Genomic DNA, 57,671 nt, shown 5'->3' with positions numbered 1-57,671 from the left:
AAATCATTTTTATCGGTTAATGGTGTTTTTATAAAGCCAGGACATACGATGGATACTGAAATATTCTCTTTAGCAAGATCAATACGCAGGCTCTGGAGAAAATTGCGGATGGCTGCTTTACTGGCGCCATAGGCTTCGGCTCGCGGCAACCCAACAAAGGCAACTGAACTGCTCATTCCAACAATCTGGGCATTCCTGCTGGCCCGTAATAAAGGCAGCGATGCTTCAATAGCATAAACCATGCTTAAAAAATTAGTTTTAAGTAGCTCTTCAAATACATCGCTTTTGAAATCAGCCACATCAACATATTCACAGGTCCCGGCATTTAGAAAAACGATATCAAGGTAGCCAAATTTTTCTTTTATAAGATCAGCTGCCTTCAAATTACTGTTTTTATCTCTTATATCAAAGGCGACAGACAGAGCGCCTGTTTGACGGGTTATTTCATCCAATACGCCCTGGTTACGTCCGGATATTATGAGCTCATAGCCGCGACTTGCCATTGCCATGGCGACTGCTTTGCCAATCCCTGAGGAGGCTCCTGTAATCCATACGCGCTTTTTCATTTCTCGGTCCTCAGGTTGGAGGGATTAGGCCGTAATCCATGAATAACATGAGTGTAAGAGAGCAGGCACAGCAGATAGAAAGTGATATCGATTTGCCACCAATAAAACCCTTGCCTTGCCGAGCCGGGGTAAAAATGATGGTTGTTATGCCAGCCCTCACCGAGGGTAATTAATGCTAACCAAAAATTATTACGACTCTCATCCGCCGTATTAAAAGCGCGTTTTCCCCATTGATGGGCAAGCGAGTTAATACTGCAGGTAGCATGAAATACCAAAACCGTTGAGATAAAAAATCCCCATACCAGGAATTGCCAACCGTTTGTATGAAGTTCAGGAAAGTATTGTTGTAGAAAATGACCTGCCAGGAATAAACTCACTGCCAATAAAAGCGGTACAACGAGATCAAATCGATTTAACCAGCGTAATTCCGGATATTTTACCAAGTCAGCAACCAGTTTGTAGTCGGTTACAAAGTTTTCTGAAGCGAAAAACCATCCCATATGACTCCATATAAAACCATGATGCAGTGGCGAATGTCGATCTTGAACAGCGTCTGAATAACGGTGATGATGACGGTGATGACTTGCCCACCAGAGGGGACCTCTCTGTGCAGCGGAAGCAGCGAGCAATGCAAATATAAATTGCCAAAAGCGATTCGTCTTAAACGAGCGATGCGAAAAATAACGATGATAGAAACCAGTAATAGCAAACATACGGATAAAATAGAGTAAGATCGCGGCAATGATTGCACTAAGACTTGCTCCTACCCAAAATACCGCTAAACAGCCAAGATGCAAAACAACAAAGGGTATCGTCCTTGACCAGTCGATTGTATTCGATTTCAGGTTTTTTTCTGCAAACTCAACGTCAAACCATTTTAACAGTGGAATGAACGCTTTTATCTTTTTCATTGATCCATCCTTTATTCAATAGACTGCATCTCTTTCAATCTGATTTTTACTTCCTCTAATGCCAGGCGGAAATCACTATTCAACGGTATCAACTTTGATTGATTGATGGGTCTTTTAATCTCTGTCGGGCCAGTGAAGCCAAAAACGGGAATGGATAATTGATCGATCTGCTTATCCATCCATGAGGATTGTTCGTAAACAAGTTTTTCACCAATAAGCACCAATCCTCGTGCTTTTATTAGGGCTGCGGCTTTAATAAGCTCATCCGTGTCATCATTAAAATAAAGACAAATAACCACGTATCCCATTGCCAGTGCCGTCAGGCTGAATAAAAACATAATGACTTCATCCCTATCCACACGGGAGGATACTAATAGCAGCCGGGGCCCATCAACAAACTGGCCTTCGTGATGTAATCTTGCCCCCAACTTGTTCCGAAGAAAGATTTGGAAGAAATTGTACTCTGCGACCAGGCATCTTTTCTCTTTAGCATCTTGTTCAAGTGAAAAAAACACAGGGAGAAGCAGGTATTTGGTGACAATATCAATCGGGTAAAGAGATAAAATCTGATTGTATAAATTATCAAGTTTGAACTGCTCAAAATTAGAGATAATTTGCCGCATTTGCAGTTGGTATTGGCGCCATGGATTTTCAGTCTGCGGTGGATGCGAAAAGATATTCTCTGTCAGAAGGGTTTCTTTGATTTGCCCAACAGAAACGCCTTGCTCAATGAGAGCAAGAATCTTTTTTATCTGCTGGACGTGTTCATACGTGTATAAACGATGCCCTTTGGCTGTACGCTTTGGCTTTAATAATCCATAGCGTCTTTCCCAGGCTCGTATTGTCACCGAGTTAACTCCAGTTAAGGCAGATATCGTTCTTATCGGCAAAAGAACCTCTTCATTTTCGCTTTGCTTGTTCATTAACTAGTCCTTGAAAAAACTGGCCGTAATAGACCCCACACGAATACCCAATTTTTTCATTGTGGCACGGTTTATCACGACATGTTTGTCAATGCGATATAACCAGTCATCCATGCTCAGTGCCACGGTAGAGCTGTTGTAGGGAATTAGTAATTTGTAACTCATTTTGATCACATTGCCATACTGCTCCCCCATCGCCACGCCCTTGACGTCGCTTGCAGTGGCAGTGAAATGGTGTTCATCAATCAGATTGATTTTCCACTGGCGATATTGCTTATCGCCATCATCAAAAACGAAGTACTCATCCAGAGTCCCTTCGTTTGCAGTCCACTTTCCTTCCATGGTCACCACAAAACGCCGTCTTACTTCGCCTGAACGTTTTTGAATCATGCCGTATCCCTTTACCGTTCCATTGAAGAACTCTTGTATAGTGAGGACAGGCTCATTCGTTTCATACTTGGCAGGATCATTCATGTCACACCCTTGTTCGAGGAGAACTATCAACCCAATTAAAAACCCTAAGAGAAGAGGCCGTTTATTCATTTGATTACCATTATTACCAGTTTTGCATAACTTTTGTATAGATTTATAGTTAATAATTAGCATATGCTATAATTTATGTAAAATTTTTGTATAAATAAATTTGATGCTAACGACCCTTTCGATTCTTTATTAACTCATGAAGGGTCATAGGGCTGAAGCGAGGTTGTAATCGTAGGATTGTGAGAGTATTGAGCTAGGGATTCAATCGTTCAACATAGATAGAGAGGATTCAAAAATGGTAGAACTCCTATCACGGATACAATTCGGTTTTAGTATAGGATTTCATATTTTATTTCCTACACTAAATCTTGGCCTGGCTGTATTTTTAGTCATTATGGAAGCCATGTGGCTAAAAACCAGGAAAGACAGCTATTTGAAAATATGTCAGCTATGGACGAAAATTTTTGCGCTTACATTCGGTATGGGTGTCGTTTCAGGCATTGTACTTGCCTACCAGATAGGGACTAATTTTGGCCCATTCATCTATCAATTTGGTAATGTGCTCGGCGCCTTGTTCGCTTATGAAACACTAACTGCCTTTTTCCTTGAGGCCGGTTTTTTGGGAGTCATGCTTTTCGGGTGGAAACGTGTTCCACCTGCACTGCATTTTATGGCAACACTGTTGGTTACAATCGGTACGACCATTTCAGCCTTTTGGATCATGTCTGCGAATTCCTGGATGCAGACGCCTAGTGGTTATGAACTCATTGATGGCAAGTATGTGGTAGAAAGCTGGTTATCCGTTGTTTTTAATCCCTCATTCATCCCTCGGTTTATCCATATGGTTTTAGCATCCTATGTAACAACCAGTTTCGTGATTATGGCCGTCGCCAGTTATTATCTGCTTCGTAATAAAGCGCTGGATACGGCAAAAAAATGTTTGTCTTTTGGTTTATGGGCCGCTCTGGTATTAGTGCCCTTGCAAATCTTTATGGGCGACGTGGTTGGCATTTCGGTTCATGAACATCAACCTATCAAGACCGCTGCGATGGAAGGCGTTTGGGATACACAAAAAGGGGCTCCCTTATTACTATTTGCCTGGCCTTCCCAGAAAGAACAAAAGAACGAATACGAGGTGGGCATCCCCAAACTTGCCAGTCTAATCAATACCCATGACTGGGATGGGGAAATGGTTGGTTTACGCTCGGTTCCACCGTCGGAGCAACCCCGGGTTGCCCCTGTCTTTTTCTCTTTCAGGATTATGGTAGGTATCGGGCTGCTCATGCTGATGACTGCATTCATTGGGCTTTTCCTTCGCTTCAGAAAAAAATTGTATTCCGTGAAGTGGTTCCATCGCTGGTGTGTTCTTATTGCCCCGCTTGGTTTTGTAGCCACCATTGCAGGATGGCTTACTGCTGAGCTCGGGCGCCAGCCTTGGGTCGTTTACCACTTACTAAAAACCCGAGATGCTGTTTCGGCAATAGGCATGGAGGAAGTGATTATTTCTTTTGTTTTACTCGTGATTGCCTACGGCGTGATTTTTGGTTTTTACCTGTACTACCTTTTGAAGTTAATTCGTCGCGGGCCTACTCCATTAGAGAGTGACCAGGTAGAACACCATGCCTTCCACTACATGACTGATTTGCCTAGGGAGAAAGAATGATGTTACCGTTCATTTTTGCTGTTTTGCTGGCATTTATAGTATTGATGTATGTCATCCTCGATGGCTTTGATCTCGGTATAGGCATTTTATTTCCCTTTACGACCAGTGAAGCAGAACGCGATAAAATGATGAATTCCATCGCACCGGTATGGGATGGTAACGAAACGTGGTTGGTATTCGGTGGTGCGATGCTCTATGGCGCTTTCCCTCAAGTCTACGGCCTGTTACTTCCTATCCTGTATATGCCTTTAATGTTGATGTTAATTGCTTTAATTTTTCGCGGGGTGAGCTTTGAGTTTCGATTTAAAGCAGACAAATCAAAACCCCTGTGGAATTGGTCATTCGCAATTAGTTCTGTTGCTGCAGCCTTTTTTCAGGGCGTGGTGTTGGGTTGTTTTGTGCAGGGATTTCCCATTAATGAAGCAGCGATGACGATTAATGACGCAGATTGGCTAACACCCTTTAGTTTGTTGACCGGTGTTGCCCTGGTGAGCGGGTATGGCCTGCTTGGGGCAACCTGGATGATCATTAAAAGCAGTGGTCGCCTGCAACGAAAAATGATCCATTATGCAAAAGGACTATTAGTCATCGTTAGCTTTTTTCTCTTATTCGTAAGTATCTGGACTCCGCTGCATAGTCCTGAGATTTTTACACGCTGGTACAGTTTTCCGAATGTTATCCTCCTGGCTCCATTGCCGCTTGTTACTGCCTTGGCAATTTATTTAGCCTGGAAAAGTCTTTCCCTGGGCTATGAACGCAGACCCTTTATTTACAGCCTGGTTATTTTTTTCTGTGCTTATGTCGGTATCGCAATCAGTGTTTACCCCTATTTAATACCTCATCAGGTGACTTTTTGGGAGGCTGCAGCACCAACGTCTACACTTGTTTTTATTCTGGTGGGCGTTGCCATTATGCTGCCCGTACTGCTTATATACACGTTGTATGCTTATCACCTTTTTGGCGGCAAAACCCATCAAAACTATCACTGAGCGTTGTGAAAATCTGTGCACTTTAACCTACAAGTTGCCGGGGCATTCATTGCTATTTTAAAGATTTTAGCTCTCTCGATCATTCAGAATAACACCTTGTATTTTTCGGGCTAAAAAAAGATATACTATCTGAATTAATCGCCGAGCTTAGAAGGCGATCAAAGGTTTGAAAAAAAATGAATCCCTATTGTTATTGAAGTTTTAAAAGAGTTTCCGAATCGTTTATCTTACTGACCCTCGTCAAGCGGGAAAACGACACTGACAAAATCCATTTATGAATAAAGTAACTAATATAAATTTAGAGCCAATCGTAGACTCTTTATACCATCTTTGTAAACCAAGCCTCGTTAATCTATTTCGATCCTCGGTGTTAAAGGCAGGCTTATTAAAGGAAATTGAGGAAATTACTGATCCAAATGCAATCTATCCTTTCATACCCCTTATGTTTGCTAAAAATAGAATGGTTAGCAAACTTGCCAATGAAAAGGTTCATGCATTATTGAATCAGGTACCCCTTCATCTCTTAAGTAAAATCGATGAAAAAATTCGCAATTCAAATTTCTCTAAACATTACAATCAGCTTTCTGAATATTGGTATAATTTAAAACCCTCCATTGTGGATTCGTATAGGGGTCATTCGACAGAGTTTGTGGTTATTTTAAAAAGTTTATGTTGTCATCCCAATGGATATATTCGCTATAAAGCCATTAAAACACTCGCGGAAAATAGTATTGCAGAGGCAATTCCCTTTCTCATTATCCGTGCAAACGATTGGGTAGAGGAGATAAGAATATTATGCTTTAGCACTCTTAATCGCCTTATAACTAAGGAACTAATTGATCACTTTATTGAGTTGCTTCCTTTACTAAAACAATTAGAAATCAAAACAAGAAAGGAGCACCTGTTCGACCGACTCGAATTAATCAGGAAGATCGAGTCATTACTTGCAAGCCAATGTAGTGATGCACTTTTTAAGAAAATTAACAGTCAAGAAATTATCATTGCGCGCTATGCATTTGCTATTCTTGCAAAGGCTGATTCTAAAATAGAACAGCTATTAACTACCACGCTCAACAACAGAGATATTGTCATCAAGGTCAATGCCTTTAATCTTGCACAGGATCAATATGACTCGGATCAGTTTTTGATTTATCTAAATAAGATCAAGGATGACAAACTAATGCCCATTCGAAAAAGGGTTCTCTATGCCTTTATTGAGCGTTATCCCAATCAGGCTAAAGGGATCTTGGAACAGGCTTTGCTTGACCGTAGCCGTTCTATTCGACATCTAAGTCGTTATTATCTTAAACAACTCGGTATCAGTGAATTTTCCAATTACTATAGAGATGCCATTAACAGGCAGGATAAACCAATTAAATTGGCTATCCTTGGATTGAGTGAGTCTGGCAACAAAGATGATTTTAGATCTATTCAACCATTGATTAGCAAAAATATTTCGCAATTAAATGCCGCAATTATTAGAGCAGCCTTCAAAATGCAACCGGAAGGTTGGAAAAGCATGATTACCCACCTGCTATCTAATCCTGATCCAGCCTCCTTAAAATCGTTTGCAAACGGCCTATTGGAATATCAGGAAAGTTATACCTTTGAAGAGATTTTAGAGCTTGTTTATAAAAGAAACAGCCTTATGCACATTCGCTACTTCCTAAGACTGCTTTCTAATGGATACTATGACAGATGGATGGTTTTAAACGTTATTCTTGGTGAATTAATGTTGATTACTGACCCTAACATCAAGGTACTATTTGAACAATATTTGCATACCTGGATACATCATAATTGTCCGAATAAGATTTTTATCCGTCCATGTCAGGAGACATCAAATACCTGCCTGGATAAAGCAAGTAATTTATTAAAACACAATCCAACGAATTCCCTTTATAAGGAGCTCTTGGAAAATATTAAATGCTTTATCAACTAGTTTTAGAATAATACTGGCTATGGGGTCAGCCATTCGATTTAATTAAATGGAACGGCGGGCCTATCTGGGTCAATTTATCGTTGTCTTTATGCTTAATTGGCTGTAAAATATTAAAACATTAAGTTTTTTATTTATTTTAAATGTTTGTTTTTAACTCTTTTCCAAGCGCAAGCTTATTCCCTTTCCGGCATTTTCGGATGGCTTATTCACTGTTACCGGTTATCCGAAACCTCCTGGAGAATTCTGCCAATCCAGACGTGTTCAATGTGATTAGTATTGCTTGTGGTACAGCCATTGAATTAGCGGCCTTTGAGCTGTTGGCCCGGTCCAGGGGAGTCAAGGTTAATTACTTGGGTTGCGATATCAATAAAGCAGATTTACGTTTTAATAGTCGTATTTTACAAAAACAAGCCCCCCATGTGAAGCAAACTTATATCCATGCCAACATTGCCAGTTCTCCGCCCCTGTCAGGTATATCAAATGCGCATTGTATCATTTGGCGTCATCCCGAATTTTTAAGTGATCATGATGAAACACCTAAGGGGTTAATTTTAGACATGTGTCAAATTTTATGGAATATTCTAGTCCATAAAAATGCCAAGGCGCCCCTCTTAATCACCAGCTACGACCCGCACGAAATGATGATTATTTTAGAACTCATTCAACAATTTTGTGGAGAAGAGCTGAAATATGATTTAACCATTGACAAGCAACCTGGGCGAGCATCCTGGCAAAACCCAACTATTGAGCCAGAAGACGACGATCCCCTATTCAATTTAAACCACCACGATCAATGTCAATTGCTAATTACCTGCTGCCCGGTTAAAAAATTGGAAGCAACAGAAGATATGTTTTTGAAAGCCTTGGCGAAAGCTTTCCTTACTCTTCTGCCAAGAGTACACCCCGGCGAGGAAAAAAAACTGACTGATCTTTTAGAACATTTAGAGCAACCTAATTCTGATACGCTGAGAGAAGCGACCTCCTTTTTGAATGATCAGATAAGAACAAAGGACAGCCCCTTTGTTGCCAGAGAGCTGTTACTTTCTTCGCTTACTGACTATTATGAGCAACCCAAAAGTTCCCACCACTTTGGGTCAGGGCTTAAATTTTGATTTTCTAATTTATACTAATTCAACATTCAACCCCTGACCATTTACACGCTTTTTGTTGATGACACTGCTTTTAAAAATGGCCTCAGAATAGGGATTAATTCATCGGAAAACAAAAGTTACGGCTTGCAGGACCAATTCTACAACGGGTTGACCATGTTGACGTATGTTTGCCTTTTTTGGTTTGCCCCCGGGAATGGGTAGGTGGCCGTTTACGCCGACAGGGGATCTATCGACGCGGTCACCTCGGAAGCAGTTGCTAATAATTATCTGCCGTTGCCAGTTCTTCAAGTTGCCACTTGAGATTGATAAAGTCCTCTGTCAGCACTTATTGCATTTAAACACGTCGGACGCAGATTTATAGTCTTTGAGTCTGTGTACCCCCAATGAATTTTTTAGCTGTTTAGCAGACACTACCGAAAAATTTTATTTCTTATATCTACATCGTAAAGCCTTTTGCCATAAGGGCTACTCCTCCCCCCTTTCTTATCAACCCCGATGAATACAACGCCCATAACTTCCTTTTAAGGTAGTTTTTTTTCTAATTTGAAAAAGAAATAATACCCCCCTTTCGCTTACAAAGGATTAAACATGTCTACTAAAGAGGAAGGGATAACGGCCAAATCGCCACTACTGATCATCGAAGATAATTTTATCTGCCAGAAAATCTATGTTGCAGCACTGCGTGATTATTATCCTATCGAATTGGCCAGTACTGCTGAGGAAGCAACAGAGCGATTGGCAGAACAAACCTACCAGTGCATTATTTCTGACTTGGGGCTACCGGATAGACCCGGGATTGAATTGCTACCTATTATTCGCAATAGCACACTGAATCAACACACTCCCATCGTGGTTATCTCAGCCCATATGAGTGAGGAGTTAAAACAAATTTGTTTACAGCTGGGCGCCAATGAGGTTTGTGTTAAGCCAATCACCGCAGTGATACTGCGGGAAATCATTGCAACACTCACACGCGATCAAATCTTTTGATTAAGTATTTTCAATATCCATCGGGGTGGGAAGGATAGGTCCCAAGAACCCATGCTTAGACCTGCTGTTAGTATTCATCCTCTTAACGCGCTTTGACGGGGTGTTAAAATAGCCAGTACAATCGCGATGATAAATAAAGCAGGAACATCACCGTACAAATGCTCAAAATGCTGTGGATAATACAATGCCTGGATGGCCATGATACCGCCATGCACAATACTCGACCAAACAGTAAACCATATTAAACTTAAATGCTGAACGGGATTCTTCGCTGCCAGGATTAAAAAAACACCCAATGTTGCATAAACCCCTAGTATCATTTGTAAATAGAGGTTATGCCCAACCAGGTGCCATGCCCAGCCTGAAGGCCACAAAAGAGTTAATGGGTACAGCCCGAAGATAAAAATCAGTCCAATAATAACCAAGGCAATTCGAAGCACTCTGTAACCGTTTTTGGCGTCCATGATAATCTCGGTTGGAAAGACCTTCTATTTATTATTTTAGCACGAGGATTATACAGGGTTATATAAAAGGGTAGTTGGCGAACAGCCGCCACTCCGTTCCGCCTCATGTAAGATGCTAAACTAAAAACAGGTCACATAATTCGGTTGTGAAATGATTCTTTTTAACGGGATGAAAACGCGATTTATTGTTATTTTTACAATTACCTTTGTAGTCATTACTGCCCTCCTTTTTGTTTATTCAATCCAATTGCGCAGGCAGACAATTGATTCTTATAAATTATTTTTTAAGCAGTGGGAGTCACAGCAATCTACTAACTATGTATTAACGTACAGTAGCAGCAATGAGGGTAACTGTTTATACACAATCAAGATAGCGAATGGAATGCTTAAAATGGTTAAAACCGCTCACTCCGATTCGAATAAGGATTTTTGTGAATATCTTAAACCATCATGGCTCAATAAAGAGCAACCGATGACCAGCTTGTTTAACGATTTGATTCAATTAAATTATCCTCGATGTGGAGCAAACGGTTGTATCTGCGACAATATTAATCATTTAACCATTAAATTTGATAAAAAATTAGGCTACATTCAGTCATGGAAAGAAATAAACTCCGGTCGCTTTACCCCTTATCGTACTGCAAGATTTTCCCTGGGCGTTTCTTGCCATACGATGTATTCTGAACCGGTTAATTTTTCGGTCTATCTAAGGCCCTTAAAATGAGAATAAACTGGATATTATCGATTCTTTTTTGCAGAAAAATAATCCGCTCCAGCGAGAGCGGGCTCTTTTTTTTATTACAGCTTATCTTATTCCTGGAGTTCTGCGTCTTTCTAAGTCATTATCTGCCGTTTGACATACTCTATGAGAGGCTATTTTTATTTATAGTTTTGCTTATTTTATTTAATCTAATTTTGCTTGCCTGCTTCAAAACACATTCTTTTTTTTCTTATAACAATTCTTTCCTTATTAGTCTTTGGATATATACCTTCATTATTGTTATAGAACAGCTTCTGTTAATGCTCGTTTCTCCCTACCTGATATCAGAGAAAGTAGTTTACCTGTGGGCAGTCTATTTTTTAATTTACTCACTCTTTGCTTATCTATGGGGATTTATGATGTTCATTAATGTATTCATTTCCTTTATTTCGAAGAAATGAAACATACCGGGTCAGCGCCTGACCTCTTATCTTCAGGCTCTTATCAATGGAAATCACCTATGCTAGACGCCAAGCTGTAACAATGCCCAAACTTCAAAGAAAGAGCCAACCCGATAGGTGGCCCGGAATAAATATGCGTGGCTTTATATTCTAAATGAAAGAGGAAATGGAACAACAGGAATTAAACGGCAGGCGCACACATAGTAGTCGTCACTTCTTTGGCCGCGCCAGGTGCATTGAAATGCCGTGCCTGTTTAATGGCATGGTCAATGTGCCGCGTTACTAACTTGCCTATATGTGCTTTATAAGCATCAAACTCTTCGGGAGTCTTAGGTAAGGGTTCACGCTTAATTGCAGCTTGGACCTGTTGGTAATAAGGGTTATCATCTTTAGTCAGCTGATTGAAGTGTAAAAAGATATCGCTAGGCAGCTTACTACACTTTTGTTCTCTTTGTTGCTCTACACCCTGCTCATCTTTCTCCGTGAAAATAGCCATAGGCACACTGCGGGACTTAGCATGAAAAAAGCCATAGAGCCGATTGGTTTGGGGCGTATTGAGAAGTCTGGCTAATTGTTCCTCCTGAAAGTGAGTAATCTCATCAAGTAGACGTTTGGAGATAACTTTGCTTCTTAATTCTTCAGGTAGCAAGTGAGTTATTCGCGCTACCTCAGTCTCATCATCACTCGCGATGATAATCGAGGTTAACTTTGTGCAATGAGTAAATGCCCTCGTATCAATAGTCGTAATCCCAGCAGGAAATGTTATCGTTTGTAAGCGGCTACACCTATGAAAGGCCATCTTATCAATGGTTTTAAGCCCGGCAGGAAGTGTTATCGTTTGTAAGCTGCTACAATCACAAAATGCCCCAATATCAATGATCGTAACCCCGGCAGGGATTGTTATTGTTTGTAAATTTCTACAGTTATAAAATGCATAAGGACCAATAGTCGTGACCCCAGCAGGAAGTGTTATCGTTTTTAAGCTGGAACAACCATCAAATACCTTCTCACCAATAGTTGTAACCCCAGCAGGAAGCGTTACCGTTTTTAAGCCAGTACAACCACAAAATGCCCCATGACCAATGGCCGTAAGCCCAGCAGGAAGCATTAGCGTTTGTAATTTGGTACAATTAATAAATGCCCAGGTTTCAATAGCCGTAATGCCGGCAGGAATTTGACAAGAACCATCGTCAATATCGCTGTCCCTAACTCTAACAAGGGTTTGGCCGTCACTACTTATTTGCATGATGTCTCCATTTACGATTAAAATTTCAAATACCTACTGCATAGGATTATGTATTTAAATCCTGTTAACAAAATTAAATCTAATTTTGCTTGCCTGCTTCAAAACACATTCTTTTTTTCTTATGGGGATTTATGATGTTTATTAATATATTAATTTCTTTTATTTCCAGGAAATCAAACAGTTAGGGTCAGCGCCTGACTCTTTTCTCTTCAGCATGAGGTTGCCAGTTCGCAGGGAAAAACCTGGGGTACGAAGATAATGTCCCTGGGCGAAGGTCGCCATAACCCGGGTTCCACTTCGTTTCACCCAGGCTATTTACGCAGGAAGCCGAGGGAACCTCCGTCGATTATATCGTTTTGGTTTTTCTCTTAAAATTTTACACGTAATTCCGCATAGACTTCATTCGCACGGAATTTACCATTCCAGGGCGGAGTGCTGACTCCCGTGCGGCCAAGTGCTGCATTGGGGGCAGAAGTCGATGAGAGGATATAGCTTGGAAAGGGAATATCACCACCATCAAAATAGTTATAGCCTACCGAGACAATCGAGCGCTCTGTTAGCTGTGCTGATAGCCCAGCACTTGCACGCCATGCAAACTCAGAGCCAGTGACCAGTTGATTAACAGAGGCTATTTCATTGCGATTACCAAAAGGCAAACCAACGGTATGGAAATCATGAACTTTGGAATAATTAACACCAATCCCGGCGCCAACAAAAGGCTGTATAGCAAAGCTGCCGGATTGCCAGATGAGCCTATCGGATAGCCCCCCCAGATCGAGCCACCCATTCAGCATGAGTGCTTCACTCGTCAATTTGAATTTACGAATGCGACTGTCCCCGGTAAACCCAGGTGTCGACGAAACGCCAGTTTGTGGGTTGGAATAATGATAATCACCCCGGCGTTCTCCTCTGATATCCAGGCGAAAATAATCACTAATCTGGCGGCCTACTCCAAAAAAAAGTAACGGAGCGGAACCCAGATCATCAGAGTATCCCCCTACGGCACTATCCCAAACTTGGGGGTCTACAGTAATATTCGCATCTCTGGAATGAGAATAGCCGGCGCCACCAACCAGATACCAATATTCCGGTTGGGCTACTGCTCCCATCGTGCCAGATATTGCACTGCCAGATGCAATCATTAGGGCAAACAGACTGGTTTTTTTCATTTGCAAAATCCTTTTTAAAATGCCTAAAAGGCTGGCATTTTAATCCTGTAAAATCATAGGGGTCAAGGCCATTTATATTATTTATGTCGCATATAAGGGAAAGGTAAGTAGCCGATAAACTATCTCTTATCAAAGCACTTGACCCTTCTCAACATTAAACTCGATGTAGGTTTCACTTCCGTAGTAAATTTTATTTCTGCAAAAATAAAATGGCGTTTGGAATTGAGGGGCTATAATCCCTTCCTTAGGTGTTGGGCTTACATAATCCGTTCGACTCCCGATGGAAATGACCATTTTATCCCCTTTTTTAAAAAGAGCTGCGGTAGGCATCAGGCTAAAGGAAAGCAGTACGGGCACCCCTCTTTGCAAAGGCTGGTGAATGGACGTATCTAACGCGACCTCACACTTCGACGAATAGTTTTCATAAAGACTGCGAGTCGCAGCCCGTATGTGCCCCATGGTTAAAAAAGATGAATTGCCAGAGCTATCTATTCTGTCCACTCTGACCACCACGAAGGAATCAATTTCATTACAACTAAATTTTAAGTGCATAGTAACCGGACCGGCCACTTTAAGCGTTTTGTCAACAGTCAATTCATATTCCAAGGTTTGTGCTGCCATATTATTTATATTTTTTACAATATCGGCATTAGGCGGCACATTTACCCAAGTCTCATCACTTTCTTCAGGGACTGTTTTTGATAGTGCATTTGGACTGAAATACCATTTTTCTTTCGCAGTATTTTGAGGGGGAAAGGTTGTTGAGCCCTCAAACTTTTCCTCGCCATCAACCCAATAACGCACGGGTAAGCGTTGTTGGTATCCATTATCTAACCCTTTGATTATGTAATCAAAAAACGCTGCAGCTTCCAACTGCCATTCCAGGACAGGTAATTCATACTCAGGACGATTAATAATCAACCATTTTTTATGTTCAGGTGTCGCACTATGCTCGAATAAATCATAAGCACCAAATTGATGTAGAGCGATATCAGTTCGATTCTGTACAACCACAAACGGGATATGTATATTTTTCAACGCCTGGAAAGGGCCGTGGGCGACATTTTCCTCTCTTGTATTTAAGTCAAACAGGATGTGTTCATAAAACGGCAGGGCTTCTTTTGCCACATAATGATCTTTCAAATTGTGATAAATATAATTGATAAAAGTATGGCCAAGCTTTGAAGTCCAGGAATGATTGATGAAATGGCTCAATAAAGCCCGTTTCCACGGAGCAATATACCGTTTGATATTTTTTTCAGTAAAATTAGAGCCAGCCCATAAACTCATAAAGCTATTGGCACTCAAACCCGCATAATGAAAAACATGGCGAAAATAATCGGTGCAGACTTCATTAGCAAAGAACGCTTTCAAGGCCGGAGGTTCTTTGACTGCAACATTCACCTGAGACATTCCGTAATAGGAAGAACCAAATAAGGCAATTTGACCATCACACCAGCTTTGCTCACTCACCCACTGTATCGCATGAAAATGATCATCAACTTCTTCATCACACTGCCAATATCGTAGCTCTCCTTCCGAGCGTCCAACTCCGCGAGCGGTTAAAACGACGACATTATAGCCACGATTAGTAAAATTAGGCGGTGAGCCAATCTCATTGGTTCCCGTAGGCATACCCACTGTATGCAAGTCCCGGTTATAAGCAGAAAATTGGACAATACTCGGATATCTTCCTTTTTTCTTCGGCGTATAAATGTCTGCTGAAAGGCGAACTCCATCTGGCATTGGCACATAGACGTCTGAATAAAGAATACACCCCAGGTTCTCATCGGCAAATTTTGTAGGTTTCCAACCGGCATATTGTATTCCCAGGTAGCGAGTATGCAAGGGAATAAGGTTATCAAGCCATTTTGCTTTCATAATCTGCTACATCCTAAATAGTCCAGTTAGCCTGTTATGGCTCATCGACATGGGCAATGGTTATTTCGATAAATTTTATAATAAAATCAATTTATTATATTTTAAGTAAATAACCAAGTAAATCTTGCCTATCCTCAAACCCCATCCCTTCCGCTCGCACTAAGGCGCGAAGAATACGCTTCAAAGAATGCCCACAGGCTCCGTTAACCGGCTTTCTCGATCACACATAAAAACTCAGATTTGGCGCTGGGAGGCATCCGCTATTGTTTGCTTTTTGGCATTTTAATGTTGGCTATACAGCTCTTCCCGAGAGGAGGCTGTTATATCTGCGAAAGTTACTTGTGAGCTTATACAAGATAAGGTAGAAAAATAAGTTGGCCTTTCTGGTAACTATTTTTTATCAAAAAAAATTGCGCTATCGATTTTATTTATTTGATCGAATAAATGGGACAATGGCTATGAAAATCTGCTTTGCCTGCAGTTCGAATCTGCCTTTAACAACTATGAGAATCAATAAATTAAGATAATTTCGCGTCATTTCAAATTTCGAACTCTTCCCAAATTCGGCGCTAAATCGAGAACATAGCATGTAACCCTAGCCTGTAAGCGCTTTAATACGACGGCTATGCTCTTTGCAAAGAAAGACCCGACCAGCGTTTAGATGTTGATAGATGGTCTATACTCTAACTGATCTATTTAAAGGAGTTCCCTAAAATGAAACGCGTATTTTTACCTCTTCTATTATTACTAGGAGTAGCATTTTCTCCTTTTACTTTTGCTGATGCCACCAAGACCTCTAATGACTGTCAAGATCAGTTAGTGGGTGTATCATTAAAAACCGCAGATGGTCAAAATATTAAGGTCTTTGTTCATAAAGATGATGTCGACAAAGTAAAACAATTGAAGCAAGGCGAGAAAGTCGAGTTATATGGATATGGCGTTAATTTCTAATAGACGCTGTTAATGGTTGTGAAATAGGATAACGTTTAAAACCTGTAATCTATTAGCGCTTCAGATTACAGGTTTTTATTTGAAACCAAGGTTTACAATTGGCTAGTTTGAGTGATACAAGATTGACGTCATAATTCAGACTAAATACTGAGATGTTGCTGCGCCAATCCAGCAAAATTGTCAACAAACCATTACAATTAACGCAGATATCATTGCATCGATGAGCAAAGAACTAGGGATACATGGTATGAAGCTGACAGTAATTAGAATAATAAGTTTCATTACAACAATTGCCCTGTCCTCGTTCATCTTTGCTCAAAATGAACAGCAAGAAAGTTATAAATTTCCGCTTAGTTACAAAGTTGAGCATGGGATTTATACCATGTCTGTGCTAATAGGAAATCCGCCCCATCCCATTGAAGCAATCGTTGATACTGGAAGCTCTACTTTAGTCGTAATTCCTGAAAAAAGAATTTGTTCACATTGTGATAATCCATTGACTAAAGGTTTTGTTGAAATCAAAGCACTCAAACCTTCATCCACTAGCTCAAAATATGTATTGAAATATGGATCGGCCACTGACCATGTTATTGAATATTACGCACAAATTCAGGGGTACAAGCATAAAAATCCTATTATTCCTGAAATGCAAATATTTGTGATTGAGGATAGTACACAACCATCGAATATTCTTGGACTACTGAAAGAGAATATTTCAATCATTCCTAATGCCCAAACTTTTGTTAAAAATGTTCACAAGTACCATAATCTGCATCGAGTCATTACTTTTGTATTGTGTGGAGTTGGTGCAGATAGCTATATAGAGATAGGCCCTGAATACATTAAGAATGTCACCGATCATCAAAACTATGAAAGCCCTATGACCCATAAAAATTATTATGAAATACAAAGTTCCGGATTTTTTGATGACAAAGGCAATCAGATTGCTAAACCAGTGCTTCCTTTTGTTGCTGCAGTGCTGGATACTGGTACAGGAGGTTATGTTATTCTTAATGAAAATCTCCATAGTCAAATTTTAAACTATATCTATGAGCATGCTGGCAAAAAAAATCAGGCTCTAGGAGAGCCTTTTTGGAAGAACAACTACTGTGTACCCTTAGCAGATCTGGACTTTAAATCACTGCCTAAAATCAAAATCGGTTTTCAGAAGAAGGATGATCCTTCTTCTTATTATTTATTAGATTTGGAACCTGATATTTATGTCAATAAGGCAGGTTGTGGTAACGATTCAGCGCGACTGGTTTTTATCCGTTCATTACCACCCCATCCAACTGCCTGGCGTAATGCGAAACAAAGAGAACGGATGAAATATTTTCCGGCAATGATTTTAGGTTCCTCTTTTATGAACCAGTATGTGATGCAATTTCATTTAACTGATAAAGATCCTTATGTGACGTTTATACCAAATAAAAACATTTGTCATAACACTGTCAAAGACAAATAACGCTTTCAAATAAAATACTCTGTTTTAACCTTAAATATCCAAAAACCAGGGAGCCGTCAGAGGCGTTTCGGCCTAACAGCTCCACTGGATCCTCGTGAAGCATGTCGAGTCAAAAGGGTCCGACCACATCACTTTAGTCTGCCATTTCGACTATTTTTTCACCATATCGCTCAATTTAAGCGTCTGTTAATAATCCCCCCTCTATAATTAATAAGAGTTAACTTTGTACTTGGTAAAAAATGCTTGAGCTTTATGTTTGGAATCCACGAAATAAAAACAAACAAGACCTACACGGATCATTAAAAGGCATTGCGAAAGCAGTGGTTCAGGGCGGCAATGTGGGGCATATGAGCCTGGCAGTGACGCTTTATGAAAATAAGCACGACTTAAGTGAAATTGATAAAAAATTTAAGCAACTTAAATTCCAACAGGCTATGCCCATTTATGAAGCAGTCAAAACTGGTGATCCCAATGGGCTTGGGTTTTATAAGCGAGGAAAAAAACTAAAAGGTCTCAGCGCTTTCTTAAGTCTATGGCCCGGCGATGAAGGTATTACGAAATTACGCGCTATTCAGAGTTTCTTCAGAGTAGGTGGAAAGGTTAAGTCCCTTTTTAGTGAGAAGGTACAAATGGATATGCGAGGGGAATGGTCAGATTCTACGGATGAGTCGCCAAGTTCAAAACGCGTTATTGAACATCACCGAGGCAGTGAATTTGAACCTTCAGAACTATCACAAAAAATGCAAGCGGTGGATAACAGGATCGCTGAACTTGAAAAACAAAAACAGGAAATGCGATCGGAACTCGAAAAAAAAGGGCGGGCTCCACAAACTGCTATGGAAAAAAAATTAGAAGCGAGAAGAAAATTACTGCCACAAACTACCCCCCATGTGGTTAATCTCTTATCCAAGCCCGGAGTAAAAAAAGCAGACGACGGTCTTGCTGCAGCCCAAGAAAAACAAGCCTTGGAGAAAGAACTTAAGCAATTAAAAGTGGAATTCCATCATTTATTGCTAAACGCCGATATGCCGAAAATTTATGCCTATATTGAAGAGTATCGTAAATTAACTTCCGAGTTTAATAAAATCAATACGCTTTATGACGATGAACCCGATAGTAATAAGGTTAGACGCCATCTCAGGCTTTATTTTCAACGCTACCCTGAAAACGAAGATGCACAAGCATTATTGGCCTTACAGACTCAAATCACTGACACCATTAACAAGCTTCGTGATCTTGAAAAAGAAGAGCATCAAATCAATGAACTGCTAAGGCAGTATGAAAACATAAAAAAAGAGCTGCACGACCTAAAACAAGAAAAAGAGCAAATTGAGCTTGAACTCGAAAATAGTGAAGTGACTGAAGGCTTAAGTCCGGATCATAAAGTGTCGCTTCCCACCAGCGAATGTGGCCAACCTTATTTTCTTGATGAAATCGCTATCTTAAAAAAGATGGAACGACTCTTACATGATCCGAACTATAAATATGACTTATTCGGACAAAATTGCGCGCGCGCTGTTAAAGAGTGTGTTATGGCAGGGCTTTCAGAAACAACCCGCAAAGCCATTAAGAAATTACCTGATTATTCCAAGCATTTTTTTGATTCCCGATTTTTCGAAACGCCGGTCATGGCGATTGAGTGGATTTTTAAATTAAATCATTATCTCAATGAGCTCAATCAGGACCCTGGGTTACGGGCAAAAATAGCTGTTTCGCCAAATCACAAACCCGCATAGCCTTGACAGAGCATAGCGTAAAGAGGGTTTTATTTACCCGGGTCCCTTGATTAATATTCTCCAGTCCAAAGTGCTTCTTTTCCATTGATTAACCGTTTGTTGCTTTGGCAGAACTTGATACTGGTTTTACCTGCAACAGCGGATGGACACCTAATCGGTCAACCCAACGCTAATGCACTATCCATGGGTTTTACTTACTTGCTATAATGACGCGCAAGATGAGCAAACAATGCAAAGCTCGCTGTATAATGCCCTAAAACAAACAGCTCATCATTCAGCCATTTATTTTTTTAAGAGAACCACTACTATGAAGCCCCTTTCAGCTAATTATTTATTCTCATGGCTTATTGCCGGTAGTTTATTTTTTACTGCAATGCCCTCCAATGCAGCAGAAGAGATAACTCCCCCTTTAATTCAAGAAAACCTGGCCAAACTGGAAGCCTCTTCAGGCGGAAAAATAGGAATTTATGCGATTAACACAGCGAATGGCCAACAAATACATTATCGTGCTAATCAGCGATTTCCTATGGGGTGCACTTCCAAGGTAATGGGGGTTGCCGCTATCCTCAAAAAAAGTATGAGTGACCCGACTCTGTTGTCACAAAGAATGTCCTATACAAAAAAAGATTTAACCAATTGGGCGCCGATTGCCGAAAAACATCTCAATACAGGAATGACTGTCGCTGAATTATGCGCAGCATCCATTAGCTATAGCGATAATACTGCGATGAACCTGCTGGTAAAAAAACTGGGGGGGCTGGAAAAAATTAACGATTTTGCCCGCTCTATCCATAACGAGACATTCCGGCAGGACAATGGATGGCCAGAAGAAGCGCTGTCTGGAGGGCCGAATAATGTCTATGACAGTTCTACACCCAAAGCGATGGCACAAAGTTTACAGCAATTAGCTTTAACTAACGTTTTAGCCAAGCCCCAGCATGAGCTTTTATTATCCTGGTTAAAAAGCAACACCACGGGTGATAAACGTATAAGAGCAGGCGTACCGAAGGGCTGGATTGTTGGAGATAAAACAGGAACCGGCACGTATTATGGAACAACCAATGACCTTGGTGTTATTTGGCCTCCTCAGTGCGCTCCCATTGTTATCGCTGTCTATTATACAAACAATAATAAAGAAGCCATCCAACGAGACGATATTGTCTCCTCAGTCACCCGGTTAGTCATCGATGGATTTGCCCATAACGATCAATGCCTCCGAAATAAGTTAGTCAGTTAATCTTCTCTTATTTTCGATACTTTTAGCGAATGCTAACTCCCTTTGGACCGCGCTGCGGTCCTTACCAAGGATAGATTTATTGGCATTCCCTACAAATCAATACGTAACATAGCCAATTGGGTTAATGCGTTGATATAGGCAATACAATTATCCAAATCGATATCGGTGGCTTTTACGGAATAAATAACAGGTTCAATTTGGGCTAACAGCGCTTCTATCTGTGATTTGAACACCTGCCTCTTATCAGGCTGTTTTGTATCGTACAGAGTCATTACCATTTGTTCCAAAGTAGCCAGGTTAATACCTAATGAAACAGCGGTATTATGTGCTTTTTCCTGATCAATGCTTTGATGAATAAGACTGATTGTCGCTTGAATCAGCGCTAATTGGGCAAACATCCTTTTCGCCTCTATTAACTTTTTTTGTTTTTTGGGACTGAGCTGTTCCTCATTGAAGGACTCTAATAAACCGCGCGACATCCAAAATAAATTAGCGAGATCGTAGAGTTTTTCTTTTTCCTTTTCTACATGGAGTAATTCAATCATGTTATAGCGAAGATAGCGGAATAATTTCCTTACATGTCCAAATGCCATGCTTAGAAGATCAGTACGCCATAAAATATTGGCTACCAGGAAACTGGCAGTGATACCAATAAAAATTCCTCCCAGACGCTCCAGAGGTGGAGCCAAGTCAGTAGGAGGACCTCCCGCCTGTGCCAGGGAGATAACTAAAGCAATATTTGCTTGTAAACCAATATAAGCATATTTCGTGTATTTAAAAGCAAAATAACTAAAGCCCCAGACTGCAAAAAATAAAACAAGAATTAAGTCATATAAATTCATGGAAAAAAAAGCGAGGGGAAATAAAGCCACCCCTCCGCCAGATAAACAGCCTAGAATGCGATGAAAACTAATGTTTTTCATATCAAACAGATTTCTTCTGATCGAAATAACAATACTACTGATAATCCCATTCAATCCACCTGGCCAATTACTCACTAGCCAGAAACTAAGCGCAAGCACAGCGGCTAACCCGGCTTTAATACTGTGCTTGATAATATCGGGATCATGACGCAATTGCTGTTTGAAACTAATTAAGCGTTCCTCTTTTACTTCCAAATTCTGTCCACTGATTAAAATCGTACTTAAACTGGTTATGACCATATTGATTTGCTGCAACAAAGGTTCGATTTGATAGTAATGTTTTATTTTTACCAGTGATTCATCGGTTTCCGAGGTGATTGTTTGCTTTAAAGCCTCCATCGCGCCATCAATTTGTATAGTTCGGTCGGTCTCCGCAACAGAAAAGAATGCTTTGCGTAATACGTCTAAATCATGTTGCACAGCAGTAAATACCTCGGCGACAGGCTGATACAGATCAGCAGCCCACTCCCGCCCAACCTCCCTTTCATACGAAGAAATAAAAAAGGAAATAGTCCGGCTTAAATTTAAGAAAAGATCAATTAAAACTCTGATCTGGTCTATTTTCTCCTTTTTGACACCGAGTTCACGCCGCATAAAATCGATTATTTCGGTTGATTTTTTTAGTTTTCTTTTCAATTGCAAATTACTGTTTTTAATTTTGGTAAAATCCAGCTCACCAGTTAATAAATTGGTTTTTAACCCTTCCAATACATTTCCAAGTTCCGTAAAAATTGCATCGATATCCTTTAAAGCATGCTCACTGATATTATTTGGGAAAAGACAGAACGCTGCGGCTGCCGAAACCAGCACGCCTAAACCAATCTCAATAGGCCGCCAGACGGCTACAAAAAAGGCTTCTTGAGGATCCATTGCTAATTGGGCAATGACTAAAAAAGCCCCGATTGCCCCAAGGAGATAAGCATAAGCATGGGAGCTAAAGTTATAGTAATAGACGCCGATTGCAACCAGCATAAAATTCATCAACAAATACAGAAACAAACTATTCGCTACAAAACCAGCCAAAAAGAAACCAAGCCAGACACCAAAGACAGTACCCAGGATACGCAGAATCGCTTTATCAATAATGCTACCGGTATATAAATTGGCAAGGATAACAACAGTCATCCCTGCCCAATAAGGTTTGTCTAAATGCAGCATAAACGCGATCAAGACGGCAACGACCGTTGCAATGGCGGTTCGTAATGCAGCTCTATTTTCTATCGTTTTTGGTGTGATCAATTTAAAAAGTCCTTACCAATTCACCGATAAGTGATCGTGGTTGCACTCGCTCCTATTCGCATAGGATATTCGGGTGTCAGATCATCAATATAGATTCGTACTGGAAACCGCTGTGCAATCTTGATCCAATATTCGGTTGCTTCCAGGTAAACCAGAGTCGACGGAGCAACCTTGCCCGACTGTACGCGATTAATGCCCCAACCAATGCTTCCAACATGTCCGTGAAAAACTTTGCCTGGGTACATATCAAGCATAATCTTTGCTTTATCACCGGGTTTAATTAAGCGGATCACCGTTTCCCTATAACGCGTTACGACCCACCAGCGTTTAGTGTCTACTACAGCAAATAGCCCTTGCCCCACACTGATATATTGACCATGTCGTAAATTGAAGTTAGTCACGTAACCATCGGTTGGCGCAAGAACCGTCGTATGTTCATACAGGTAGCGCGCTTTCGCGTAAACTGCCTTTGCTGCTATCACTTTATTATCATCAAAATTCTGTTGTGCTATCTGCAATTCTTGAGCTGCACTAAGTACCATCGCTTCCTGCTCTTGAATTTTGGATTCCACATTAATTAATCGGATTTCGGGGATATCACCTCGCTGTTGCAATTTACTGTAACGCTGGTAATGATCGCGACTTAATGCAAGCATGGCCTGATTTTGCTGCAATTTATCGTGTGCTACCTTAATCGCTAATCGCTCATTCTCATAATCGAGTTTAGCGATCTGAAGTTCAGCCCAGGCTTTGTCCATCGCATATTTGTAAGGCCGGGGATCAATTTCAATTAACTTCTGCCCTTTTTTTACGGATTGATTTTCACAGACATAAATTTTGCTAATGGGACCCGCTACAAGGGAAGCCATGTTAATTATATTGGCTGAGACATAAGCATCATCGGAACGAGTATAATAATAGGCAAAAAAACGATAGCCGGCAAAAGCCAATACAATAATTGTCAGCGTAATAAGGTGTGGCCAATATGGAAACGCCGCTAAACGCTCTCGATTCATTAAACAACCGTCCTTTGCCTATCTACGAATATAGTCAACCAACGAACTCGGTGTCCTCATAGCGAAATAAGACTTTACTTCTTTAAGCTCATTTCATGCCAAAAAAGTTAGAAACCTCTCATTAATTAACAAAAATATTCCCTCTATCATTCGAAATAAATGCAAGAAGGGTTTATTCTTTTATAAAGAATGGAACTGACAAAGAGACAGCACTGGTTGTTAATGGTGCTCTATCAGAACTATCGGCATTTAATAAAGGAGAAGATTCAATGGACTATTCGCATTGCCTAGATAAGGATGGAAAACCCTATTGTGAGGTTTATGTTACTGATTACCGGCTAATTACGAATCCCATACTGAATAAAGGCACGGGGTTTACCAGGCAAGAGCGTGAAGAATTCAATTTATTTGGGCTTTTGCCACCCGAAGAAAGCCATATTGCTGATCAGCGCGCCCGTTCTTACGCTGCCTTTAAAAATAAGAACAGTGATCTGGAAAAATATATTTATCTACGCGACTTGCAGGATTCAAACGAAACACTCTATTACAGCTTGCTTACCGAGCACATTACCGAAATGATGCCCATTGTTTATACCCCTATTGTGGGGGATGCCTGTATTAATTTTAGCCACATTTACCGACGCCCACGCGGTATTTTTATCGCTTATCCTTATCGCGACCATATTGATCAAATCCTGGCAAACCCGCGTTTTGATAAAGTGAAAGCCATCGTAGTATCAGATGGCGAACGTATTTTAGGCTTAGGCGATCAAGGGGCTGGCGGAATGGGAATTCCCATTGGTAAACTTGCTTTGTATTGTGCCTGCTCTGGAATACACCCCTCTGCAACACTGCCAATTTTACTCGATACGGGTACTAACAATGCCGAACTGATGAAAGATCCCTTGTATATCGGTTGGCGACATGAACGAGTTCGCGGGCAAGAATACGATGATTTTATTGCGGCTTTTATCAAAGCATTAAAAAAACGTTTCCCTCATATTCTTTTGCAATGGGAGGATTTTGCCTTACAAAATGCTACTCGCCTTTTAGACACCTACCGTACAGAGCTATGTACCTTCAATGATGACGTACAAGGTACAGCAGCCATTGCTACCGGCACCCTTTTATCCGCTGTCCAAGTCACAGGTATTCACTTACGCGAACAACGTATTGTAATTGTGGGTGCAGGATCGGCTGGTTGTGGTATAGCTGAGTTGATAGTGCATGCCATGATCGATGATGGTATTTCCGAAAAAGAGGCAAGGGATCGGATTTATATGATCGATCGCAATGGCTTGTTAGTGGAAGGAATGGCCGGTTTACTTCCCTTCCAACAAAAATTGTTAAAACCCAAACAAGCCATTGCCAATTGGCAGTGTGAAAGCAAAGACATGATCAGTTTAAAAGACGTCATTAAAAATTTGCATCCTAATGCCTTATTAGGTGTTTCTGGACAGGTAGGGATCTTTACTGAAGAATTAATTCGCGAAATGGCGGCGCATGTTGCCCAGCCTATTATCATGCCTCTTTCTAATCCGATTACTCATAGCGAAGCGGTACCCACTGATCTCATGTTATGGACCGATAATCGCGCTGTCATTGGCACTGGCAGCCCTTTTGGCAACATTATAAAAAATGGTAAGCCTTTCCGAGTGGATCAAACCAATAATGTTTATATTTTTCCAGGAATGGGTCTTGGCTTGATCGCTGTCAAAGCAAAACAAGTCTCCGATAAAATGTTCATGGCTGCAGCCAAAGCACTGGCAAGCTGCTCACCTGCCAAACACGATCCGCAGGCTAACCTGCTCCCCCCGCTTACCGAAGTACGAGAAGTTTCCTATAAAGTAGCCTTAGCTGTCGCCAGGGAAGCCGTGAATTCCAATTTAGCTGATTTTCTAACTGATGCTGATATCGAAAAAAACATTAAAAGCCATATCTGGGAACCTACTTATATTCCTTATAAGTTAGTCAAGAAAAAATAAAGCAATTCACTTCAGGATTCCGCGCCCCCCGCGGAATCCTCCATTTAAAACCAGTGCACGCAAGCTGGATCCGGATTTGAATCGGGTGATTCTGACCTAGTTTTGTATTCCAGCAGATTCTATTCTTTTCACTGCTGGCAGCTGCCATTGACCATCAATAATTGCTGGCTTAGGCCAATAAAATCGGAACATCAAAATAAAAGTCCCTTCAGGTGCTGGCAACCAGTTAGACTCTTTGTCTTTGCCAGGAGATTGATGTTGAATATAGAGATCAAGAGAGCCATCCTGATTATAGTTTAAATTATTACGGGGGCTTACTGTATAACGGTTAAGAGGATTGGCCACAAAAAACAAACGCTCGTCATACATCGTTAAGGACCAAAACCCATTAACAGGCGGCGTTTCCTCTGGGTCAAAATGAATCAGATATTGATTAGCGCCATGGAGGGTCTGACCGCTATTATCTGTCATTGCTACTGGATAAATGGCGTCTTGCGGACGATTCGCACCAAGACCGGCGGCAGTAAGGAGAGCTCGCTGCTTATAGTCAGTTCCATAAATGCCTGTGCGCGTTGTGACGATCCAGCCATTTCTTAAATCTTTAGCCGCCTTCAGTTTCTGCATCAGAATTTCATACTGTCCAGCCTTTACAGCATTTTCCAACGCCATTGCTACAGCAGGATCAAGTTTTGCTAAATCAAACTCCTTGCCTGCAACAATACCAATTTTAGCCAGTTTCTCAACCATGGGGGCATCCGAACTTGCAGGCGGGTTATCCTTGAGGAGAATTGCCAATTGTTTAAAATACGTTGCGGCATCCATTGCATTAACCTGCTGACGTATTGGGGTCTTCATATCGATGGCTGGATCAACGATACCCGTTGGAGGCGTATAGGCTTTACCATAGTAACTAAGGGGTTTTAAACTGTATTTATCTTGCAAGCTGTGGACAAGATGGTAATCCTCAGCGGTTCCCGTACAATAGGTGCGACCTAAGATCCAGACCATGTTTGTCGGTGATTTTAATTCGACTACCCCTTCGGGCACCGTCCCTTTCCAATTAGGTCCAACAATAACAAAATCATGTGCTTCTGTACCCGTTGTTCGGCTGCCTGGAGCAGCGAATACTTCAGTCCATCCACTTAATAAGGGCATAATGTAATAACGCCCATTCTGATTGGGTACATGCAAGAGGTAGGGTTCTTTACCGAGATCGAGCCAGGCAAAAGAATAAAGCGTATCAGCATTAGGTGCTGGAATATCTTTAAACGACGCATCGGGGAATCGCCTGATATTGATAAATTGCCCCATGGGCCCGCGACCATTGTTTGGCTTCACTGCATTCGTCATCACTCGCTTAGTTAAATCCATAGTCACTAAAGGATAACCATAGATATAAGCTTCTGTGCCTAACTGTAATGCCTCAAAGGCACTCAGACTCGCTGAATTGGCCCAGGTCAAAGGATAAAAAATTAAAAAAACGAGTGTTCCTAACTTCCAAACACAGGGTTTCTTTAGCATTAATCCTTCTCCAATCCTACGTAGGGACCGTTTACATTTCTACTATCTTGGCGTTTATGGCTTGCTTCTGCGCTGCTCCCATACTTCGTTGTATGCTCTGCTGCAATACTCGAAAATCCAGCCCTAATCACCCAAGCTAGCGACCTGTAAACGGCCCCTAATGAAAAATAAATACTCTTGTTACCATAGCATAATTTCTGACAGATTAACGGACTAAATAACGCCAACTGAGAATACCTGTATGGATAAAAACCAACGGCTTCTTTTCGCAGCGAATGAAGGGAGCAATCCTGGCAATCCGCAATTGTAAAAAATTAAATCGTTCATCCTTTGCCAGAACAGTAAGCCGCCAATGCTGTGTACTGTAGATCCCTTTTTCTTTCACTGTCTGCATACAAGGAAAGAAGCCAAGTTCTTCTATTAAATAGAAAAACGATTGCTGCTCATAAGAGAGAGAACAAGCTTTGCCATTTTTTAATAAGGTGAATACTTCATCGGGATTTTTTTCTGTAACAAGGCAAGCCGCCTGCAGCTGATTACTATTAAAAGACGATAGTTTTTGAGCAATCATCTCGAGTTGGTAAAATGACTGGTGTTTGTCGACCAACCGATTCAGCGACTTATAAACTAAAAAGACAGTTTGCATCTGTGATACCACCAAGAGGGCTAACAGTGCTACCATCAGCATTGTAGAAATTAAAACCATCCCTGCTTCGCGGTTCATGGCGTGCGAACGGTTGTTTCAATAGTCAGGTTTTGCATGTCATCCAAACCCAAATTCACTGTAAGGACTGTTTTTTCCTGCAAAAAATGGATATCCGCGGTTAATTTATTAATGGCAGACGTTAGCTCCTCCGCATGCTTATAACGGTAAAACAATGCCCATTTTTTTTGCCGGTTTTGTTGAATAAAAAAAGCCTCCTCAACCCATTCACCGACATAAATTGGTTCAACATAATGAAAGATAAAGGGGTGGGGAAAAATCATCTCAACGCCCTTAAGGGTAGGTCGTAATGATAAAATCTGCTGAACTTCAGCATGGTAACAATCGGCCAGCAACACAGGGTGTTTGGTTGTATAGGCCTGTCCAGCAGGTACTAATAAACGGGAAGGAGTGATAATTTGCAAGACGGGGTTGAAATATTCACTCATCCTATTCAACTGCAAGGCATGGTTTTTACCAGCATCCCTCTCAAACGCAACTAAATGTGTTCGGTTATTACGTCTATCAATACTTTGCAAATGATTGACGTTAACACAGGGAGTGAATCCAGCCCTTCTTACACTATCGCGAATTAAATCGCTAACCAGCTGCAATTCAAATTCACGTTCCAGCGAAATTTGTGCGCCCAAATAGAATTTTTTACAATTTAGATAATGCTGCAACAAAATAATGATAATTAAACTGGCTAATAGTACGGTGATCATAGCCTCCGTTAAGCCAAAGCCTCGCTCGTATTTCATAACCGTGCGATTTGACGTTGTAACTGACAACAATCCGGTCGGGTGACTGCCCCTGGCCAGCTTATCTGCAATATAACAGTAGAATTCGTTTCTGTTTTTTGCCACTGAAACGGCTCTTTAACCTTTGCCAAAGCTTGTCTTGCAATGATTCTTTCCGCATTATTATCAAGCTGAATTAAAGCCAGTGCACGCAGCAGCGCTTCATTAAGACGTTGATTAGTCTGCCATTGTTGCTGCAAAAGTGTAAGCGATGTCGTAGTCAGTAAAAATAGAGCGACCAATGCTTCGGTCAAGGAAAATCCCTGATAAGCGTTCATATTCCATTCCTGAGGTTGCTATGCGGTGTATAGAGTACGACTTTAAAAAAGAGTAAACAAGTGATCAATACGTACTGGTTTGATGAACATAGAAACAATTCGAAATAATAGGTAAGATGATAAGTTTTCACTTTGTAAGGAGAGTTCATTGTCCTGCAATTATCACGGATTGCCTCACTCTGGCATTCAATCACTTAATCCTTATGTGCCGGGTAAATCTATTGAGGAATTGGCAAAAGAACAAGGTTTAATCGATATTATTAAACTTGCCAGTAATGAAAATCCGTTAGGATGCAGTCCATTGGCAAAACAAGCCTTGGCTGAACTCACAGGCATGCAGATAGCGACCTATCCGACACCAGCCAACCATCCTTTACGGCAAAAATTAAGCAAACACTGGGGCATTGATCCAGACATGCTTACCTTAAGCAATGGTTCAGATCTGTTATTTTCTGTCTTATTGACAACCTTTGCCTTGCATAATGATAAGCATATGTTAACTCATGATCATGCGTTTATTTCCTATCAAATCCAAGCCCAAACGTTGGGGATACCTGTACGTAGTATTGGATTGAAATCAAATTGGGAAGTTGATATTGATGCAATCATTGCGGCCTGTAATCAACAAACGGCACTTATCTTTATTGCAAATCCTAATAATCCTACAGGCTTATTTATCAACCCGGATTCTATTCAAAAGCTACTGAATAACATTCCAGCAACAACCATTCTTGTTCTCGATGAAGCCTATTATGAATATGCTTACCCTGAGGGTGATAAAACCAGTATCAATCTATTGCAACACCACCCCAATTTAGTCATCACCCGTACTTTTTCCAAAGCCTATGGGCTTGCCGGCTTACGCTTGGGTTATGCCATTGCCAATCTTGAAATTGCTGAATTATTACAACGTGTGCAAATTCCTTTTGCAGTTAATCAAGCTGCACTGGCGGCAGCCTATGAAGCCATTGATGATCAACACTTTCTGAGACAGACTGTAGAATTAAATGCCTTGGGAAGAGAGCAAATTCGCCAGGGTCTAAAAGACTTAAAGTTAACCGCCCTTCCTTCAAGCTGTAACTTTATTACCTTTGATTGCGGGACTAGTGCCCTGCCGATTTACCAAGGATTACTTAGAAAAGGAGTGATTGTACGCCCGTTAGCACCCTACAATTTATTTAATCATTTGCGAGTAAGTATTGGTAATAGCCTTCAAAATACCCGATTTCTTGATACACTCGCTATCTGTTTGTCTGAAAATAAGAAGGAGCCAGGCCATGAAAACTGATCTAAGTCAAAAACATTGCGAATCTTGTGAAGGGATTGGTCAAGCATTAACTGTTGAACAGATTCATAACCTAATGCCACAACTCGATAAAAAATGGCAGGTTCATGAGAATAACAAAGAAATTAAACGTTCATTTCACTTCGCAAATTTTTACGAAACGATGGCTTTTGTTAATGCTATCGCTTGGATAGCAAATACCGAGAATCATCATCCTGATCTGGAAATTGGTTATAACTATTGCCATGTACGATTCATGACTCATGCTCTCAACGGCTTATCACATAATGATTTTATCTGTGCAGCCAAAATTGATGCATTAATGCTGTAGGTCCATACGCTGTTGGGCGAAGTGCCCAACCTGCACCTGTTTATGGCTTAATTTTCGAGTAGCGAAGCACAGAAAATCAAGCCATCAATGCGTCAAGGGGTAATTTAGATTTCGTGGCTTATGTGCTTCTGCTTTGATTTTCGAGCATCGCAGCGGAGCATACCTACAAGTATGTGAGCAGCGAAGCACAGAAAATCAAAGCAGAAGCGCCAAGATAGTAGAAATGTCAATAACCCCTAGGGTCTGTCATCAATTTCTTTGCGTTGCGCTGGCATAAAATCTTTTCTGTCTAAACCCATTGCAACAGCCAACGTGCCTGCTACGTAGATTGAAGAATAGGTACCGATAACGATTCCGATGATTAATGCCAGAGAAAATCCACGAATTGTCTCACCACCATAGACGAACAAAGCAACTACAACAAACAAAGTTAACAAAGAAGTCATGATAGTTCTGGATAACGTCTGGTTAATAGAAATGTTCATTATTTCTAACGACGTTGCACGCCGGATCTTAACAAAATTCTCTCGTACCCGGTCAAAAACAACGATGGTATCGTTTAATGAATAACCAATAACCGCAAGCAGACCCGCTAACGCTTTGAGATCAAACTCAATACCAAACATGGCAAAAACACCGAGAATGAGTACCGGATCATGCACCAAGGCTACTGCCGAACTAACTGCCAAGCGGTATTCAAAACGCATGGCAATATAAATCATGGTAGCAAGTAGAGATACAATGATTGCCAATGCACCTTTAGTAGCTAATTCTTGTCCAACCTGAGGACCGACAAAATCAACTCGTTGCTTTTCCGCACCAGGTAATTGTTGCATCACCTTCTCAACAAGCAAAGTCTGATCAAGATCAGCCCGGGGCGCAATACTAATTAGCACATCCTTGGATGTACCATAGCTAACTACCTGTGCTTCCTTAAAGCCTACCTTGTATAAATTGTCGCGGATCGCCGTTAAATCAGCCGGTTGCTGATAAGAAATTTCAATTTGGGTTCCACCAGTAAAATCCAACCCCCATTTCAACCCGTTAATCAACAAGGCACCAATCGATACCAAGAAGACAAGCGCAGAAAATAGAGCGGTCCACTTGCGGGCCCCCATGAAATCTATTTTTGAATTTGGATTAAAAAATTCCATCTAAGCCTCGCCTCAAATACCAATTGACAGTTTTTTCACATTCCGCCCACCGTAATACCAATTTACGATAGCACGAGTATAGGTGATGCTTGTTAACATCGATGTCAACAATCCCAAGCATAAGATCACTGCAAAACCACGAACAGGCCCAGTACCTATAGCAAACAAGACTATACCCACAATCAGTGTGGTAACGTTGGCATCGATAATTGTTGCAAAAGCCCGTTCATACCCTGCAAACATTGCTGCCTGAGGTGATAAACCGTTGCGTAACTCTTCCCTGATTCTTTCATAGATCAAGACGTTAGCATCAACGGCCATCCCTACCGTTAACACAAAGCCAGCGATTCCAGGCAAAGTCAACGTAGCACCGATAATGGACATCAGGGCACTAAGCAAGATCAGGTTCAAAAATAATGCAATATTAGCGACTAGACCAAAGAAGCGATAGTACACTAGCATCAACACTAAAATTAACCCCATACCCACTTGCAGAGACACCATACCACGATGAATATTCTCTTTACCTAATGAAGGTCCGACTGTCCGTTCCTCTACGGGATAAATCACTGCAGGCAGCGCACCTGCCCGTAATAGCAGGGCTAAATTACTCGCTTCTTTACTGTCTGACAGCCCAGTAATCTGGAAACTATTACCCAAAGCATTTTGAATAACTGGTGCTGAAATCACCCGCTCTTCACGATGATTAATTCGCTTGCTGACTCCGTCCACCGTTTGAGTCGTTGCCTTGGTTTCAACAAACACAATAGCCATACGCTTATTAATATTTTCCCGGGTAATTTTGGTAAATAGGCTTTCCCCACCCCCGCCTAGCTGAATTTGTACGGAAGGGCTAGCTGTCTGCTGATCAAAACTGGAAACAGCACTTGTAATTGAATCGCCGCTGAGTACCACTTGACGCTTCAATAAGATAGGGTGTCCATCCATCATATAGAGTTTGCTATCAACAGGAATAACCCCTGTTTGCTTGGCAATTTGTGCATCGTTTTCCTGATCAACGAGATGGAATTGCAAAGTAGCGGTACCACCCAGAATTTGTTTTGCACGTGCCGCGTCCTGGATACCAGGAAGATCAACGCCAATTCGTGTTGCTCCCTGCTGCTGGACTACTGCTTCTCCAACACCCAGTTCATTAACCCGATTTCGTAAAATACTCATGGTCTGTTCGATAGTATTCTGACGAATTGAGTTTAACTCCGCAGGGGACAAGGAAAGGGAAATCGTATAAGCAGCATTCGATTTCTCCAGGACCAAATTAGAAAACTTGTCCTTAATCTCGACAGCTGCATTTTGCATGTCTTCCATAGAACGGAAACGTACGTCAATGCCTTTATCAGCGACATAACGAATTCCAGTATAACGAATACCCGCCTCACGCAAATCCTGGCCGATGCTTTTCATCAACCCTTCAAAACGACGACCGACAACGCTATCTACATCGACTTCCAAAAGAAAATGTACCCCACCACGCAGATCCAGGCCTTGCTTCATTGGTTCTGCACCTATTCTGCTTAGCCAGGTTGGAGTGGCCGCTGCTAAATTTAACGCAACTGTGTAATCTGAACCAAGACCATTTTTAATAATATCCCGAGCCAGCAATTGGGTATCAGTCGAAGAAAACCTTATTTCCAGATTGTCTCCAGAAATGATTATCGGACTATATTTGAGCTTTGCTTCGTCGAGTAAAGTCTGAACTTGTTGACTAAGCTGCTCCATGTCAACTGGGGTTGATGAAGAAATTTGTACAGCAGGATCTTCGCTGTACAAATTAGGTATCGCATAGATTAAGCCGAGCACCGCAATGATGATCAGCATAATGTTTTTCCACAGAGGATATTTATTCTGCATTTCCGTGTCCCTGCGCCAACTAAAGGGATTTAATGGTGCCTTTAGGCAAAATTGTACTTACTGCGCCTCGCTGCAAGTTAATTTCAACGCCTTCGGCAAGAGCAACTTTGATGTATTGCTCATCAATGCTAACAACCTTAGCCAGTATTCCTCCAGACGTTACAATTTCATCGCCCTTCTTCAGTTGATTAATCATTTCACGATGTTCTTTTGCTCGTTTGTTTTGTGGCCTTATCAACATAAAATAAAACAATACAAAAATGACAACGATCATAATCAGCGAAAACGTGCCGTCAGGCTGCGCTGCTTGTGTAGTGGTCGGGGCTGCAGCCATAGCATCGCTTATAAAAAAACTCATACTAATCTCCTCAGTCGCTGTTTAATCATGGCACTAGCCCAAGGCTGGGCAAGATAGCGTGACATCATAACGATATTTCACTCTCGCGTAAATGAAGTACCTAAGTAATTTCATGTTATGTTTGTCATGAGGGTAATAACAGCTGTTGGTAATAATGAACATTATGTTGAATAAGAAACCGTTGGCACAAAAGTGGTGTGTGCCCTAATAAATGATGTAAATAGGCTCTGGTCAATGATTGCTGACAAGTTGGACAAGAACAATCAGCAATGGGCCGGTAATCTTCTGCCTGTTGGCTATCAAGGATATCAATGACGCCTTTTTTATTGTAAACCCGCCCTTCCATTGCATCTCTGGCTGGTTTATCAGACTCTACATGCCAAACAGGATAACGTGCCAACTCATGCAATTGTTCACTTGTAAATTCACCACTCAAATAAAGAGGTGCATCGGCATGTTGTCGCAGTTCCTGCATAAAATCGGAAAAAGGTTTTGTGCAGTCATAACGCAGATACCTGCCCAATAACCAGTCCGGATAAACTGGTGCGTGCTCATCCACTGAAACAAATAACTTACTTGTTTCGGCTAAGGTTTGCCAAACTTTGAGGTTAGAATTATTCAATATTCCGTAGGGCAAAACCACTCTATCCGCCTGCAACAAGCTAATTAAGGAAGTCAGTTCGTTCTGATCAGTTATTATACGGCTGCCATCGTAGCAAGAGCGAATCGTGTAAACACCATTTCGTGCAGTTAATAGTGAAGCATTTAATACAGTAATCCCTTGCCAACCGGTATAATGAGATAAAGGAGCAAGTTTTTTAAGGCAAGCAACCCCAGGCTTCATGAGCAATGCGTCTAAATAATAAGCCCCAGCCTTAATACCGACTTCTTGCCAGTTTGCCAGAGTCAAACAATTGCCTGCTTCCGTAGTCAATACGGGGGTCAAACCTGGACCTTGTTTTTTGTTTATCATGCAAATCCTTATTAAAGCAACAAACTGGCATCGCCATAACTGAAAAAACGATAATTTTGTGCTATGGCCTCTTGATAAAGAGCCATCGCTTGCGCGTGACCTATAAAAGCGGAAACAAGCATTAAAAGGGTTGATTCAGGCAAATGGAAATTAGTAATCAAACCGTCACAGATTTGAAATTGATAACCCGGATAAATGAAAATATCGGTATCGCGACTACAAGGTTTGAGGCGACCTCCTTCTGCGGCACTCTCCAAACTACGCAAGGCAGTTGTCCCAACAGCAATCACACGCTTGCCCGCTGCCCGGGTTTCATTGACTGCCTGGCATAGCGCCTCAGTAACAGTAAATTGCTCACTATGCATCTTATGTTCACTGATTGAATCGCAACGCACCGGGCGAAAAGTCCCCGCACCCACATGCAAGGTTGAATAGGCAATGTTAATACCTTTACCCTGTAACTGCTGCAACAGTTCTTCATCAAAATGCAAACCAGCTGTCGGCGCTGCTACTGACCCTTTATATTTTGCATACACAGTCTGATAGCGCTCACTATCCATTGTGTCATCCGCACGAGTAATATAGGGAGGCAATGGCATGTGGCCTATTTGCTCCAGCATCATCTCCACATCACCTAAAACCTGACAATGGTATAAGTCATCCTGCTTGCTTACTACTTCAACACGCCAATCATTGTCCAAATAAATAAGTGTACCTGCTTTTGGTGATTTGCTCGCTTTAATATGGGCTAAAAATGAATTATTGCCTTGCAAGCGTTCAATCAATAACTCGATCTTGCCCCCACTTGCTTTTCTGCCATACAAGCGCGCCGGGATTACTTTACTATTATTCATTACTAAAAGATCACCGGGCTGAAAAAATTGCACAATGTCTTTGAATTGATGATGCGCGCTACAACCCGTTTTACGATTGTAAATCAATAATCGCGAGTCGCTGCGTTTGGCTAAAGGATACTGCGCAATCAACTCTTCCGGTAAATCAAAATAAAAATCTTGCTTATTCATTTTTCGACCTGGCAACAAAATGGCACTATTATATACCTAATCAATTAAAGTTGTGTCGATTTAGGCAGAAGCTTTTGATTTAGGGTCTGTAGCCCTTTGGCGAAAAGCGTTGATTTCCTTCGCTGCTCTTTTACTCTCGTGTAAACTGGGCGCGAGGAGCATAAATCACCGCTTTTCACTCAAGCTGGCGTAATGTCTACAGACCCTAGTAAAATCTGTATTGTTAGATGATAAAAATAAGGAAATGATTATGTTGGTTACTTTCTCCAGTGATGCTTACGAAAATATCACCATGTTTGGTGATGTAGCAATACAACTTTTAAAAATGATGGGGCACAGCGCTACAATTCCCGGTGCAATTGTTGCTGCGGATATTCCTGAAGCATTAACTCGCTTACAACAGGGACTAGCGAAAACAGAGAAAAAAGAACAAAACACCGCCGATGAGGCAGAAGACGAAGAACCTAATATAAGCCTTGCTCATCGCGCCTTTCCTTTACTTAATATGCTTAAATCAGCCCAAAAGAAGCAATGTGATGTTTTATGGGCATAAACTCCGACTCTTAGGGTATTTTGTACATTGTGGTACTATAGCGCCTACTTAATTGCTAGTTCCGAATACTATGTTAACACTGCGTCAAATTACCCTTTCTCGCGGTAATAAAGTCCTGCTGGATAAAACCAGCGTGACACTGTACGAAAAACAGAAGGTTGGCTTGATTGGCCACAATGGTTGTGGCAAATCCAGTTTGTTTGCCTTAATCCTGGGTCAATTGCATCCTGATAGCGGTGATTGCCTGCTTAATCCGCAATTGCGGATTAGCCATTTATCACAGCAGTTACCGGATAGTGACGAACCTGCCGTTGATTTTGTACTTGCTGGTGATGACGATTATCTGGCGTTACAACAACGATTGGGCCGTGCAGAGCAACGAGGTGACGATGCTGAGGTTCTCCTCTGCCACGAATTACTCAATCAAACAGCGGGTTATAGTAAACCAGCAAAAGCAGCTTCTATTATGGCTGGCTTGGGATTTAAAGCGACAGAACAAAAAAATTCTGTGAACAGTTTTTCGGGCGGTTGGCGTATGCGTTTAAGCCTTGCCCGCTGCCTCATGAAACCTGCCGATCTCCTGTTGCTTGATGAACCGACTAACCACTTGGATATGGAAGCTATTTTCTGGTTGGAAAAATGGCTAAAGCAATGCCCGAGTAGCATTTTACTCATTTCCCATGATCGCGAATTTCTGGATGCCTTTGTGACTCATATTCTTCATATAGAGCAGCAGGCTATGAATTTATATAGTGGGAATTACAGCCGTTTTGAGCAAATCCGTGCTCAACAATTGGCTCTGCAGCAACTCACTTATGAAAAACAGCAACAGAAAATTAGCCATTTGATGACTTATGTTAATCGCTTTCGTGCGAAAGCATCAAAAGCCAAGCAGGCACAAAGTCGACTCAACGCGATCGCTAAAATGGACATTGTGGCACAGGCACAGGTTGATTCACCTTTTTCTTTTAACTTTTATCCCTGTCCACGTGCAGGAAATCCTTTGCTCAACTGTGAAAAAGTAAATGCTGGCTACGAGATAAACAGTCCAATTCTGAAAAAGATCAATTTGGTATTAAATCCCGGAGACAGGCTGGCTTTACTAGGTCCTAACGGTGAAGGAAAATCAACGTTAATCAAAACCCTGACGGGGACCTTAACACCTTTATCTGGTACGATTTATCGCTCACCCCACTTGCAAATTGGTTATTATGCCCAGCACCAACTGGAAGAATTAGATGATAAATTAAGCCCTGTTGAAACAATTCAGCTTCTCTCCCCAGAAACCCGCGAACAAACCATTCGTGATTATTTGGGTGGTTTTAATTTTATAGGGGACATGGCCACCAAACCTATCCACTATTTTTCGGGCGGTGAAAAAGCGAGGCTCGCTCTGGCTAAATTGGTTTGGTTAAAACCCAATCTACTATTGCTTGATGAGCCAACAAACCATTTGGATCTTGGTATGCGGGCTGCGATAGAAATCGCTCTACAAAGCTATGAAGGCGCCTTAATTCTGATTTCTCATGACAGGCATTTATTGCGCACCTCTGTCGATGATTTTTACCTTGTTTATCAACATCACGTGCAACCCTTTAAAGGTGATTTGGACGATTATTATCAATGGCTACAGAATCGGGAAACAGGGAAAGAAAATACATCAACCCAAAGTGCAAACCAATATCGTGAGAAAAAAAGCTTACAAAATCGTCTGAAAAAACTGGAGCAAATGATCGAACAGTCCCATCAACGGCTCTCACAATTTGAAACAATACTTTCAGATTTATCCCTCTATGAAGAGGGGCAGCAAAAAAAATTGCAAACGTTATTAAATGAACAGAAAAATATACAGCAAGCGCTTCTTCAGGCCGAAGAGGAGTGGTTAGAAATAGTCAGCAGCCTCGAGGAATCACGCTAAAATTCCTCTCGTTGACAATTTATACCTCTTTTTATTGCCTACGATAAAGACCTATTAACTCACTTTTCTCCAACACATGATTCGCCATCGCGGCAAGAACATCTTGTTTGGTTGCATTGGCATTAAGAGTTAAGAGCGTATCCGCATAAAGTTTAAAGAAATAACGATGTGTACCACTTGGCGGGCAAGGACCTCGATAGCCTGTTTGCCCCCAACTGTTTTTACTGTTTACTGCACCTGTTGGTAATTCGGCATCATCCGCTAATCCCTGGACAGTTGGCGGTATATTAAATATCACCCAATGCACCCAATCTCCACTGGGAGCATCGGGATCATCCAGGATTAATACATAAGATTTTGTTGCTGCCGGTGCATCTTGCCAAAGCAGCGCTGGAGAAATATCAGCACCTTGACAGGTATATTGAGCGGGGATCAGGGTATTCGCTGCAAAAGCTGGACTCGTAAGGGATAAGCTCATAGCAAAACTCCTTATGCTCAAGCCGAATAAAAGAGTAAACCAGAAGGCAACCGATTTCTTTCTCATCGCTTTATCTTCCTGATAATCCAGTCCATTTACTCAGGCAGCGGATATCGCAACAAGCCTATTGAAACCTACTACGCTTTCGCTCTAAAACCGCTTGTCCCCGTGCAAGCGGGGACTATTTATCCTAGTATAGGACAGAAATCAGTATGGGCTTTATAAGCAGGCGAACACCGGTTACACGACTAGAGCGTGTCGGATTCTTCCATTGATTTTTTGCGGTTATTATTTTTCCACTCACTATCAATCGAACCTCTTTCAAGGCTATGTAGTTTATGATCTAAGGCTACCCTGTCATCAAAAACAAAGCAGCTGCCTTCCCACATGGATTTTTCCTTGGGAATAGAGGCTAAATAATTAAGTATGCCACCATCCAATTGATAGACTTCATTAAAGCCCAATTTTTTTAAATAAGAGGTCGATTTTTCACAACGTATGCCACCAGTACAAAACATGGCAATTTTCTTATCTTTTTTATCGTTCAAATGGTTTGTAACATAGTCAGGGAAATCTCTGAAGTTTTCCGTTTTTGGATTAATCGCTCCTTTAAAAGTCCCTAACTGCACTTCATAATCATTTCTGGTATCAACTACTACCACATCGGGATCAGCAATCAACTCGTTCCATTCCTGGGGACTCACATGAGTACCAGTGAGCAGAACCGGATCAATCCCCGCTTCTCCCAGAGTTACAATTTCCTTACGTAATTTTACCTTTGCTTTATCGAAAGGGTTAAATTCATCAAAACTTTCTTTAAAAGCAAGATCCTCCAAACCCGCATAACTGCGCATGAAAGCGATTAGCGATAACACATTCTCTTTTTTACCGCAAAAAGTACCATTTACTCCTTCACAAGCCAGAATAATGGTTCCTTTTATTTCATTTGCTTTCATTGACTTTAATAAAGGCTCTTTCATAGAGACATAATCAGTGAGTGGTGTAAATTTATAAAATGTAACAATTACATATAAGCTCATTCTACCTAATTCCTATCATTAAATTTTGACAACTTTTATCCTGGCATCTGGGGCCAGATAAAATTTCTACAACCTGTGCAATCCATTTTTGACTATCCTTTCTTATTATGGTGTTAGTACGTCCATAAAGCCTGCTATTTTTAGGGCAATGAAGATAATGCTCAATCACTGAATCACATTGCACTGCAAAATATTGCTGGCCAGTATCATAGGTTTTTAATTGGTTAATTACCAAGAGTTTCCCAAAAGGAATCTTGGTATCCAGTACTCCGGTTATTACCTTATCAGGCAACTCACTAAAGTTCATAGTGATTAGAGCGAACTCCACTGCCACTGCTTCATTCCTTAATTGGGCAATATTTACATCATCCCGCTTTTTATTACCATCTATCAACATAACGATTGCACGGGAATAAGTGTTCGCCTGCTCATCCTTTTTGGCAGATATTATCTCAATTTTTGGCGTACGATGGTAATATTTTTCTATGCCCATTGTCATTAATGGCTGTACCAGCAAAAAATTATAGGGTTCAGGTAACTTATCTTTATTGATATTTTGTTCCAATACACTGATTTTTTTACCAAAAAAATTATAAAGCCCACTGATCTGTTGAAAACTTATTTTTTTCGTAGAAATCTGTTTTTCCAGGGCATAAGAATTCGCCAAGAACCCAAACCATAACAGCGACATTATTATTTTTAAAATTAAGCCTTCTTTTTTCGTCATTTTCTTACCCAGGAATAAATGATTTGATCATTATAATAAAATAGTAACTATAAAGCCGATAGTTAAGCGTTTGCTTAACAAGATAAAAATCAGGTTCTTTATATCGAACCCATGTTAATTAATAGCCAGAATGGTATTTAATAACCCTATATAAGGGGTATAAGGATAACCATTTTTATTGATGTGTTTTTGCATAAATAAATCCAAAGCCCCCTTCTTTGCTTCGGGTGGATTTCCTACTTGCAGTTCTAAAACTAACGTTAAAGCTGCATGCAAGATAGCCATCTTTTCAATGATTTCTTGTATTTGCAAACTTTGCTCTTCAGCCGATACTCTTTTCAGTACTTTAATTTTTTCAGCCAAAACAACAATATTTTCCTGTAGGGCCAGTTTATGCTGAGAACTCTCTTTCACTTGATTGAGTAGTTGCAATAAATGAGCTAGAAACAACTCATCCACTTGAAATTTATTAATGTCTCTTAAGGTTTGCATCCATAAGGTAAAATGGGTTCCTTCCCAATTTTCACAAACAATACAATCCCTTAATAAACGGGGTAAAGAAGAAAAACTTTCTATTGTTCCATTACCAGCCAGGATATCAAGACAATGATGGACATTCTCTACTGTGCGCTTGGCAGTATAATATTTATTGATATTCGCCAAAGTTCGCAAAAGAAGCTGCTGCGTTTTAGCATGCTCTTGTTGCGGATTAGCATCCAATTCATCCTGAAGATGTACCATATGAAAAATACTGGCCAGCAACGCGGTATTTTCAGCTTTGATATGGGCTAATGTTTCTTTTACCAAGGGATAATTAATAATTTTATGCTGGAAAGCAGCCCGATTAACTGCATAGTAATAAGCGATTTGATAAGCACGTCTTGCCATACCCAAAACGGAAAAGGCATTAAAAATTCGTGATAAATGCAAAACATTTTCCATGACCAAGTTAATACCTTGAGCCATTTCCCCCATCGGATAAGCGAACGCTGCTTCAAAATCAATTTCAGCCGTCGCCATTGAACGAGTACCAATTTTTTGTTTTAAACGTCTGAGTTTAAATTGGTTAGGCTTACCATCCAACAATTGACTTGGCAACAAAAACAATCCCAGGCCCCGGGTTCCACTAACCTGTTGATCATAGCGGGCTGTCAATAAAATCAAATCCGCATTGGCATTGGAACAAAACCATTTTTCTCCGCTAATCCGCCATTGCCCTTCATTATCTTGATAGGCATAAGCGGCATTTGCGCCAACATCAGAACCCCCTTGAATCTCAGTTAAAAACTGTGCTCCGGTGTAATTTTGACTAAAAGAAGGCTCTGTTAATTTATCCAAATAATACTTCGTTTGTTTTAATTGCGAGTAATGGCTTAAGATACGAATTACGCCAGCTGAACAAGCGATAGGACAATTATGCCCGGCTTCACCAGCATGTGCAGATAGCAGGAACAGGCTGAGGGTCTTTTGCATTTGGCCTGCTGTAAGCAAATAGCGCATTAAGCCTGAACCATAAATAAGGTCGCCAGCAGCAACATAAGAAGGGTGATGAATGACCCGATCATGCCGCTCACCAATGGCATTATATTGTTCAATTTTTGGCAGATTAGCATCTAAATTATTTTCTACTACAAGGGGTTCTAATTGCTCTGCCACTTGAAGAGCAAAACGACTTAGTTGTTGCATGAAGTCCGGTTGTTGGGAAAAATAGCATTGATAGGTATGCATAAGAGAAGAATTGGGCCTCAAAATAGTCTCTTGCAATTGTTGGCGCCACGTTTGAAAATCAGTTCTTGCCTGTTGATAGTCCTTATCAACGTTCATCCTTCCCCCCCTAGCCTGATGGCAGGTTTCTTCAAGATAGTGAAGCAACCCCGTTAATCAATCATTCTGTTAATCCTAAACTACTTTTAACGCAATATCCCAACGATACCCAAAGGGATCAGCAAGACGTGCTGTTTTATCTCCCCAAAATTGGACATTCGGTTCAGCCAGGGATCGACATCCCTTAGCAATAGCTTGAGCATACAGTTTATCAACATCATCGACATACACATAAAAAATAAACGGCGGAATATTATTCGTAGTCTGCGGTGAACCCCCTTCAAAATTAAAAGCGCTCTCTTGACTTAGGGTAAAATTACACCCCCTATAACGCAAACGGGCAAAAACCAACTCGCCCTGGTCATCAGGTAGTTCAAAAATAGGAACAAAACCAAAGACTTCTTCATAAAATGACACTGCCTTTTTAACATCGGGCACGACTAACATCGCAGTCAACCAGTTTAATCCAGGCCAGGGATGAGGACGTTGTTCAACATTATCAAACCAATCCAGACGCGAAAATGAAGAAGACATAGATAACCTCATGCAAAGGAAGATACGAAGAACTAGAGGTTATTATTCCCAAGATCTTGGTCAGAGTCCACACAAGGGTTTCATCAATCAGAGAAATAAGTACCGTATAGATTTAGATAAGTATTGTCTTTTTCGATGCCCTGCAATTGCTGATTAATCGTTCCTATTAAGGCTGAATGGGTTGGTAAAGCCATAATCCCATAACCAGACCCTATAATTGCAGGTTGTCCCAAAGCTTTAAACTGGCCACCGCCATTTTGCTCCCAATAAGCAGCTGTGGGTTGATTAAGAAAGGCTGCTGTAATGCTCTTATTACTTAAGGCCGTAATAATATCTTCCATGTCATCAAACTTCATCAGTTGGAATTGATTAATGTAATTGGTAGACAAATAATTATAAAAAACTCCGCCCTGCTCTTCCCCCCTTATAACACCAACTTTTCCACCCTGTAAGTTATCGATTGATTTAATACCGCTGTTTTTCAAAATTAAAAATTGCCCCTTACTCACCATATAAGGCAAAGTGAAAATATAAACGGCTTCTCTGTCAGGAGAAATAGAAATACCGCCGATAGCAATATCAATTGTCCCGTCATTTAGCGCAGTAAATAACTGATTGTAATCCATCGGGATAATCTCATAAGACGTTTTCATTCGTTGGAAAATGGCACGTATCAAATCAATATCGAAACCTTGATTAACTGACATCACAAAAGGGGGATCAAAAAAAACTGTACCGACCTTAACATTCGTATCAGCATAACTTGGAGAAATACTTAGAATAAAACATAAAACGAATGGCCAAACCAGCCTTTTGAATAATCCCATTTCCTCTTCCTTTAGTCAGCAACAAATCCCCATTATTAACTCGACTGCTTTATTTCTTCTTAAGTTTAGTAGACATTCTTTGCGAAAATCAAAACTCATCAGCTTGGATCATCAATGCCATAGAATAAATTTTATGCAGATAGTGTATACCCAAATAAAATAATTATTATACTCTTATGAACGATTTCATTCTTTCCTGCAGGATAATTAATCATTCTTAATTTTTCACAGTGACTAATTGTTTTTCACAGAGCAAAATAATTGACAAAAAATTGTTGTTAATGGTAGCATGGTGCAAAAATTGATCTATAACTGCCGCAAAATTTAATAAGCAAGCAATTATTAATCAGAGAGGCTCACAATGTTTGAGTACTTTGTAACAATTTATAATCATAACTGCTCCTCCGACGAACAGTGGAAAGAGACCCAGCAACTCGTATCCCAAGAACTTATTTGGGAAACACTTCTTGCAAAATTAAAGTCTCTGAATAAAAATCGATACTACTTTGCCCTTTTAGACTTTGAAACGCTTACTATGGGTAAGCTTATTAAGGCGATTCATTCTTTTGTGGCACAAGACGATTTCTATAAAGAACTGTATGGTAAAAATAATAGCGACAAACATACAGACTTAATTAATATCGCAAAGCTCATCGCCTTGTACAAAGGCGAAAGAAACTATCATCATTTCTTATTACCTGGTGCGGTACAGGATTACGATTTACTGGCAAATAATCTTTATACCATGAAGCACTCTGATTTATGTGCCGTGCGTAGAACGCCCCTCCAGATCCCTGCACTAGTAGCAGAGGGAGTAGGCGAAGAGGTAGCTCTCGTTGGCGGGCCAGGTGCAGGAGGCAATCCAGCTGCAGCAAGCGTTCAATTTGATCTACTTACTTTTGATGACATCCTGGCGAACTTCAAAGAAACCGGCCGATTGGAAAATTTTTATGCTCGCCAAAATATTAATGCAGCCCAAACTATTGCTCATCCGGAGTGTTCACACCGTGCAGCCTACCTTGCCTATGTCAACACGATGAACGGAAAATTGAGTAAATCGGCATTCGCTGCTTTAAAAGACTATGCTGAGCTGGTCTCCAATCAGTTTGATGCCGAAAACCGTATCGACAGTTTCTTCTACCGTCGCAGGGTTGACACAAAAAAAAGAGCGTTTGCAAACCTCTGTGCTTTCGTAGAATCCTTGCCAAGAGAAGAGCGAGATGCTCTTTACGCAATGAAAATAAATAGTCGTAGCACATTTAAAGACCGGTTAGATGGAGCGAAACGAGGTGACTGTCTTTCCCAATTTGCTGACGACATCACCAAAATACTGTATCAATGCGATAATACGATTCGATTTACTAACCCAAGACCTAATCAGGTTATTGCGCGGCAAAGAGACTCTCTTGTATTGAAGGGAGAGGTTTTGAACACTGATGAAGAGGATCGCCGCTATCTAAGAAACATGCAAAAAGTCATTATCAATACCCATTACAACGTGAAAAAGGGTACGCAGGTCACTTTGGATGGAAAAACCAATTGGGTTCCCGGTAGTGTAGCAGGAATTTTTCATAAATGTGGGGATGGGATTGCTGGCAGAGGGATAACACCTGGCGAAGCAAGGTACCAAACGGTTAAAACAGCTTCCGAAGCGTCCCTTTACCCTCATCATAATTCTATTCTTCTGTTCTTGCTTCTTCTCATAGTAACTATACGTGATAGAACGACAGACAATTTCTATGCCCTGGTTTTTAACGAGCAGTGCTCTAAAATCATCGAAGAAAACGACAGTTTAGACCACCATGACGCTTTTACTCGAGGCGTACATTTCTTACAGCCATAATGAAAGAATCAGCATGAAAGCTGTGCTAAGATTTTTATATCGATATCTCTTATGGATAAGAGTTCATGCCAGCGAAAACAAAAAACATTCTTTCTTCGCGAAACCCGGTATTAATTGACCTGGCGTTACAAGGAGGCGGCGCACATGGCGCTTACACCTGGGGAGTTATCGATAGGTTATTGGAGGAGCCAAGCCTGCTTATTGAGGGCATTTCAGGGACCTCGGCCGGCTCCATGAACGCTGCCGTATTAGCGAGTGGCTACCTCGAAGGCGGTCCTGAGGGCGGGAAAAAAGCGCTTGAAGAATTTTGGCTGCGAGTTTCTCAAGCTGCCGCTTATAGTCCTTTTCAACGTGGCATCTGGGATATCCTTGCAGGGAGATGGACACTGGATAACTCACCTTTATTTCTTGCTTTTGATTTTGCATCTCGTCTTTATTCTCCTTATGACCTTAATCCCATGATGTTTAATCCCCTGCGTGCTATTTTGAATGAGAGCATTGACTTTAAACGACTCGCTAAATCGCCTATAAAATTATTCGTAACAGCAACGAATGTGAGAACCGGTCAAGGTAAGGTATTTAGAAATAAAGAAATAACACCGGATGTTTTACTGGCTTCAGCCTGCCTGCCAACCTTATTCCAGGCAGTCGAGATAGAGGGTGAAGCCTATTGGGATGGCGGTTATACAGGTAATCCCACAATCACCCCGCTCGTAAAGGAATGTGAATCCAGCGATACCATTTTAATACAGATCAATCCAGTTGAACGCCCTGGAACGCCTAAAAGTGCACGAGAGATTCTTAATCGGCTGAATGAAGTGGCTTTCAATGCTACCTTGATGAAAGAATTACGTATGATTGCAATATTAAGGCAGGTTGCAGACTTGGGACAGTGTGAAGGCACGCGCTGGGCAAAAATGCGGATTCATCGCATTGCCAGTGACGACATGGTTCACCTCGGCTATTCCTCAAAACTTAATGCTGAATGGCCTTTTCTATGCATGTTGCGCGAACAAGGTAGACATTCAGCTGAATTGTTTCTACGCCAACATGGTAAAGATTTAAATCAACGCTCGAGTTTTGAACTCGATTCACTTCTTTGAGCCTATGAAGACGGTTTTTTTAATAATTGCAGCAGTAATGTTGCGGCATGCTGTTCAGCTTTACGGCGATTGGGCCCCTGCCCCGACGTTACTGTTCTAAAACCACTCACCTTACAACTGACATGAAAAACCTGCTCATGCTCTTCACCTTCGATTTTGGTCAGGTTATATTCTGGCAAAGGCCGTTTTTCAGCTTGCAAATATTCCTGTAACTGGGTTTTAGCATCTTTTAAATTATCGTGCAGGCCCTCATCATCCAGGCGCGACTGATACAAGCTAAGAATAAGTTGTTGACTGGCCTGAATACCACCATCGAGAAAAACAGCCGCAATGATTGCTTCCAGAGCATCAGCTAAAATGGATGCCCGACGAAAACCACCACTTTTCAATTCGCCCTGCCCTAAGTACAAATAATCCCCTAGCTCAATTTCTGTTGCAATTTCTGCCAGCATTTCTCCCTTAACCAAAAAAGCACGCAAACGACTTAGTTGCCCTTCACTTTGTTCAGGAAACATTTCAAACAAAGCATTGGCAATAACAAAACTTAAGATGGAATCCCCAAGAAACTCAAAACGTTCGTTATTTTCGCTGCCAGCACTACAGTGTGTTAGAGCCTGCTTTAACAAGGCAAGTGTTTTAAACTCATAACCTAATCGTCTGCTTAGACGTTGCAAATCACCCTGTACCAATATCTACCCCGTTACTCATTAGAACTCACGTTTAGTATAGGCGATTAATTGATTAAACGACCTATCTTTGACCAACGTATCCTCGACGTTTTACTATCCCAGCTCATCCATACCAGAAACGCTTTACCGCGCAAATAGCTGTCTTCTACAAATCCCCAAAAACGGCTGTCAGCACTGTCATCACGATTATCACCCATCATGAAATACTGCCCGGCAGGGACCTCCACATCAAAATCTTCCGCAGGAACATCAGGCCGCACAAAAATATCATGTTCTATGCCATTCAGATTCTCTCGATACTTAGCAACGGCCTTACCCGAACTTTCATCGACCGTGTATTCAACAAAAGTTTGTTTCATTTCTTTCCCGTTAATCGTCAAAACCTTGTTATGATAACTTACCTTATCCCCCGCGACGCCAATGACTCGCTTGATATAGTCATAGCTCGGATCAGGTGGCCAACGAAAAACAGCGATTTCACCCGATTTGGGATTCGCAATAGGAATTACTTTCTTTTCCCAGACTGGCAAGCGAATCCCATAAGCAAATTTATTGACTGCAAGAAAATCACCTACCAATAACGTCGGTTCCAAAGATCCGGAAGGGATACGAAAAGGTTCCACCAGAAAGGATCTCAATAAAAGGACAATAAAGAATACTGGAAAAAAAGAACGTGAGTATTCAATAATACGTCCAGGCTTCTGTTCAGGCTTACGTTTCTTAGCCCAGAACAAAACATCCAGTAAATAAACACTTCCACTTAACAAAGAAAGAACGACTAATAACAGAGCGAAATTCATGCTTGTTCCTATGAATGATTACCAGACCCTAGTATTTCCTGATTTACTTTTTTCGATCAGTTTGAAAAACTGCCATAAAAGCTTCTTGTGGGATTTCAACATGCCCCACCTGCTTCATCCGTTTTTTACCGGCCTTTTGCTTTTCAAGCAGTTTACGCTTACGACTTACGTCGCCGCCATAACATTTTGCCGTTACATTCTTACGCAACGCTTTTACTGTTTGTCTGGCAATAATGTGATTCCCTAGTGCAGCCTGAATAGCAACATCGAACATCTGGCGCGGAATCAGTTCACGCATTTTATCTGCCAAGGCTTTGCCACGATGATAAGCGGCATCGCGATGGACAATAACAGCCAAGGCATCAACACGCTCGTTATTAATCAAAACATCCATTTTCACCAAATCTGCTTCCTCGAAGCGTATAAAATTATAATCCAAAGAGGCATAACCACGACTCACTGATTTCAAACGATCAAAGAAATCGGAGACCACTTCACTCATTGGCAAATCATAAACCACCGAGACTTGGCGACCACTGTATGTCATATTGATTTGTACGCCACGACGCTCAACACAAAGACTGATGATTTGTCCCAGATAATCTTGGGGAACCAAAATACTTGCCCGCACAATCGGTTCGAACATTTGCTTTATTTGTTGTGACGGTGGTAATTGCGAGGGATTATCAATCATGACCGTTTCGCCTTTGGTCGTAATCACCTGGTAAACGACTGTCGGCGCTGTCGAAATCAAATCAAGATTATATTCGCGCTCGAGTCTTTCCTGCACAATTTCCATATGCAGCATCCCCAGAAAACCACAGCGAAAACCGAAGCCCAAGGCTTCTGAAGACTCAGGTTCATAAAAGAGCGAAGCATCATTAAGGCTTAATTTCGCTAACGCTTCGCGAAACGCTTCAAAATCATCTGCACTGATTGGAAAAAGGCCGGCATAAACCTGAGGCTTAACTCGTTGAAAACCCGGTAAAGGTTTCAACGCCTGATTTTTTTCCAAGGTTAACGTATCCCCTACAGGTGCTCCCTGAATCTCTTTAATACCGGCAACCACATAACCAACCTCTCCTGCCTGCAATACCTCCAATTTGGTACGTTTGGGGGTAAAAATACCCACCTGATCCACTTCGTAGGTTCTGCCAGTTGACATGACTCGCATCTTGTCCCCTTTACGCATTGAGCCATTGGCTATGCGTACTAAGGAAACGACGCCAAGATAGCTGTCAAACCATGAATCAATGATCAACGCTTGCAACGGTGCTTCAATATCACCTTGCGGTGGGGGAATACGGGCAACCAGGGCTTCGAGTACATCTTCAACACCAAGGCCACTTTTAGCACTGACACGAATTGCGCCATGGGCCTCAAGGCCAATAATATCTTCGATTTCTGCAATGACCCGCTCCGGTTCAGCTTGCGGTAAATCGATTTTATTGAGAACGGGCAGGATCTCCAGCGATTGATCAATGGCTGTGTAACAAACAGCAACCGTTTGCGCCTCTACACCCTGTGCTGCATCAACAACAAGAATCGCTCCTTCACAAGCAGCCAGTGAACGAGACACTTCGTAACTAAAGTCAACATGGCCTGGCGTATCAATAAAATTGAGTAAATACGTTTTACCGTCTTGAGCTGTATAATTTAGTGATACACTCTGTGCCTTGATGGTAATACCACGCTCGCGCTCGATATCCATGGAATCAAGCACCTGCTCTGCCATTTCCCGGTCAGATAAACCACCACAGAGTTGGATGAATCGATCAGCAAGGGTCGACTTGCCATGATCAATATGGGCAATAATAGAAAAATTGCGAATTCGCGTTAGATCACTCAACTGAAAAAACCTACTAATAAATTGCGCTATTCTAGCTTAATTATCAGCGTCCAGAAAGTAGTCATCTCAATAGACTTCTTCCGAGACGCTCTTCATTGCGATCAGAGCCAGGAAAAACAGCGCGCAGAACCGCAGTGTACAGACTCCAGTACAGACGCATTCAAGCACCGTATCGACAAGTGATGCGCCAATCGATTCGCCTTCGAAAGAAGACTACCGGGGGTTCATTTGCAGCAGAAATTACAGCCCATCAGGGATGAAATGAAATGCCAAAGAACTTTTTACAGTATTCCTTCCATTTCGCCGCCTCTCTCCAGGCTGGATCAAATTGTAAAAGAAATTGCTGTTGCTTCATTTTTACCCTAAAATTAGTCGATTTGATTCCAATTTAAAGGATAACCAATGCGACGATTAATCATGCTCTGCTTTGCCTTCTTAACACTGTTTAGCAGTTATGCTGTACAAGCAGATCCAGCGTTTGTACAACGTAAGGACGTGCAGCAATTTATCAATAAAATGGTTAAGCAGCATGGTTTTAACAAGAAAGAACTGACCCAGATAATGAGCGATGTCCAGCTGCAGCCGCAAATCATTGAATCAATGGAAAAACCTTATGAGAAAAAGACCTGGGATGTTTATAAGCAATTATTCTTAACGCCACAACGCGTACAAGGTGGTATGGAGTTTTGGAAAGCTAACCGTGTATCTCTGGAAAAAGCTGAAAAAAAATATGGTGTTCCTGCAAATGTTATTGTTGCTATTATCGGTATAGAAACACTTTATGGTAAACATCAGGGAAATTATCGCGTTATTGATGCCCTATCGACCTTGGCTTTTAATTATCCCAAACGTTCTCAATTTTTTAGCAAAGAACTTGGTGAGTATTTATTACTCTGTCGTGAGCACCATGTCTCTCCAACCCAATATTTAGGTTCTTATGCTGGCGCAATGGGCAAACCACAATTTATGCCTAGCAGTTATCGTTACTATGCAGCTAATTTTACCGGCAATCCTAAAAAAGATTTAATGAACGATGATGCCGCAGTGATTGCCAGTGTGGCTAACTATTTCCATAAACATGGCTGGAAAATCAATCAAGGTGTTGCTCAACCCGCTGTAGTCGAGGGTGCTCGTTACAAGAAAATCAATACGAATTATAAAACGGCTGTCTATCGTCTTAATCAATTAATTGCTGCAGGAATCAAACCGTTAACCGCTTCAGTCAACACACCGGCGAGAGTTGGTTTGATTGAGTTAACCACACAAACTGGGCAAGAATTTTGGCTGGCTTATCCCAATTTCTACGTGATAACCCGTTACAATACCAGTCCACAATATGCTATGGCTGTTTATTTATTGTCACAGCAGTTAAAAAGCCAATGGGCGGCTGCAGCCGTTGGCAAAAAATACGCTTACGTGTAAGCTCTTAATCAGGTGATCCCGCGATTCGCTCGCGGGAATCATTGTACCGAATTTCGATCTGGAATCTTGGATCGCGAACAGTCATGAATGTTAGCGAGAAAACACTATGAAGCTCGATTGTTAATCAAGGATGACGTGTGGCCACATGCTTTTTATTCACCCAATACCTGAATGATGATAGCTGCCTCAGCCTGAGCCTTGGACAACAAGGCCAAGTTGAAGCCCCCCTCGCACAACGCTCTTTTACTGACATAAAGATACTACAGCAGAATGCACAGACAATCGTTATTGCTCCAACAGATTTCTTCACCCTGCATCAAGTCGAATTACCCTGGCTTGCGGATAGAAAAGCCCGCGCTGCCATTCCTTTCGCTCTTGAAGATAAACTTGCCCAAAATGTTGACTCCTTGCATTTTGCTTTTGACCGAGCCCATTATCAGGCGGGCCATTATCTCGTGGTCGTTGGCGATAAACGCTTTCTTACCGAATTAATTAACACCTTTGACAATCAGGGTATACGCTTTGATAGCTTGACCCTTGATTGGTTTGGACTACAACAAAATGAAGCCGCTGTTACCCCCACAAATATCCTGGTAAATGACGCTCATTTTCAAGGCGCATTAAGTCCTGAACTGGCAGCCCTTTATTGTAAATCACAGCTTGAAACCAGTTTTTACCGGTTCAAAGACAGTAATGAATTATTAATGAAGGAACTAGCACCATCCATTAAAGAAACAGAAGACAGTTGGTATTGCTGGTTGGCAAAGCGCTTACAAAACAGTAAAGCAATTAATCTTTGCCAAGGTGAATTACAACATAGCAGTACTCCTGGTAAAACCAAACGTTGGTACCAGGCAGCCATAGCAATGAGTATCGTTTGGCTGTTAAGTATCCTTGCTGTGAATGCAGTGAAACTGTATTTTCTTAATAAGGATCTCGCTCAGATCGATACAAAAATAGCCACTATCTACCATGAGTTTTTCCCACAAGCACAACAGGTTATTAGTCCACGATTTCGTATCAATCAATTGCTCAAAGCAAATCATGGTAATATGGATACCACTTTTTGGGTATTATTAGACAAACTAGCCAGTACCTTTAATAGCAACAATATCACTTTTGAACAACTTCGATTCCAAAATCAAACACTTTTGGTCACATTGGCAACCAAAAATTTTGCTGAGCTGGAAGATTTACAAACTCGGTTACAACAAAAGAAGGTAAAGGTTAAACAAACTCAAGCCGCCACTACCAATGAGCAGGTTGTTGGTATCCTGGAGTTAAATCTATGAGAAATTTCTGGAATAACCTGAATGAACGTGAACGCTGGATGGTTGGTATTGGCTCCCTGTTTGCCTTGTTCTATTTGTTTCATCTATTGCTTTATTCGCCCCTAACAACAGCTGTTAGTAACAAAACCGCACAATTATCTGAAAAACAACAGACACTGACCTGGATGCAACAAGTTCGTCAACAACCTAAAAAACAGAAAATACAGCAGTCTATCAGTAATGCCAAACTACTAACCCTAATTGGCAATCAGTTAGGTACTGGGTCTTTACGCTTTTTTCCCTACCAACTGCAACAAACTAGCGCAGGGGACATTCAATTATCGTATGAACTGGTTCCCTTTAACTACTTTTTATCCTGGTTGTGGACTCTCAATAATAGTTATGCCATTGTCCTTAAACAGTTTAGTGCGGAACGAACCCCTACGGCGGGTGTAGTGAAATTACAGATTGTTATTTCAGCAAAATAAACATCCCTCGCCCTTGGGGCTAGTATCTTGATCAATCACGCTAAATTTTTTTCCAACAACCCCTTGTAGCCAGGGTTTCACCTTGCCGCATGGAAAACAGTCCATAAAGTGCCCAGGTAGAAACGGTTAACATCCTCTAATAATCTTCATTAGCTTGTACTTTACTCCAACTTTTAACGCCAGCACTCTGTTTTACGTCGTCTGGTAAATTATTTAATGCTTTTTGGGCATCCTCGTAATTATTGTAACTGCCGTATACACCCTTGTAGTAGGTTTTGCCATTTTTGTTGTATTTAATTTGTGCCCTTCGGTCATTCTTAGGTAATTTATAGAGTTTGCCGGCTACCTGGGCAGGCCGCTCACCTTCAGCAACCTCAATGGTATATCCTTGTGGATTTTGGCTATTCACCCAATTTCTATCCACGTCTTTATGGGAAGTAGGTGAATGATAAGCCCCAACATAATAGGAGTCAGGTACAGTCACTTGTCCACCCGTTGGCGATTGATAACCATAATCTACGCCCCCATTGTAACCCTGGCGATAATAGGTATCTGTATACACATAGGGTTGGTAAGTGGTGTAATAGCTGCTTTGTTGATAGTTACTACAAGCAGTTAATGTGGTAGCACAAAGGCCTAGAGCCAACAAACGTATTTTTTTATTCATAGCGCTTCCCCCTTTTATCACTTATTTTGCAGCCTTCACAGCAAAGTAAGCCTTATTTTTATCGGGATAGATAAGCTTCTTTTCCCCTTTGACTCTTGTTATCTGCCGAATTTCAAAAAACTTTAGCCTCTTGTGTTGTTTCAGTTGATGCTATCGCATACAGTATGGGGTTTATTATTTTTGACAATTTGATATAGCAATATGTGGACTCACAGGCGTTCAGGACAAACCCATCAGCGTGGCAACCAGGATCACCGCGATCCCTACGAACGCGATCGTACCAGGGTGATTCATTGCCCTGCCTTCCGACGTTTGCAACGAAAAACACAAATATTAGGTACTGATGAAGGTGATTTTCATCGTACGCGTTTAACACACTCTCTCGAAGTAGCCTCTATTGGCCGCAGTATCGTACGTAATTTATCTGCCAACCACCAGCAATCGATATTACCCGGTTTACTTCCTAATGATGATTTGATTTCCGTCATTTGTTTACTGCATGACATTGGTCATCCTCCGTTCGGCCATGGTGGAGAAGTTGCTTTAAATTATATGATGCGTATGCATGGAGGATTTGAAGGGAATGGACAGACCTTACGTTTATTAACCAAAGTAGAAAACAGTTATGGCATCTATGGACTTGATTTAACTCGCAGAGCCTTGCTTGGCATACTCAAATATCCAGTTAGTCGTTCAAAAGTAGTAGCAACAGAGATGCCCAAAGTAGTCGAATCACTCCATAAAACTATTCGCATAAATGATTGGCTGCCACCCAAAGCTTACTTCGATTGTGAGCAACCAGAAATTGATTGGCTGCTATCACCCTTCAGTGAAAAGGATAAAACCCTGTTTCAATCTCTGCAGAAAGCACCTCAAAAACAACAGCATGGGAAACCTGCTTATCATAGTTTCGACTGTTCTATTATGGATATTGCTGATGATATCGCTTATGGTGTGCATGATCTGGAAGACGCCATTCATTTACGTTTGATAAACCGAGAACAACTGGATAATACCGATTTCCGCCAACTGCTCGCTGCAACCCAACTTAGCCAAAACGCTGAACAATTACTTGATTTTCTATTTAACCAGGAACTTGATAAACGGAAACAAGCCATTGGTGAAATGGTTAATTATTTTATTACTGCGACACAAATCACCATAACGAATGATGATTTTGAAAATAATTTGTTAAAGCATAATATTTGTTTATTACCTCAAGCTGCCTCCTTACTCAATTACTTGATGGGATGTATTTATCGTCATGTCATTGATTCTCAGGAAGCCCGTACCTTTGAATACGGTGGTCAAACAGTAGTGCTAAGACTATTTGAAGCCATTAGCTCTAATCCTGCCAGCTTGCTTGATAATAAAAATCGTGCATTATTTCATCAAACAGATGATGAAATAACTGCATTCAGAGTAGTTTGTGATTATATTGCTAATATGACTGACGAATATGCTTATCGCATGCATGAACGATTGTTTGGCTTCAATACCCGTACTATTTTTGAACGACTATAAACTATCTTCTGGAACTCGTTCAACAAGACGGTCTCCTTTTACAGAATAACATTCCTTTAGCGATGCCAAAGGAATGTTATTTGCTCAATTTTTTAATTGTACTGGCCAACTCTTCCACATCACCAGAATAATGGTAATAAATTCGCTGATGCAGGCAATCAATAACACAAAGCGGTTCTTTAGGCTGATCGCCCAGTTGTTTAAAAATCCAATAAATCCCCTCTGAGTCGTTCCGCTGAATCTCTTGCAATAAATCCAGCATCTTCTCTTCTTCAATTTCCGAATGTGTGCAAAGCAGCCCAGAGGATTGGCTCGTTATTTTGTAGGCGTAGTGCTTTTCTTTCATAGTCTTACTCGCTTAAAGACACATTATTGTTCGCTTACTGGGATTTTTTCTGATATCGCTCTGTATATTTTTTTCCTAACTCCTTGGCTTTCTTGAGTTGGTCCTCACTTAGTGTTTTCTCAAGTTCATCCTGATTTTTTTGGGCATCATTAAAACCGTTTCCGACTGCAGCAGTGAACCAGGCATAGGACTCGACTGGATCAGTGCTAACACCAATTCCATCACGGTAAAAAACACCTAACTTATATTGTGCTTTTCCAAAACCCTGCTCCGCAGATTTACGTATCCATGAAACTGCCTGATCGATATTCTTAGTGACCCCATCACCATATAAATACATATCACCTATATTAAACTGAGCATTGGGATTACCCTGATCGGCACTTTTTTGATACCACAGGGCCGCCTTTTGTAAATCAGCCGTTTGGCCACCTTTACCGGTATCATAGAAATACCCTACTTCTAATTGCGATTTGGCATGCCCCTGATCAGCAGCTTTTTGAAAATATTGGAAGGCCTTACTTTCATCCTTTGGTACACCATCACCAAACTTATATAATAAACCAAGGTTATATAACGCACTGGTATTACCTAAGTCTGCAGATTTTTCGTACCATTTCGCCGCCTCAGCAAAATCTTTTTCTACCCCGGCACCAGAATCATACATAAAACCCACTGCTAAGGCGGCATCAGAATTTCCTTGTGCAGCTGATTTTTTGTACCATGACATGGCCATCTCGTCATTTTGCGGCACCCCATTAGCATATTGATACATATATCCTAACGCATATTGTGCATCTGCATTATTTTGATCAGCCGCTTTTTGATACCAGCCCAGTGACTTGCGAAATCCTTCAGGGGTATTCTGATGCCAATAAAAACCTGCTAACAAGACTTGGGCGTCGACATTCCCTTGATTTGCAGAAGAAAGTAATAATTGCTCCGCTTTTTCAGCATTAAAAGCAACACCTTGGCCGTTATAATACATTTTACCCAGCAAATATTGGGCTTTAGCATCCCCTTTTGCCGCTTCATCAGAGAGAAGAAGGAATGCTTTTTCATAGCGTTGCTGATTAAAAGCTGCTTCCCCTTCCTGGGTATCAGCGAAAATTGGAGTGGATAACAGACTAAGCAAGGAAAGTGATAAAACTTGTTTTCTCATGTCCATAGCAGAAACCTTATGCAGAATCATTCCTGTTATAGTATATAGCTGAATTAGCTGGCTTTTGCGAGTCCCCTATTTAGATTTTGTAACATACAGGAACACTCGATAAGCATCAGTAGAAGAAAAGTTATCTCTGAGAAAAAAATAGAATTAAATTTAAGAATTGACTAGCCAGAATGGCGTCCCCAAGGGGATTCGAACCCCTGTTACCGCCGTGAAAGGGCAGTGTCCTAGGCCTCTAGACGATGGGGACC

General features: G+C 41.2%; 52 protein-coding genes and 1 tRNA gene (1 of these 53 cut by a window edge). 21 read left to right on the top strand and 32 right to left on the bottom strand.

The genetic code is table 11. The features are described 5' to 3' along the window. The 4 genes in view from ACN4Z1_RS04060 to ACN4Z1_RS04045 are tightly spaced (at most 11 nt apart) and all read right to left on the bottom strand, a layout consistent with a single transcriptional unit that may run on beyond the window. Positions 1–566, bottom strand: partial view of an SDR family NAD(P)-dependent oxidoreductase gene (locus ACN4Z1_RS04060; protein WP_228363142.1) — the 5' portion only. Its footprint begins 178 nt before the window's first position; only the first 566 of its 744 coding nucleotides appear in the window; its start codon is at positions 564–566; its stop codon lies off the left edge, out of view. Then, positions 563–1,477: an acyl-CoA desaturase gene (locus ACN4Z1_RS04055; RefSeq protein WP_228363143.1), complete on the bottom strand. Its 915-nt coding sequence runs from the start codon at positions 1,475–1,477 to the stop codon at positions 563–565. The genes ACN4Z1_RS04060 and ACN4Z1_RS04055 overlap by 4 nt, the downstream gene beginning before the upstream one ends. Before the next feature lie 11 nt (positions 1,478–1,488). Then, complete coding sequence (locus ACN4Z1_RS04050) at positions 1,489–2,400, bottom strand: MerR family transcriptional regulator (RefSeq protein WP_228363144.1); 912 nt, start codon at positions 2,398–2,400, stop codon at positions 1,489–1,491. A gap of 3 nt (positions 2,401–2,403) precedes the next feature. Continuing rightward, positions 2,404–2,943: a DUF3833 domain-containing protein gene (locus ACN4Z1_RS04045; protein ID WP_228363145.1), complete on the bottom strand. Its 540-nt coding sequence runs from the start codon at positions 2,941–2,943 to the stop codon at positions 2,404–2,406. A gap of 235 nt (positions 2,944–3,178) precedes the next feature. On the opposite strand from ACN4Z1_RS04045, the gene ACN4Z1_RS04040 reads away from it, so the two are divergent. From ACN4Z1_RS04040 to ACN4Z1_RS04020, 5 genes are all read left to right on the top strand, one after another. Continuing rightward, complete coding sequence (locus tag ACN4Z1_RS04040; protein ID WP_115220742.1) at positions 3,179–4,546, top strand: cytochrome ubiquinol oxidase subunit I; 1,368 nt, start codon at positions 3,179–3,181, stop codon at positions 4,544–4,546. Then, positions 4,546–5,535 (top strand): cytochrome d ubiquinol oxidase subunit II, encoded by a 990-nt coding sequence (gene cydB, locus ACN4Z1_RS04035; RefSeq protein ID WP_370634570.1) that lies wholly within the window; start codon positions 4,546–4,548, stop codon positions 5,533–5,535. Before ACN4Z1_RS04040 ends, cydB begins: the two co-directional genes overlap by 1 nt. 274 nt (positions 5,536–5,809) lie before the next feature. Beyond that, complete coding sequence (locus ACN4Z1_RS04030) at positions 5,810–7,477, top strand: HEAT repeat domain-containing protein (RefSeq protein ID WP_228363147.1); 1,668 nt, start codon at positions 5,810–5,812, stop codon at positions 7,475–7,477. A gap of 197 nt (positions 7,478–7,674) precedes the next feature. Then, a complete protein-coding gene (locus tag ACN4Z1_RS04025; RefSeq protein WP_228363148.1) occupies positions 7,675–8,589 on the top strand; it encodes a hypothetical protein in 915 nt (304 codons plus the stop codon). A gap of 588 nt (positions 8,590–9,177) precedes the next feature. Beyond that, positions 9,178–9,579, top strand: coding sequence for a response regulator (locus ACN4Z1_RS04020; RefSeq protein ID WP_228363149.1), 402 nt, complete (start codon positions 9,178–9,180; stop codon positions 9,577–9,579). A gap of 74 nt (positions 9,580–9,653) precedes the next feature. On the opposite strand, the gene ACN4Z1_RS04015 is transcribed toward ACN4Z1_RS04020, so the two are convergent. After that, on the bottom strand, positions 9,654–10,043 hold the full coding sequence (locus ACN4Z1_RS04015; protein ID WP_228363150.1) for a DUF6632 domain-containing protein: 390 nt from the start codon (positions 10,041–10,043) through the stop codon (positions 9,654–9,656). A gap of 151 nt (positions 10,044–10,194) precedes the next feature. On the opposite strand from ACN4Z1_RS04015, the gene ACN4Z1_RS04010 reads away from it, so the two are divergent. Continuing rightward, positions 10,195–10,767 carry a hypothetical protein gene (locus ACN4Z1_RS04010; RefSeq protein ID WP_419388086.1) on the top strand — a complete coding sequence of 191 codons (573 nt, stop codon included), beginning with the start codon at positions 10,195–10,197 and terminating at the stop codon, positions 10,765–10,767. Positions 10,768–11,385: 618 nt separating this feature from the next. Here ACN4Z1_RS04010 and ACN4Z1_RS04005 read toward each other — a convergent pair. The 3 genes from ACN4Z1_RS04005 to ACN4Z1_RS03995 all read right to left on the bottom strand — a co-directional run bounded on the left by ACN4Z1_RS04005 (position 11,386) and on the right by ACN4Z1_RS03995 (position 15,500). Then, positions 11,386–12,450, bottom strand: coding sequence for a leucine-rich repeat domain-containing protein (locus ACN4Z1_RS04005; protein ID WP_228363152.1), 1,065 nt, complete (start codon positions 12,448–12,450; stop codon positions 11,386–11,388). 368 nt (positions 12,451–12,818) lie between these two features. Further along, a complete protein-coding gene (locus tag ACN4Z1_RS04000) occupies positions 12,819–13,619 on the bottom strand; it encodes an outer membrane protein (protein WP_228363153.1) in 801 nt (266 codons plus the stop codon). 129 nt (positions 13,620–13,748) lie between these two features. Then, positions 13,749–15,500, bottom strand: a complete 1,752-nt coding sequence (locus ACN4Z1_RS03995; RefSeq protein WP_228363154.1) for a CocE/NonD family hydrolase — start codon at positions 15,498–15,500, stop codon at positions 13,749–13,751. A 714-nt stretch (positions 15,501–16,214) separates the two neighbouring features. Between ACN4Z1_RS03995 and ACN4Z1_RS03990 the strand changes: the two genes are divergently transcribed. The 4 genes from ACN4Z1_RS03990 to bla all read left to right on the top strand — a co-directional run bounded on the left by ACN4Z1_RS03990 (position 16,215) and on the right by bla (position 20,889). Further along, positions 16,215–16,451, top strand: a complete 237-nt coding sequence (locus ACN4Z1_RS03990; protein ID WP_228363155.1) for a hypothetical protein — start codon at positions 16,215–16,217, stop codon at positions 16,449–16,451. A 220-nt stretch (positions 16,452–16,671) separates the two neighbouring features. Then, the gene (locus ACN4Z1_RS03985) at positions 16,672–17,916 is read left to right on the top strand and encodes a pepsin-like aspartyl protease (protein WP_228363156.1); all 1,245 of its coding nucleotides are present in this window, start codon (positions 16,672–16,674) and stop codon (positions 17,914–17,916) included. Positions 17,917–18,155: 239 nt separating this feature from the next. Then, on the top strand, positions 18,156–19,652 hold the full coding sequence (locus ACN4Z1_RS03980) for a hypothetical protein (protein ID WP_228363157.1): 1,497 nt from the start codon (positions 18,156–18,158) through the stop codon (positions 19,650–19,652). Between the two features lie 307 nt (positions 19,653–19,959). Then, the gene (gene bla / locus ACN4Z1_RS03975) at positions 19,960–20,889 is read left to right on the top strand and encodes a class A beta-lactamase (protein ID WP_228363158.1); all 930 of its coding nucleotides are present in this window, start codon (positions 19,960–19,962) and stop codon (positions 20,887–20,889) included. An 89-nt stretch (positions 20,890–20,978) separates the two neighbouring features. Here bla and ACN4Z1_RS03970 read toward each other — a convergent pair whose 3' ends face one another. After that, on the bottom strand, positions 20,979–23,051 hold the full coding sequence (locus tag ACN4Z1_RS03970; protein ID WP_115220724.1) for an FUSC family protein: 2,073 nt from the start codon (positions 23,049–23,051) through the stop codon (positions 20,979–20,981). Positions 23,052–23,071: 20 nt separating this feature from the next. Then, positions 23,072–24,067 (bottom strand): HlyD family secretion protein, encoded by a 996-nt coding sequence (locus ACN4Z1_RS03965; protein WP_228363159.1) that lies wholly within the window; start codon positions 24,065–24,067, stop codon positions 23,072–23,074. Positions 24,068–24,336: 269 nt separating this feature from the next. On the opposite strand from ACN4Z1_RS03965, the gene ACN4Z1_RS03960 reads away from it, so the two are divergent. Beyond that, positions 24,337–26,052, top strand: coding sequence for an NAD-dependent malic enzyme (locus tag ACN4Z1_RS03960; RefSeq protein WP_228363160.1), 1,716 nt, complete (start codon positions 24,337–24,339; stop codon positions 26,050–26,052). 96 nt (positions 26,053–26,148) lie between these two features. Here ACN4Z1_RS03960 and ACN4Z1_RS03955 read toward each other — a convergent pair whose 3' ends face one another. The 4 genes from ACN4Z1_RS03955 to ACN4Z1_RS03940 form a co-directional block, all read right to left on the bottom strand. After that, on the bottom strand, positions 26,149–27,573 hold the full coding sequence (locus ACN4Z1_RS03955) for a DUF1254 domain-containing protein (RefSeq protein ID WP_228363161.1): 1,425 nt from the start codon (positions 27,571–27,573) through the stop codon (positions 26,149–26,151). 205 nt (positions 27,574–27,778) lie between these two features. Then, the gene (locus ACN4Z1_RS03950) at positions 27,779–28,297 is read right to left on the bottom strand and encodes a hypothetical protein (protein ID WP_228363162.1); all 519 of its coding nucleotides are present in this window, start codon (positions 28,295–28,297) and stop codon (positions 27,779–27,781) included. Continuing rightward, complete coding sequence (locus ACN4Z1_RS03945) at positions 28,294–29,037, bottom strand: hypothetical protein (protein WP_228363163.1); 744 nt, start codon at positions 29,035–29,037, stop codon at positions 28,294–28,296. The genes ACN4Z1_RS03950 and ACN4Z1_RS03945 overlap by 4 nt, the downstream gene beginning before the upstream one ends. Further along, on the bottom strand, positions 29,034–29,354 hold the full coding sequence (locus ACN4Z1_RS03940; RefSeq protein ID WP_228363164.1) for a hypothetical protein: 321 nt from the start codon (positions 29,352–29,354) through the stop codon (positions 29,034–29,036). Before ACN4Z1_RS03940 ends, ACN4Z1_RS03945 begins: the two co-directional genes overlap by 4 nt. A gap of 148 nt (positions 29,355–29,502) precedes the next feature. Here ACN4Z1_RS03940 and hisC point away from each other — a divergent pair, with 148 nt between their 5' ends. Further along, complete coding sequence (gene hisC, locus ACN4Z1_RS03935; protein WP_228363165.1) at positions 29,503–30,642, top strand: histidinol-phosphate transaminase; 1,140 nt, start codon at positions 29,503–29,505, stop codon at positions 30,640–30,642. Continuing rightward, positions 30,632–30,970, top strand: a complete 339-nt coding sequence (locus ACN4Z1_RS03930) for a 4a-hydroxytetrahydrobiopterin dehydratase (protein WP_115220717.1) — start codon at positions 30,632–30,634, stop codon at positions 30,968–30,970. Before hisC ends, ACN4Z1_RS03930 begins: the two co-directional genes overlap by 11 nt. 236 nt (positions 30,971–31,206) lie before the next feature. Here the strand turns inward: ACN4Z1_RS03930 and secF are convergent, their stop codons facing one another. From secF to queA, 5 genes are all read right to left on the bottom strand, one after another. After that, on the bottom strand, positions 31,207–32,124 hold the full coding sequence (gene secF, locus ACN4Z1_RS03925; protein WP_228363166.1) for a protein translocase subunit SecF: 918 nt from the start codon (positions 32,122–32,124) through the stop codon (positions 31,207–31,209). Positions 32,125–32,136: 12 nt separating this feature from the next. Beyond that, positions 32,137–33,993, bottom strand: a complete 1,857-nt coding sequence (gene secD, locus ACN4Z1_RS03920; RefSeq protein WP_228363167.1) for a protein translocase subunit SecD — start codon at positions 33,991–33,993, stop codon at positions 32,137–32,139. A gap of 19 nt (positions 33,994–34,012) precedes the next feature. Then, positions 34,013–34,351 carry a preprotein translocase subunit YajC gene (yajC, locus tag ACN4Z1_RS03915; RefSeq protein ID WP_115220714.1) on the bottom strand — a complete coding sequence of 113 codons (339 nt, stop codon included), beginning with the start codon at positions 34,349–34,351 and terminating at the stop codon, positions 34,013–34,015. A gap of 124 nt (positions 34,352–34,475) precedes the next feature. Next, positions 34,476–35,324: a queuine tRNA-ribosyltransferase family protein gene (locus tag ACN4Z1_RS03910; protein ID WP_228363168.1), complete on the bottom strand. Its 849-nt coding sequence runs from the start codon at positions 35,322–35,324 to the stop codon at positions 34,476–34,478. A gap of 11 nt (positions 35,325–35,335) precedes the next feature. After that, positions 35,336–36,349 carry a tRNA preQ1(34) S-adenosylmethionine ribosyltransferase-isomerase QueA gene (queA, locus tag ACN4Z1_RS03905; RefSeq protein ID WP_228363169.1) on the bottom strand — a complete coding sequence of 338 codons (1,014 nt, stop codon included), beginning with the start codon at positions 36,347–36,349 and terminating at the stop codon, positions 35,336–35,338. Between the two features lie 250 nt (positions 36,350–36,599). Here queA and ACN4Z1_RS03900 point away from each other — a divergent pair, with 250 nt between their 5' ends. Both ACN4Z1_RS03900 and ACN4Z1_RS03895 read left to right on the top strand, forming a co-directional pair. After that, entirely contained in the window at positions 36,600–36,902 is a 303-nt protein-coding gene (locus tag ACN4Z1_RS03900; RefSeq protein ID WP_228363170.1) for a DUF1840 domain-containing protein, read from the top strand. A gap of 70 nt (positions 36,903–36,972) precedes the next feature. After that, entirely contained in the window at positions 36,973–38,820 is a 1,848-nt protein-coding gene (locus tag ACN4Z1_RS03895) for an ABC-F family ATP-binding cassette domain-containing protein (RefSeq protein WP_228363171.1), read from the top strand. 31 nt (positions 38,821–38,851) lie between these two features. Here ACN4Z1_RS03895 and ACN4Z1_RS03890 read toward each other — a convergent pair whose 3' ends face one another. From ACN4Z1_RS03890 to ACN4Z1_RS03865, 6 genes are all read right to left on the bottom strand, one after another. Next, entirely contained in the window at positions 38,852–39,298 is a 447-nt protein-coding gene (locus tag ACN4Z1_RS03890; protein ID WP_228363172.1) for a YbhB/YbcL family Raf kinase inhibitor-like protein, read from the bottom strand. A 248-nt stretch (positions 39,299–39,546) separates the two neighbouring features. After that, on the bottom strand, positions 39,547–40,338 hold the full coding sequence (locus ACN4Z1_RS03885) for a rhodanese-related sulfurtransferase (RefSeq protein ID WP_228363173.1): 792 nt from the start codon (positions 40,336–40,338) through the stop codon (positions 39,547–39,549). A 1-nt stretch (position 40,339) separates the two neighbouring features. Further along, entirely contained in the window at positions 40,340–41,065 is a 726-nt protein-coding gene (locus ACN4Z1_RS03880) for a hypothetical protein (RefSeq protein ID WP_228363174.1), read from the bottom strand. A gap of 114 nt (positions 41,066–41,179) precedes the next feature. Continuing rightward, complete coding sequence (locus tag ACN4Z1_RS03875; protein WP_228363175.1) at positions 41,180–42,889, bottom strand: acyl-CoA dehydrogenase family protein; 1,710 nt, start codon at positions 42,887–42,889, stop codon at positions 41,180–41,182. A gap of 75 nt (positions 42,890–42,964) precedes the next feature. Then, positions 42,965–43,423: a VOC family protein gene (locus ACN4Z1_RS03870; RefSeq protein WP_228363176.1), complete on the bottom strand. Its 459-nt coding sequence runs from the start codon at positions 43,421–43,423 to the stop codon at positions 42,965–42,967. Positions 43,424–43,506: 83 nt separating this feature from the next. Further along, positions 43,507–44,250 carry a transporter substrate-binding domain-containing protein gene (locus tag ACN4Z1_RS03865; protein ID WP_228363177.1) on the bottom strand — a complete coding sequence of 248 codons (744 nt, stop codon included), beginning with the start codon at positions 44,248–44,250 and terminating at the stop codon, positions 43,507–43,509. A 361-nt stretch (positions 44,251–44,611) separates the two neighbouring features. Here ACN4Z1_RS03865 and ACN4Z1_RS03860 point away from each other — a divergent pair, with 361 nt between their 5' ends. Continuing rightward, on the top strand, positions 44,612–46,093 hold the full coding sequence (locus tag ACN4Z1_RS03860; protein ID WP_228363178.1) for a hypothetical protein: 1,482 nt from the start codon (positions 44,612–44,614) through the stop codon (positions 46,091–46,093). A 65-nt stretch (positions 46,094–46,158) separates the two neighbouring features. Continuing rightward, a complete protein-coding gene (locus ACN4Z1_RS03855) occupies positions 46,159–47,196 on the top strand; it encodes a patatin-like phospholipase family protein (RefSeq protein ID WP_228363179.1) in 1,038 nt (345 codons plus the stop codon). Positions 47,197–47,198: 2 nt separating this feature from the next. On the opposite strand, the gene rnc is transcribed toward ACN4Z1_RS03855, so the two are convergent. From rnc to lepA, 3 genes are read right to left on the bottom strand one after another with little or no spacing between them, the layout of a single operon-like run. Then, a complete protein-coding gene (rnc, locus tag ACN4Z1_RS03850) occupies positions 47,199–47,888 on the bottom strand; it encodes a ribonuclease III (protein ID WP_228364062.1) in 690 nt (229 codons plus the stop codon). A 41-nt stretch (positions 47,889–47,929) separates the two neighbouring features. Continuing rightward, a complete protein-coding gene (gene lepB, locus ACN4Z1_RS03845; protein WP_115220701.1) occupies positions 47,930–48,685 on the bottom strand; it encodes a signal peptidase I in 756 nt (251 codons plus the stop codon). 43 nt (positions 48,686–48,728) lie between these two features. Continuing rightward, positions 48,729–50,534 carry a translation elongation factor 4 gene (gene lepA / locus ACN4Z1_RS03840; RefSeq protein WP_115220700.1) on the bottom strand — a complete coding sequence of 602 codons (1,806 nt, stop codon included), beginning with the start codon at positions 50,532–50,534 and terminating at the stop codon, positions 48,729–48,731. A 402-nt stretch (positions 50,535–50,936) separates the two neighbouring features. On the opposite strand from lepA, the gene mltB reads away from it, so the two are divergent. The 3 genes from mltB (at position 50,937) to gspM (ending at position 53,715) form a co-directional block, all read left to right on the top strand. After that, positions 50,937–51,956, top strand: a complete 1,020-nt coding sequence (mltB, locus tag ACN4Z1_RS03835; RefSeq protein WP_115220699.1) for a lytic murein transglycosylase B — start codon at positions 50,937–50,939, stop codon at positions 51,954–51,956. Positions 51,957–52,093: 137 nt separating this feature from the next. Then, positions 52,094–53,248 carry a type II secretion system protein GspL gene (gene gspL / locus ACN4Z1_RS03830; protein ID WP_228363180.1) on the top strand — a complete coding sequence of 385 codons (1,155 nt, stop codon included), beginning with the start codon at positions 52,094–52,096 and terminating at the stop codon, positions 53,246–53,248. Then, the gene (gene gspM / locus ACN4Z1_RS03825; RefSeq protein ID WP_228363181.1) at positions 53,245–53,715 is read left to right on the top strand and encodes a type II secretion system protein GspM; all 471 of its coding nucleotides are present in this window, start codon (positions 53,245–53,247) and stop codon (positions 53,713–53,715) included. Before gspL ends, gspM begins: the two co-directional genes overlap by 4 nt. A 136-nt stretch (positions 53,716–53,851) precedes the next feature. Here the strand turns inward: gspM and ACN4Z1_RS03820 are convergent, their stop codons facing one another. Then, positions 53,852–54,382 carry an SPOR domain-containing protein gene (locus tag ACN4Z1_RS03820; protein WP_228363182.1) on the bottom strand — a complete coding sequence of 177 codons (531 nt, stop codon included), beginning with the start codon at positions 54,380–54,382 and terminating at the stop codon, positions 53,852–53,854. Positions 54,383–54,583: 201 nt separating this feature from the next. Here ACN4Z1_RS03820 and ACN4Z1_RS03815 point away from each other — a divergent pair, with 201 nt between their 5' ends. Then, a complete protein-coding gene (locus tag ACN4Z1_RS03815; protein WP_228363183.1) occupies positions 54,584–55,906 on the top strand; it encodes an anti-phage deoxyguanosine triphosphatase in 1,323 nt (440 codons plus the stop codon). A gap of 76 nt (positions 55,907–55,982) precedes the next feature. On the opposite strand, the gene ACN4Z1_RS03810 is transcribed toward ACN4Z1_RS03815, so the two are convergent. The 3 genes from ACN4Z1_RS03810 to ACN4Z1_RS03800 form a co-directional block, all read right to left on the bottom strand. Next, positions 55,983–56,252 (bottom strand): hypothetical protein, encoded by a 270-nt coding sequence (locus ACN4Z1_RS03810; RefSeq protein WP_115220694.1) that lies wholly within the window; start codon positions 56,250–56,252, stop codon positions 55,983–55,985. Positions 56,253–56,286: 34 nt separating this feature from the next. Beyond that, on the bottom strand, positions 56,287–57,420 hold the full coding sequence (locus ACN4Z1_RS03805; RefSeq protein ID WP_228363184.1) for an SEL1-like repeat protein: 1,134 nt from the start codon (positions 57,418–57,420) through the stop codon (positions 56,287–56,289). A 174-nt stretch (positions 57,421–57,594) separates the two neighbouring features. Continuing rightward, a tRNA-Glu gene (locus tag ACN4Z1_RS03800) sits at positions 57,595–57,670 on the bottom strand. Between the last annotated feature and the right edge of the window lies 1 nt (position 57,671).

It is taken from the genome of Legionella sp. ST3F1, from assembly GCF_048553315.1.
Lineage (GTDB): Bacteria > Pseudomonadota > Gammaproteobacteria > Legionellales > Legionellaceae > Tatlockia > Tatlockia donaldsonii.
The sequence above is the reverse complement of the archived record's forward strand: the minus strand, read 5'-3'. Positions and strand labels throughout refer to the sequence as shown.

What these genes read in the sequence shown, in the direction of transcription:
- ACN4Z1_RS04055 (WP_228363143.1), bottom strand. Translation starts at nt 1,477, where the DNA reads ATGAAAAAGATAAAAGCGTTCATTCCACTGTTAAAATGGTTTGACGTT.
- ACN4Z1_RS04050 (WP_228363144.1), bottom strand. Translation starts at nt 2,400, where the DNA reads ATGAACAAGCAAAGCGAAAATGAAGAGGTTCTTTTGCCGATAAGAACG.
- ACN4Z1_RS04045 (WP_228363145.1), bottom strand. Translation starts at nt 2,943, where the DNA reads ATGAATAAACGGCCTCTTCTCTTAGGGTTTTTAATTGGGTTGATAGTT.
- ACN4Z1_RS04040 (WP_115220742.1), top strand. Translation starts at nt 3,179, where the DNA reads ATGGTAGAACTCCTATCACGGATACAATTCGGTTTTAGTATAGGATTT.
- cydB (WP_370634570.1), top strand. Translation starts at nt 4,546, where the DNA reads ATGTTACCGTTCATTTTTGCTGTTTTGCTGGCATTTATAGTATTGATG.
- ACN4Z1_RS04030 (WP_228363147.1), top strand. Translation starts at nt 5,810, where the DNA reads ATGAATAAAGTAACTAATATAAATTTAGAGCCAATCGTAGACTCTTTA.
- ACN4Z1_RS04025 (WP_228363148.1), top strand. Translation starts at nt 7,675, where the DNA reads ATGGCTTATTCACTGTTACCGGTTATCCGAAACCTCCTGGAGAATTCT.
- ACN4Z1_RS04020 (WP_228363149.1), top strand. Translation starts at nt 9,178, where the DNA reads ATGTCTACTAAAGAGGAAGGGATAACGGCCAAATCGCCACTACTGATC.
- ACN4Z1_RS04015 (WP_228363150.1), bottom strand. Translation starts at nt 10,043, where the DNA reads ATGGACGCCAAAAACGGTTACAGAGTGCTTCGAATTGCCTTGGTTATT.
- ACN4Z1_RS04010 (WP_419388086.1), top strand. Translation starts at nt 10,195, where the DNA reads ATGATTCTTTTTAACGGGATGAAAACGCGATTTATTGTTATTTTTACA.
- ACN4Z1_RS04005 (WP_228363152.1), bottom strand. Translation starts at nt 12,450, where the DNA reads ATGCAAATAAGTAGTGACGGCCAAACCCTTGTTAGAGTTAGGGACAGC.
- ACN4Z1_RS04000 (WP_228363153.1), bottom strand. Translation starts at nt 13,619, where the DNA reads ATGAAAAAAACCAGTCTGTTTGCCCTAATGATTGCATCTGGCAGTGCA.
- ACN4Z1_RS03995 (WP_228363154.1), bottom strand. Translation starts at nt 15,500, where the DNA reads ATGAAAGCAAAATGGCTTGATAACCTTATTCCCTTGCATACTCGCTAC.
- ACN4Z1_RS03990 (WP_228363155.1), top strand. Translation starts at nt 16,215, where the DNA reads ATGAAACGCGTATTTTTACCTCTTCTATTATTACTAGGAGTAGCATTT.
- ACN4Z1_RS03985 (WP_228363156.1), top strand. Translation starts at nt 16,672, where the DNA reads ATGAGCAAAGAACTAGGGATACATGGTATGAAGCTGACAGTAATTAGA.
- ACN4Z1_RS03980 (WP_228363157.1), top strand. Translation starts at nt 18,156, where the DNA reads ATGCTTGAGCTTTATGTTTGGAATCCACGAAATAAAAACAAACAAGAC.
- bla (WP_228363158.1), top strand. Translation starts at nt 19,960, where the DNA reads ATGAAGCCCCTTTCAGCTAATTATTTATTCTCATGGCTTATTGCCGGT.
- ACN4Z1_RS03965 (WP_228363159.1), bottom strand. Translation starts at nt 24,067, where the DNA reads ATGAATCGAGAGCGTTTAGCGGCGTTTCCATATTGGCCACACCTTATT.
- ACN4Z1_RS03960 (WP_228363160.1), top strand. Translation starts at nt 24,337, where the DNA reads ATGGACTATTCGCATTGCCTAGATAAGGATGGAAAACCCTATTGTGAG.
- ACN4Z1_RS03955 (WP_228363161.1), bottom strand. Translation starts at nt 27,573, where the DNA reads ATGCTAAAGAAACCCTGTGTTTGGAAGTTAGGAACACTCGTTTTTTTA.
- ACN4Z1_RS03950 (WP_228363162.1), bottom strand. Translation starts at nt 28,297, where the DNA reads ATGAACCGCGAAGCAGGGATGGTTTTAATTTCTACAATGCTGATGGTA.
- ACN4Z1_RS03945 (WP_228363163.1), bottom strand. Translation starts at nt 29,037, where the DNA reads ATGAAATACGAGCGAGGCTTTGGCTTAACGGAGGCTATGATCACCGTA.
- ACN4Z1_RS03940 (WP_228363164.1), bottom strand. Translation starts at nt 29,354, where the DNA reads ATGAACGCTTATCAGGGATTTTCCTTGACCGAAGCATTGGTCGCTCTA.
- ACN4Z1_RS03930 (WP_115220717.1), top strand. Translation starts at nt 30,632, where the DNA reads ATGAAAACTGATCTAAGTCAAAAACATTGCGAATCTTGTGAAGGGATT.
- secF (WP_228363166.1), bottom strand. Translation starts at nt 32,124, where the DNA reads ATGGAATTTTTTAATCCAAATTCAAAAATAGATTTCATGGGGGCCCGC.
- secD (WP_228363167.1), bottom strand. Translation starts at nt 33,993, where the DNA reads ATGCAGAATAAATATCCTCTGTGGAAAAACATTATGCTGATCATCATT.
- yajC (WP_115220714.1), bottom strand. Translation starts at nt 34,351, where the DNA reads ATGAGTTTTTTTATAAGCGATGCTATGGCTGCAGCCCCGACCACTACA.
- ACN4Z1_RS03910 (WP_228363168.1), bottom strand. Translation starts at nt 35,324, where the DNA reads ATGATAAACAAAAAACAAGGTCCAGGTTTGACCCCCGTATTGACTACG.
- queA (WP_228363169.1), bottom strand. Translation starts at nt 36,349, where the DNA reads ATGAATAAGCAAGATTTTTATTTTGATTTACCGGAAGAGTTGATTGCG.
- ACN4Z1_RS03900 (WP_228363170.1), top strand. Translation starts at nt 36,600, where the DNA reads ATGTTGGTTACTTTCTCCAGTGATGCTTACGAAAATATCACCATGTTT.
- ACN4Z1_RS03895 (WP_228363171.1), top strand. Translation starts at nt 36,973, where the DNA reads ATGTTAACACTGCGTCAAATTACCCTTTCTCGCGGTAATAAAGTCCTG.
- ACN4Z1_RS03890 (WP_228363172.1), bottom strand. Translation starts at nt 39,298, where the DNA reads ATGAGCTTATCCCTTACGAGTCCAGCTTTTGCAGCGAATACCCTGATC.
- ACN4Z1_RS03885 (WP_228363173.1), bottom strand. Translation starts at nt 40,338, where the DNA reads ATGAGCTTATATGTAATTGTTACATTTTATAAATTTACACCACTCACT.
- ACN4Z1_RS03880 (WP_228363174.1), bottom strand. Translation starts at nt 41,065, where the DNA reads ATGACGAAAAAAGAAGGCTTAATTTTAAAAATAATAATGTCGCTGTTA.
- ACN4Z1_RS03875 (WP_228363175.1), bottom strand. Translation starts at nt 42,889, where the DNA reads ATGAACGTTGATAAGGACTATCAACAGGCAAGAACTGATTTTCAAACG.
- ACN4Z1_RS03870 (WP_228363176.1), bottom strand. Translation starts at nt 43,423, where the DNA reads ATGTCTTCTTCATTTTCGCGTCTGGATTGGTTTGATAATGTTGAACAA.
- ACN4Z1_RS03865 (WP_228363177.1), bottom strand. Translation starts at nt 44,250, where the DNA reads ATGGGATTATTCAAAAGGCTGGTTTGGCCATTCGTTTTATGTTTTATT.
- ACN4Z1_RS03860 (WP_228363178.1), top strand. Translation starts at nt 44,612, where the DNA reads ATGTTTGAGTACTTTGTAACAATTTATAATCATAACTGCTCCTCCGAC.
- ACN4Z1_RS03855 (WP_228363179.1), top strand. Translation starts at nt 46,159, where the DNA reads ATGCCAGCGAAAACAAAAAACATTCTTTCTTCGCGAAACCCGGTATTA.
- lepB (WP_115220701.1), bottom strand. Translation starts at nt 48,685, where the DNA reads ATGAATTTCGCTCTGTTATTAGTCGTTCTTTCTTTGTTAAGTGGAAGT.
- mltB (WP_115220699.1), top strand. Translation starts at nt 50,937, where the DNA reads ATGCGACGATTAATCATGCTCTGCTTTGCCTTCTTAACACTGTTTAGC.
- gspM (WP_228363181.1), top strand. Translation starts at nt 53,245, where the DNA reads ATGAGAAATTTCTGGAATAACCTGAATGAACGTGAACGCTGGATGGTT.
- ACN4Z1_RS03820 (WP_228363182.1), bottom strand. Translation starts at nt 54,382, where the DNA reads ATGAATAAAAAAATACGTTTGTTGGCTCTAGGCCTTTGTGCTACCACA.
- ACN4Z1_RS03815 (WP_228363183.1), top strand. Translation starts at nt 54,584, where the DNA reads ATGTGGACTCACAGGCGTTCAGGACAAACCCATCAGCGTGGCAACCAG.
- ACN4Z1_RS03810 (WP_115220694.1), bottom strand. Translation starts at nt 56,252, where the DNA reads ATGAAAGAAAAGCACTACGCCTACAAAATAACGAGCCAATCCTCTGGG.
- ACN4Z1_RS03805 (WP_228363184.1), bottom strand. Translation starts at nt 57,420, where the DNA reads ATGGACATGAGAAAACAAGTTTTATCACTTTCCTTGCTTAGTCTGTTA.